Annotated in this window: 52 protein-coding genes and 3 pseudogenes (2 of these 55 running past the window's edge); 38 read left to right on the forward strand and 17 right to left on the reverse strand. The window is 63.8% G+C overall.

What is annotated here, in order from left to right:
* From V1290_RS21980 to V1290_RS22000, 5 genes and pseudogenes are all read left to right on the forward strand, one after another.
* Positions 1 to 601, forward strand: partial view of a class I SAM-dependent DNA methyltransferase gene (locus tag V1290_RS21980; protein WP_334366338.1) — the 3' portion only. 326 nt of this gene lie to the left of the window's left edge; 601 of the gene's 927 nt are visible here — the last part of the coding sequence; the start codon falls outside the window, past its left edge; its stop codon occupies positions 599 to 601.
* Between the two features lie 107 nt (positions 602 to 708).
* Positions 709 to 1,939, forward strand: a pseudogene (locus tag V1290_RS21985) (ABC transporter substrate-binding protein).
* A 202-nt stretch (positions 1,940 to 2,141) separates the two neighbouring features.
* Positions 2,142 to 4,862 (forward strand): ligase-associated DNA damage response DEXH box helicase, encoded by a 2,721-nt coding sequence (locus V1290_RS21990; RefSeq protein WP_334366339.1) that lies wholly within the window; start codon positions 2,142 to 2,144, stop codon positions 4,860 to 4,862.
* Between the two features lie 51 nt (positions 4,863 to 4,913).
* Positions 4,914 to 5,585 (forward strand): ligase-associated DNA damage response endonuclease PdeM, encoded by a 672-nt coding sequence (gene pdeM / locus V1290_RS21995; RefSeq protein WP_334366340.1) that lies wholly within the window; start codon positions 4,914 to 4,916, stop codon positions 5,583 to 5,585.
* Between the two features lie 11 nt (positions 5,586 to 5,596).
* A complete protein-coding gene (locus V1290_RS22000) occupies positions 5,597 to 6,001 on the forward strand; it encodes a hypothetical protein (protein WP_334366341.1) in 405 nt (134 codons plus the stop codon).
* A 17-nt stretch (positions 6,002 to 6,018) separates the two neighbouring features.
* Here V1290_RS22000 and V1290_RS22005 read toward each other — a convergent pair whose 3' ends face one another.
* Entirely contained in the window at positions 6,019 to 6,882 is an 864-nt protein-coding gene (locus tag V1290_RS22005; protein ID WP_334366342.1) for a LysR family transcriptional regulator, read from the reverse strand.
* A gap of 97 nt (positions 6,883 to 6,979) precedes the next feature.
* Between V1290_RS22005 and V1290_RS22010 the strand changes: the two genes are divergently transcribed.
* The 3 genes from V1290_RS22010 to V1290_RS22020 all read left to right on the forward strand — a co-directional run bounded on the left by V1290_RS22010 (position 6,980) and on the right by V1290_RS22020 (position 10,139).
* Positions 6,980 to 7,903: a DMT family transporter gene (locus V1290_RS22010; protein WP_334366343.1), complete on the forward strand. Its 924-nt coding sequence runs from the start codon at positions 6,980 to 6,982 to the stop codon at positions 7,901 to 7,903.
* 11 nt (positions 7,904 to 7,914) lie between these two features.
* Positions 7,915 to 8,697 (forward strand): MBL fold metallo-hydrolase, encoded by a 783-nt coding sequence (locus V1290_RS22015; protein ID WP_334366344.1) that lies wholly within the window; start codon positions 7,915 to 7,917, stop codon positions 8,695 to 8,697.
* Between the two features lie 83 nt (positions 8,698 to 8,780).
* A complete protein-coding gene (locus V1290_RS22020) occupies positions 8,781 to 10,139 on the forward strand; it encodes an NRAMP family divalent metal transporter (protein ID WP_334366345.1) in 1,359 nt (452 codons plus the stop codon).
* 94 nt (positions 10,140 to 10,233) lie between these two features.
* Here V1290_RS22020 and V1290_RS22025 read toward each other — a convergent pair whose 3' ends face one another.
* The 5 genes from V1290_RS22025 to V1290_RS22045 all read right to left on the reverse strand — a co-directional run bounded on the left by V1290_RS22025 (position 10,234) and on the right by V1290_RS22045 (position 17,375).
* Complete coding sequence (locus V1290_RS22025; protein WP_057846220.1) at positions 10,234 to 11,016, reverse strand: TIGR02186 family protein; 783 nt, start codon at positions 11,014 to 11,016, stop codon at positions 10,234 to 10,236.
* Entirely contained in the window at positions 11,013 to 11,939 is a 927-nt protein-coding gene (locus V1290_RS22030; RefSeq protein ID WP_334366346.1) for a sulfite exporter TauE/SafE family protein, read from the reverse strand. The genes V1290_RS22025 and V1290_RS22030 overlap by 4 nt, the downstream gene beginning before the upstream one ends.
* A 281-nt stretch (positions 11,940 to 12,220) precedes the next feature.
* Entirely contained in the window at positions 12,221 to 12,880 is a 660-nt protein-coding gene (locus V1290_RS22035; protein WP_334366347.1) for a hypothetical protein, read from the reverse strand.
* Between the two features lie 345 nt (positions 12,881 to 13,225).
* Positions 13,226 to 16,597 carry a hypothetical protein gene (locus V1290_RS22040; protein ID WP_334366348.1) on the reverse strand — a complete coding sequence of 1,124 codons (3,372 nt, stop codon included), beginning with the start codon at positions 16,595 to 16,597 and terminating at the stop codon, positions 13,226 to 13,228.
* 190 nt (positions 16,598 to 16,787) lie between these two features.
* Positions 16,788 to 17,375: a PadR family transcriptional regulator gene (locus tag V1290_RS22045; RefSeq protein WP_334366349.1), complete on the reverse strand. Its 588-nt coding sequence runs from the start codon at positions 17,373 to 17,375 to the stop codon at positions 16,788 to 16,790.
* A 125-nt stretch (positions 17,376 to 17,500) separates the two neighbouring features.
* Between V1290_RS22045 and V1290_RS22050 the strand changes: the two genes are divergently transcribed.
* From V1290_RS22050 to V1290_RS22065, 4 genes are all read left to right on the forward strand, one after another.
* Positions 17,501 to 17,887 (forward strand): nuclear transport factor 2 family protein, encoded by a 387-nt coding sequence (locus V1290_RS22050; RefSeq protein WP_334369125.1) that lies wholly within the window; start codon positions 17,501 to 17,503, stop codon positions 17,885 to 17,887.
* A gap of 189 nt (positions 17,888 to 18,076) precedes the next feature.
* Positions 18,077 to 19,867 (forward strand): acyl-CoA dehydrogenase C-terminal domain-containing protein, encoded by a 1,791-nt coding sequence (locus V1290_RS22055; protein WP_334366350.1) that lies wholly within the window; start codon positions 18,077 to 18,079, stop codon positions 19,865 to 19,867.
* Positions 19,868 to 19,930: 63 nt separating this feature from the next.
* A complete protein-coding gene (locus V1290_RS22060) occupies positions 19,931 to 21,139 on the forward strand; it encodes an acetyl-CoA C-acetyltransferase (protein WP_334366351.1) in 1,209 nt (402 codons plus the stop codon).
* Between the two features lie 153 nt (positions 21,140 to 21,292).
* Positions 21,293 to 23,506, forward strand: coding sequence for an FAD-dependent oxidoreductase (locus tag V1290_RS22065; RefSeq protein ID WP_334366352.1), 2,214 nt, complete (start codon positions 21,293 to 21,295; stop codon positions 23,504 to 23,506).
* Between the two features lie 155 nt (positions 23,507 to 23,661).
* On the opposite strand, the gene gstA is transcribed toward V1290_RS22065, so the two are convergent.
* The gene (gstA, locus tag V1290_RS22070; RefSeq protein ID WP_334366353.1) at positions 23,662 to 24,276 is read right to left on the reverse strand and encodes a glutathione transferase GstA; all 615 of its coding nucleotides are present in this window, start codon (positions 24,274 to 24,276) and stop codon (positions 23,662 to 23,664) included.
* Between the two features lie 122 nt (positions 24,277 to 24,398).
* Between gstA and V1290_RS22075 the strand changes: the two genes are divergently transcribed.
* The 3 genes from V1290_RS22075 to V1290_RS22085 all read left to right on the forward strand — a co-directional run bounded on the left by V1290_RS22075 (position 24,399) and on the right by V1290_RS22085 (position 27,114).
* The gene (locus V1290_RS22075; RefSeq protein WP_028348008.1) at positions 24,399 to 24,887 is read left to right on the forward strand and encodes a MarR family winged helix-turn-helix transcriptional regulator; all 489 of its coding nucleotides are present in this window, start codon (positions 24,399 to 24,401) and stop codon (positions 24,885 to 24,887) included.
* Positions 24,888 to 24,983: 96 nt separating this feature from the next.
* Positions 24,984 to 26,354, forward strand: coding sequence for a glutamate--cysteine ligase (locus V1290_RS22080; RefSeq protein WP_334366354.1), 1,371 nt, complete (start codon positions 24,984 to 24,986; stop codon positions 26,352 to 26,354).
* A gap of 232 nt (positions 26,355 to 26,586) precedes the next feature.
* The gene (locus tag V1290_RS22085) at positions 26,587 to 27,114 is read left to right on the forward strand and encodes a PAN domain-containing protein (protein ID WP_442893797.1); all 528 of its coding nucleotides are present in this window, start codon (positions 26,587 to 26,589) and stop codon (positions 27,112 to 27,114) included.
* Positions 27,115 to 27,280: 166 nt separating this feature from the next.
* On the opposite strand, the gene V1290_RS22090 is transcribed toward V1290_RS22085, so the two are convergent.
* The 5 genes from V1290_RS22090 to V1290_RS22110 all read right to left on the reverse strand — a co-directional run bounded on the left by V1290_RS22090 (position 27,281) and on the right by V1290_RS22110 (position 31,145).
* Entirely contained in the window at positions 27,281 to 27,853 is a 573-nt protein-coding gene (locus tag V1290_RS22090; RefSeq protein ID WP_334366356.1) for a nucleotidyltransferase family protein, read from the reverse strand.
* A gap of 132 nt (positions 27,854 to 27,985) precedes the next feature.
* Positions 27,986 to 28,327 (reverse strand): MmcQ/YjbR family DNA-binding protein, encoded by a 342-nt coding sequence (locus V1290_RS22095; RefSeq protein ID WP_334366357.1) that lies wholly within the window; start codon positions 28,325 to 28,327, stop codon positions 27,986 to 27,988.
* Between the two features lie 18 nt (positions 28,328 to 28,345).
* Positions 28,346 to 29,119, reverse strand: coding sequence for a signal peptidase I (gene lepB / locus V1290_RS22100; protein ID WP_442894136.1), 774 nt, complete (start codon positions 29,117 to 29,119; stop codon positions 28,346 to 28,348).
* A gap of 14 nt (positions 29,120 to 29,133) precedes the next feature.
* Positions 29,134 to 30,558 (reverse strand): metalloprotease TldD, encoded by a 1,425-nt coding sequence (gene tldD, locus V1290_RS22105; protein WP_334366358.1) that lies wholly within the window; start codon positions 30,556 to 30,558, stop codon positions 29,134 to 29,136.
* Positions 30,559 to 30,749: 191 nt separating this feature from the next.
* Positions 30,750 to 31,145, reverse strand: a complete 396-nt coding sequence (locus tag V1290_RS22110) for a winged helix-turn-helix transcriptional regulator (RefSeq protein ID WP_334366359.1) — start codon at positions 31,143 to 31,145, stop codon at positions 30,750 to 30,752.
* A 157-nt stretch (positions 31,146 to 31,302) separates the two neighbouring features.
* Here V1290_RS22110 and V1290_RS22115 point away from each other — a divergent pair, with 157 nt between their 5' ends.
* Genes V1290_RS22115 through V1290_RS22125 form a run of 3 tightly spaced genes read left to right on the forward strand, consistent with a single transcriptional unit; the run spans position 31,303 to position 32,831 of the window.
* Positions 31,303 to 31,695 (forward strand): DoxX family protein, encoded by a 393-nt coding sequence (locus V1290_RS22115; protein WP_334366360.1) that lies wholly within the window; start codon positions 31,303 to 31,305, stop codon positions 31,693 to 31,695.
* A gap of 10 nt (positions 31,696 to 31,705) precedes the next feature.
* Positions 31,706 to 32,209, forward strand: a complete 504-nt coding sequence (locus tag V1290_RS22120) for a DsrE family protein (protein ID WP_334366361.1) — start codon at positions 31,706 to 31,708, stop codon at positions 32,207 to 32,209.
* A 16-nt stretch (positions 32,210 to 32,225) separates the two neighbouring features.
* Complete coding sequence (locus V1290_RS22125; protein WP_334366362.1) at positions 32,226 to 32,831, forward strand: TlpA family protein disulfide reductase; 606 nt, start codon at positions 32,226 to 32,228, stop codon at positions 32,829 to 32,831.
* A gap of 40 nt (positions 32,832 to 32,871) precedes the next feature.
* Here V1290_RS22125 and V1290_RS22130 read toward each other — a convergent pair whose 3' ends face one another.
* Positions 32,872 to 33,423 carry an invasion associated locus B family protein gene (locus V1290_RS22130; RefSeq protein ID WP_334366363.1) on the reverse strand — a complete coding sequence of 184 codons (552 nt, stop codon included), beginning with the start codon at positions 33,421 to 33,423 and terminating at the stop codon, positions 32,872 to 32,874.
* Positions 33,424 to 33,938: 515 nt separating this feature from the next.
* On the opposite strand from V1290_RS22130, the gene coxB reads away from it, so the two are divergent.
* The 9 genes from coxB to V1290_RS22175 all read left to right on the forward strand — a co-directional run bounded on the left by coxB (position 33,939) and on the right by V1290_RS22175 (position 41,217).
* On the forward strand, positions 33,939 to 34,775 hold the full coding sequence (gene coxB, locus V1290_RS22135) for a cytochrome c oxidase subunit II (protein ID WP_334366364.1): 837 nt from the start codon (positions 33,939 to 33,941) through the stop codon (positions 34,773 to 34,775).
* An 83-nt stretch (positions 34,776 to 34,858) separates the two neighbouring features.
* Complete coding sequence (ctaD, locus tag V1290_RS22140) at positions 34,859 to 36,478, forward strand: cytochrome c oxidase subunit I (protein ID WP_065743955.1); 1,620 nt, start codon at positions 34,859 to 34,861, stop codon at positions 36,476 to 36,478.
* Positions 36,479 to 36,536: 58 nt separating this feature from the next.
* Positions 36,537 to 37,475, forward strand: coding sequence for a heme o synthase (locus V1290_RS22145; protein ID WP_334366365.1), 939 nt, complete (start codon positions 36,537 to 36,539; stop codon positions 37,473 to 37,475).
* 18 nt (positions 37,476 to 37,493) lie between these two features.
* Positions 37,494 to 37,658 (forward strand): hypothetical protein, encoded by a 165-nt coding sequence (locus V1290_RS22150; RefSeq protein WP_028348021.1) that lies wholly within the window; start codon positions 37,494 to 37,496, stop codon positions 37,656 to 37,658.
* A 5-nt stretch (positions 37,659 to 37,663) separates the two neighbouring features.
* On the forward strand, positions 37,664 to 38,308 hold the full coding sequence (locus tag V1290_RS22155) for a cytochrome c oxidase assembly protein (protein ID WP_334366366.1): 645 nt from the start codon (positions 37,664 to 37,666) through the stop codon (positions 38,306 to 38,308).
* Positions 38,309 to 38,402: 94 nt separating this feature from the next.
* Positions 38,403 to 39,293, forward strand: coding sequence for a cytochrome c oxidase subunit 3 (locus V1290_RS22160; RefSeq protein ID WP_334366367.1), 891 nt, complete (start codon positions 38,403 to 38,405; stop codon positions 39,291 to 39,293).
* Positions 39,294 to 39,511: 218 nt separating this feature from the next.
* Complete coding sequence (locus tag V1290_RS22165) at positions 39,512 to 39,901, forward strand: DUF983 domain-containing protein (protein WP_334366368.1); 390 nt, start codon at positions 39,512 to 39,514, stop codon at positions 39,899 to 39,901.
* Complete coding sequence (locus V1290_RS22170; RefSeq protein ID WP_334366369.1) at positions 39,898 to 40,665, forward strand: SURF1 family protein; 768 nt, start codon at positions 39,898 to 39,900, stop codon at positions 40,663 to 40,665. The genes V1290_RS22165 and V1290_RS22170 overlap by 4 nt, the downstream gene beginning before the upstream one ends.
* 174 nt (positions 40,666 to 40,839) lie before the next feature.
* Positions 40,840 to 41,217 (forward strand): nuclear transport factor 2 family protein, encoded by a 378-nt coding sequence (locus V1290_RS22175; protein ID WP_334366370.1) that lies wholly within the window; start codon positions 40,840 to 40,842, stop codon positions 41,215 to 41,217.
* A gap of 3 nt (positions 41,218 to 41,220) precedes the next feature.
* On the opposite strand, the gene V1290_RS22180 is transcribed toward V1290_RS22175, so the two are convergent.
* Complete coding sequence (locus tag V1290_RS22180; RefSeq protein WP_334366371.1) at positions 41,221 to 42,540, reverse strand: histidine kinase; 1,320 nt, start codon at positions 42,538 to 42,540, stop codon at positions 41,221 to 41,223.
* Positions 42,541 to 42,656: 116 nt separating this feature from the next.
* On the opposite strand from V1290_RS22180, the gene V1290_RS22185 reads away from it, so the two are divergent.
* Entirely contained in the window at positions 42,657 to 43,301 is a 645-nt protein-coding gene (locus V1290_RS22185; protein ID WP_334366372.1) for a response regulator transcription factor, read from the forward strand.
* A gap of 188 nt (positions 43,302 to 43,489) precedes the next feature.
* A complete protein-coding gene (locus tag V1290_RS22190; protein ID WP_334366373.1) occupies positions 43,490 to 43,702 on the forward strand; it encodes a hypothetical protein in 213 nt (70 codons plus the stop codon).
* 261 nt (positions 43,703 to 43,963) lie between these two features.
* Here V1290_RS22190 and V1290_RS22195 read toward each other — a convergent pair.
* A pseudogene (locus V1290_RS22195) lies at positions 43,964 to 44,059 on the reverse strand (LysR family transcriptional regulator); the annotation flags it as partial.
* 247 nt (positions 44,060 to 44,306) lie between these two features.
* Between V1290_RS22195 and paoA the strand changes: the two are divergent.
* From paoA to V1290_RS22240, 9 genes and pseudogenes are all read left to right on the forward strand, one after another.
* Positions 44,307 to 44,957 carry an aldehyde dehydrogenase iron-sulfur subunit PaoA gene (gene paoA, locus V1290_RS22200; protein ID WP_334366374.1) on the forward strand — a complete coding sequence of 217 codons (651 nt, stop codon included), beginning with the start codon at positions 44,307 to 44,309 and terminating at the stop codon, positions 44,955 to 44,957.
* Positions 44,954 to 45,904, forward strand: coding sequence for an FAD binding domain-containing protein (locus tag V1290_RS22205; protein ID WP_334366375.1), 951 nt, complete (start codon positions 44,954 to 44,956; stop codon positions 45,902 to 45,904). The genes paoA and V1290_RS22205 overlap by 4 nt, the downstream gene beginning before the upstream one ends.
* Before the next feature lie 16 nt (positions 45,905 to 45,920).
* Positions 45,921 to 48,125 carry an aldehyde oxidoreductase molybdenum-binding subunit PaoC gene (paoC, locus tag V1290_RS22210; RefSeq protein ID WP_334366376.1) on the forward strand — a complete coding sequence of 735 codons (2,205 nt, stop codon included), beginning with the start codon at positions 45,921 to 45,923 and terminating at the stop codon, positions 48,123 to 48,125.
* A 155-nt stretch (positions 48,126 to 48,280) separates the two neighbouring features.
* Positions 48,281 to 49,542 (forward strand): annotated as a pseudogene (locus V1290_RS22215) (lipoprotein-releasing ABC transporter permease subunit).
* A gap of 210 nt (positions 49,543 to 49,752) precedes the next feature.
* Entirely contained in the window at positions 49,753 to 51,171 is a 1,419-nt protein-coding gene (locus tag V1290_RS22220; RefSeq protein WP_334366377.1) for an IS1182 family transposase, read from the forward strand.
* Positions 51,172 to 51,405: 234 nt separating this feature from the next.
* On the forward strand, positions 51,406 to 52,824 hold the full coding sequence (gene thrC / locus V1290_RS22225) for a threonine synthase (protein WP_334366378.1): 1,419 nt from the start codon (positions 51,406 to 51,408) through the stop codon (positions 52,822 to 52,824).
* Complete coding sequence (locus V1290_RS22230) at positions 52,821 to 54,110, forward strand: M16 family metallopeptidase (RefSeq protein ID WP_334366379.1); 1,290 nt, start codon at positions 52,821 to 52,823, stop codon at positions 54,108 to 54,110. The genes thrC and V1290_RS22230 overlap by 4 nt, the downstream gene beginning before the upstream one ends.
* A gap of 21 nt (positions 54,111 to 54,131) precedes the next feature.
* A complete protein-coding gene (locus tag V1290_RS22235; RefSeq protein ID WP_334366380.1) occupies positions 54,132 to 54,719 on the forward strand; it encodes a GNAT family N-acetyltransferase in 588 nt (195 codons plus the stop codon).
* A 100-nt stretch (positions 54,720 to 54,819) separates the two neighbouring features.
* Complete coding sequence (locus V1290_RS22240; RefSeq protein WP_442893704.1) at positions 54,820 to 55,458, forward strand: hypothetical protein; 639 nt, start codon at positions 54,820 to 54,822, stop codon at positions 55,456 to 55,458.
* A 287-nt stretch (positions 55,459 to 55,745) separates the two neighbouring features.
* Here V1290_RS22240 and V1290_RS22245 read toward each other — a convergent pair whose 3' ends face one another.
* Entirely contained in the window at positions 55,746 to 56,231 is a 486-nt protein-coding gene (locus V1290_RS22245; protein WP_057845470.1) for a F0F1 ATP synthase subunit B family protein, read from the reverse strand.
* A gap of 4 nt (positions 56,232 to 56,235) precedes the next feature.
* Positions 56,236 to 56,720, reverse strand: partial view of a F0F1 ATP synthase subunit B family protein gene (locus tag V1290_RS22250; protein WP_334366381.1) — the 3' portion only. The gene runs 79 nt beyond the window's last position; only the last 485 of its 564 coding nucleotides appear in the window; its start codon lies off the right edge, out of view; its stop codon occupies positions 56,236 to 56,238.

The raw sequence follows: 56,720 nt of genomic DNA on the forward strand, positions 1-56,720 counted from the left end.
CGATCAATATGCGCCGCGATTTGAATCCTCGCTGGTGGACGATCTCGGCTATCGCGGCCCGGCGCTGTTGTTCAAGGCGGTGCTGTCGGTGCGATCAGCCGCGCGCAAGCCGGCGTTCTTCAAGCGCGCGATCGACCTCGGCTGCGGCACCGGGCTGGCGGCATCGGCGTTTGCCAGGGAGGTCGATCATTTCATCGGCATCGATCTGTCGCCGCGGATGATCGAGCGATCGCGCGCCACCGGCCTCTATGCGGAGCTGGAAGTCGCCGACATGCTGCACGGCCTGCGCGCGAGGCCCGATGCCAGTGCCGACCTCATCCTCGCCGCGGACGCGATGGTTTATGTTGCCGACATCGCTCCCGTGCTGGCGGAAGCAGCGCGCGTGTTGGTGCCGGGCGGTCTCATCGCCTTCACCACGGAAACCCATGACGGTGAGGGTGTCAGGCTCGGGCAGGGCCTGCGCTACGCACACGCCGCGGCTTACGTGCGCGCGACAGTCGAGGGGGCAGGTTTGCAATTATCCCGCCTCGAAGAATTATCCGCCCGCAATGAGGATCATGCGCCGGTTCCTGGCCTGGTCGCCGTCGCCGCGAAAACTTGAGTCTAGGCGCTACGCACACCGCGAATGGCGGGATTGCGTGCGACATGTCAGCTATTGCCAGGGACACTGGAATGCCTGATCAAAGCTCCCATAAGGGAGAAACAACAATGAACAAGAAACAGACTCGCCGTGAATTCGGCGCTACCGCGCTCGCTACCGCTCTTGCATCAACGATGCCCGCGCCGTTCGTTTTGGGCCGCGACGAAAAAATACGATCCGGGTGCGAGCGACACCGAAATCAAGATCGGGCAGACCGTGCCGCATTCCGGCCCCGGCTCGCTCTATGGCGTGCTCGGCCGTGTCGGCGAAGCCTATTTCCAGATGCTGAACGAGAAGGGCGGCATCAACGGACGCAAGGTGAAATTCTTCACCATGGACGACGCCTACAGCGCGCCGAAATGCGTCGAGGCGACGCGGCGGCTGGTCGAGCAGGAGGAGGTGCTGGCGCTCTACGGCTCGCTCGGCACTGCGCCGCAGACTGCCGTGCACAAATATCTCAATTCGAAGGGCGTGCCGCAATTGCTGCTCAATACCGGCGCGTCGAAATGGAACGATCCGAAGAACTTCAAATGGACCATGGCAGGCCTGCCGCTCTATCCGACCGAAGCGCGCATTCTCGCCCGGCATGTCGTGAGCGTGAAGCCGAACGCGAAAATCGGCATCCTCTACCAGAACGACGATTTCGGCCGCGATTTTCTCGGTCCCTTCAAGAAGGTGCTGGCGGATGCCGGCGGCACCGCCAAGGTGATCATGGAGCAGACCTACGATCTGACCGAGCCGACGATCGATTCGCAGATCATCAATCTCTCTAAATCCGGCGCTGACGTCTTCTACAATATCTCGACCGGCAAGGCGTCGTCGCAGTCGATCCGCAAAGTGGCTGAACTCGGCTGGAAGCCGCTGCACCTGTTGTCGGCGGGATCGACCGGCCGTTCAATTCTCAGCGCCGCCGGTTTCGAGAATGCTACCGGCATCGTCGCGATCAGATACGCCAAGGAAGTCGGCGTGCCGCGCTTCGAAAAGGACCCTGACGTGCTGGCGTTCGAGGAATTGCGCAAGAAATATCTGCCCAACGTCGACCCCGACAATACCATCGCCTTTGCCGGCTATGGCCAGGTCGCGTCGATGGCGGAGATCCTGCGCCGCTGCGGCGACGAACTCACCCGCGCCAACGTGCTCAAACAGGCGACGACGCTGGCGGGCTTCCATTCGCCCTACTTCCTCGACGGCGTGAACTACAGCTACACGCCGGAAGACTACACGCCGATGAAGACGCTCTACATCTCGATCTTCAACGGCAAGGACTGGGACATTTCCGACAAGCCGGTGACGGAGTAGGGGGCACCTCCCTCTCCCCGTTCTTCACGGGGAGAGGGTCGGGGTGAGGGGCTCTCTCCGCGGGCACTCTGGAAGAGAGGTGTTCGCGGAAAGAGCCCCTCACCCGGATCGCTTCGCGATCCGACCTCTCCCCGCGAAGAGCGGGGCGAGGTGACCTCCGAGCCCCTCGACGAACCCGCTCCAACGGCTTACTTCTCCTGGTGTGCCGTCGCCTCAACCCTTGCCCTTCACGCCGCTCGAAACGGCTGCGCTCCTGCCCGACCGCTTCCGGCGCTGGTTCGCCGCGCGAGGCTGGTCGCCGCGCGAGCATCAGCTTGCGCTGCTGGCCAAGGCCAGCGCCGATCGTTCGGCACTGCTGATCGCCCCAACGGGCGCCGGCAAGACGCTGGCCGGCTTCCTCCCGACGCTGGTGGAGTTGAGTGCGGCATCTTCCAACCTCCCCCTGAAAGGGGGAGGTCGGCGCGCGCCTGAGCGCGACGGGTGGGGGTCAGCCGCGGGTACGGAGCAAGCGGCTGACCCCCACCCCAACCCTCCCCCTTTCAGGGGGAGGGAGTCTGAACAGTCTGCCGCGAATGTTCACCAGGGCGAGAGAAAAACCCTCATGTCCACCGGGCGCAGCGTCAAACGCACCGGCGGTCTCCACACCCTCTACATCTCGCCGTTGAAAGCGCTCGCAGTCGACATCGCGCGCAATCTGGAGACGCCGATTGCCGAGATGGAGCTGCCGATCAAGGTCGAGACCCGCACCGGCGACACGCCGGTGTCGCGGCGGCAACGGCAGCGGCGTTATCCGCCGGATGTTCTGCTGACCACGCCGGAACAACTGGCGCTGCTGCTGTCGTCGGACGATGCGCCGTTTCTGTTCTCCTCCCTCAAGCGCATTGTGCTCGACGAACTGCACGCGCTCGTCACCTCGAAACGCGGCGATCTGTTGTCGCTTGGCCTGGCGCGGTTATGGCGCCTGGCGCCGGAGATGTGCGCGATCGGGCTATCCGCGACGGTGGCCGAGCCGGAATCGCTGGCGCGGTTTCTGATGCCGCAGCGCGACGGCAAGGACGTGTCGGCCGATATCGTCGTGGCCGGCGGCGCGGCGGCGCCCATCGTCGAGATGCTCGACACCAAGGAGCGGCTGCCCTGGGCCGGCCATACCGCGCGCCATGCGCTCGGCGAGATGTATGACCTGATCCGGCGCAACAAGACCACGCTGATCTTCGTCAACACCCGCAGCCAGGCTGAAATGCTGTTCCAGGAATTCTGGCGCATGAACGACGATGGCCTCGCAATTGCGCTGCATCACGGCTCGCTCGACGTCGCGCAGCGCCGCAAGGTCGAGGACGCGATGGCGGCGGGAAAGCTGCGCGGCGTGGTCTGCACGTCCTCGCTCGATCTCGGCATCGACTGGGGCGACATCGATCTCGTCATCAATGTCGGCGCGCCGAAGGGATCTTCGCGGCTGATGCAGCGGATCGGCCGCGCCAATCACCGACTGGATGAACCCTCACGCGCGGTCCTGATCCCGGCGAATCGTTTCGAGGTGCTGGAGTGCCGCGTCGCGATCGATGCCATTGCGGAGAATGCGCAGGATACCCCACCGCTACGTACTGGCGCGCTCGATGTGCTGGCGCAGCACGTGCTTGGCTGCGCCTGCGGCGAGCCGTTTTTTTCTGACGAACTCTATGCGGAAGTCCTGACCTCGGCGCCTTATTCCTTGCTGACGCGAACGGATTTCGATGATGTCGTCGATTTCGTCGCCACCGGCGGTTATGCGCTGAAGACCTATGAGCGCTTTGCGCGCATCAAGCAGGACAAGCAGGGTCGCTGGCGCGTCGCCAATCCAAAAGTGCGGCAGAGCTATCGTCTCAACGTCGGCACCATCGTCGAAGAGAGCATGCTGAAGGTGCGCCTGGTGCGCTCGCGCAGCGGCGGGTCCGGCTCGACCGGCGCGCTCGGCCGCGGCGGGCGGATGCTGGGCGAGATCGAGGAAGCCTTTATCGAAGGCCTCGTGATCGGCGACACGTTTGTGTTCGGCGGTGAAGTCGTGCGCTACGAGGCGCTCGCTGAGGACGTGGTCTATGTCTCGCGCGCCAACGACAAGGACGCGAAAGTGCCGTCCTATATGGGCGGCAAGTTTCCGCTTTCGACCTATCTCGCCGAGCGCGTGCGCAAATTGCTCGACGACCGCCGCGCGTGGAATGCGCTGCCCGATCAGGTACGCGACTGGTTATCGCTGCAGAGGGATTTTTCTCGCGTGCCGGCGGTGCAAGAACTGCTGATCGAGACCTTTCCCCGCGGCAACAAGCACTATCTCGTCTGCTACCCCTTCGAGGGCCGGCTGGCGCACCAGACGCTCGGCATGCTCTTGACACGGCGGATGGAGCGGGCGCGGGTGCGGCCGCTCGGCTTCGTCGCCAACGAGTATGCACTGGCCGTATGGGGCCTCGGCGATATGTCGTTCATGATCCGGCACGGCAAGCTCGATCTCAACGCGTTGTTCGATCCGGACATGCTGGGCGACGACCTCGAGGCGTGGCTCGCCGAATCCGCGTTGATGAAGCGCACCTTCCGCACCTGCGCCATCATTTCCGGCCTGATCGCGCGGCGTTTCACCGGCGAGGAGAAATCCCGCCGCCAGGTGCTGTTCTCCACCGACCTGATCTACGACGTCTTGCGCAAGCATCAGGCCGACCACGTGCTGTTGCGCGCCGCGCGCGCCGATGCCGCGACAGGCCTGCTCGATCTCAAGCGTCTGGGTGATATGCTCTCGCGTATTCACGGGCGAATCAGCCATCGGGAACTCGAACACGTTTCGCCGCTCGCCGTTCCCGTGATGCTGGAAATCGGCCGCGAGTCAGTTTATGGCGAAGCAGGCGACGAGTTGCTGGCGGAGGCCGCCGACGAGCTCGTCAAAGAGGCGATGGGATAAGCGGGAAGGCACGTGACGGCAGGGGCGCAGTCTTCGGGAGACGATCAACAGATGCGCGCCTCGAAGGTCATGGTTGCCGACGTGACGTTCCGCGCCGACCTCTCCGGCGCGCTGTTATGGCAGGAGCAGCGCCTGCTCGTCGTCTCCGACCTGCATCTGGAAAAAGGCTCCAGCTTTGCCGTGCGCGGCGTACTGCTGCCGCCTTACGATACCGTGGCGACGCTGAGCCGGCTCGCCGCCGTGATCGCGCGGCACGACCCGCGCATGGTGATTGCGCTCGGCGACAGTTTTCACGATCGCGACGCGCATCAGCGGCTGTCGGCGCCGGATCGCGACGCGCTCTCGGCAATGCAGGCGCGGCGCGACTGGATCTGGATCTCGGGCAACCACGATCCGGCGCTGCCGCCCGACCTCGGCGGCACTGTGGCGAACGAAGTCGCGATCGGGCCGATCGTGTTCCGCCATGAGCCGACGGGGGCGGCGGGTGAAATCGCCGGCCATCTGCATCCCAAGGCGCGCGTCGCCACAAGGGGGAGATCGATGGAACGGAGGTGCTTTGCCAGTGACGGCGAGCGCGCGGTGATGCCCGCCTTCGGCGCCTATACCGGGGGCCTGAGCATCCGCGATCCCGCGTTTGCGAAGATTTTTCCAATGCCGGGCCTGATGGCGCAGGTGCTCGGCGACAACCGTGTGCACGCGATTGCCGCGTCAAGGTGTTATTAGAGGGAGCGATCATGCTGCCGTCGCTCCATGATGATTTACTCGTTTCGTACGAAGTGAATTGTGAAGCCCGACAAATCAAGCTTCGTGCAAAGCGTGACCCGAGGGTTCCGGCAGAGAAGGAAGGGCAGGTAAGCCACACCATCGTCTTCAACGGCGTTGAGGGGTATCAATTCGAGAACGATAATTTCGCCAATATTGTCTTTTCTCTGGACGCCGTGCCCGTCGAGCGAATCCTAGCCATCTACGGTTCGCAGATCGCATCGTCTTATTGCATGGCGGGCGCCCCGAATTCTTGGGCAACTGATCTCTCGTCCGCGCCGCAAGTGCTCGCAGCAAAGGGCGTGCAGGGCTTCATTTTAAGCTCATCGTATGGCCTCTCTGGCTGGGTGCTGGCCAAAGAAGCTCTGGTCGAATAGGCCTAGCCGTCGGCTCGTCACGCCGCCTTCGCGTCGACGCTGTCGCAGAACTCGGCGAGGCGGTCGGCGAGCCGCAGCGTTGCGGGGCTGGCGTCGGGCGAGGCCACCAGCGCCAGTTCGGTCTTGTCGATCGGCGCAAAGCCGTCCTTCGCCGTGAGCACGCGATGGCCGGCCTGGATCGCGATGTCGGAGAGAATGCTCAATCCCAATCCGGCAGCGACTGCGGCCTGGATGCCGGCAAGGCCGGAAGAAGTATAGGCCATGTGCCAGGATCGCCCCGCGCTTTCCAGCGCATGGATCGCGCGCGCACGATAGAGGCAGCCGGCAGGAAAGCCGATCAGCGGAACCGAGCCAGCGTCGATATCGACCGGATGGGTTTTGCTGGTGACCCAATGCACCTTCTCCGGCCACACCGCGATCGCGCCTTTCTCGCCGGCGTCGCGCTTGAGCAGCGCCAGATCGAGATCGCCGCGTTCGATGTCGCGCCTGAGATACGTGCTCTGGTCGGCGCGCACATCGAGCCGCAGGCCCGGCCGCGAGCGCGAAAACGTCGCCAGCAACTTGGCGAGACGATAGGCGGCGAAATCCTCGGGGATGCCGAGCTTGATCGCGCCTTCGCTTTCCGGCCGCGCCACCACGTCGCGGGCTTCCTCGGCGAGCGACAATAGCCGCCGCGCATAGGAAAGCAGCCGCTCGCCGGCCTCCGTCGGCGTCACGTCCTTGCCGTTGCGGTTCAACAGCGGCTGGCCGAAATCGTCTTCCAGCCGCTTGATCTGCTGGCTGACCGTCGATTGCGTGCGGTGGACGCGCTCGCCGGCGCGGGTGAAGCCGCCGGCATCGACCACCGAGACGAAGCTGCGCAGCAGTTCGAGATCGAGCATGTGAATGCTCCATTTAAAAATCCACTGATCATCAGTTTATCATTTAATTTCCAAATATCAAGGTGTGGCCCTAGATCAGGGGTGAAGGAGACCATCCATGTCGCTCGCCCCTTCGGTCGCGGTCCCCCGCGCCGGCTTCAATCTGTTACCGCTCTATATCGGCCTGTTCTGTCTGCTCTGGAGCTTTGCTTTCGTCGCCGGCAAGGTCGGCGTCACCGACTGTCCGCCGCTGATCCTGCTCACAGCGCGATTTTCGCTCGCGGGAGTCCTGATCCTCGGCATCACGGCGCTGCGCGGCGAGGCATGGTCCTCGCTGACCTGGCGCGACGCCGGAATCTTCGCCATCCTCGGCGTCGCCAACAACGCGCTCTATCTCGGTCTCGGTTATACCGGGCTGCAGACGGTATCGGCCGGCCTCGGCGGCCTGATTGTCAGCGCCAATCCGGTTTTCACTGCTGTACTTGCGGCATTGTTTCTCGGCGAGGCGCTGACCTGGCGCAAGGTGGCGGGACTTTTGCTCGGCATCTCCGGCGTCGCCTTCATCGTCTGGCACCGCATGTCGGTCGGCACGGACAGCTTTCACGGCATCCTGTTCACGCTGGCCTCGCTGGCCTCGATCGTCCTCGGCACCATCCTGTTCAAGGTGCTGGCGCCGAAAGGGAGTCTCTGGGTCGGCAATGGCGTGCAGAATCTCGCCGCGGGCGTCGTGCTGCTGCCGTTTGCGTTCACGCTTTCCAGCCTCAGTGACATCGTGCCGAGCGCGCGGCTCGCCGGCGCGTTCGCTTTCCTCGTGCTCGGCGGATCGATCCTGGCTTACCTGCTTTGGTTTCACCTCTTGAAGGTCTGCGGCGCGACGGCCGCGAGCGCCTATCACTTCCTGATGCCGCCGCTCGGCATGCTGTTCGCCTTCCTCGTACTCGGCGAGCACATGGAGTTGCGCGACCTGCTTGGCATCGTTCCCGTAGCGCTTGGCATTTATCTGGTGACACGTCCCGCTGCGGCTGCAGTTCAATCTTCGTAAGGAGCAACTCAATGACAGTTACCATCACCCTGATCGGCGGCCCGACGGCGCTCATTGAACTCGACGGCTTCCGGCTGCTGACTGATCCGACGTTCGACGAGCCCGGTGCCTATCAACTGCCGCATGTGAAGCTGGAAAAACTGGTCGGTCCCGCCGTTAGCGCGCATGATGTCGGCGAGGTCGATGCCGTGCTGCTCAGCCACGACCAGCATTCGGACAATCTTGACCATTCCGGGCGCGATTTTCTCAAATCCGCCAAGCGCGTGCTGACGACGGAGGTTGGCGCAAAGCGGCTCGGCGGCCATGCCGAAGGCTTTGCGCCGTGGGCGTCGACCGAACTGACCGGCAAGAACGGTCATTCGCTGACCATCACCGCGACGCCCGCGCGTCACGGCCCGGCGGGAATCGAGCCGCTCGCGGGCGACGTGATCGGCTTCGTGGTTTCGTCGAGCAAGCCGGGCAGCCGTCCGATCTACATCAGTGGCGACACCGTCTGGTACGACGGCGTTGCCGAAGTGGCGAAGCGGTTCAAGGCCGGCGTGGTGCTGCCGTTCGCGGGCGCGGCGCAAACCCGCGGCCCCTTCCACATCACGATGGACACCAACGATACGATCGAAACCGCGCGCGCATTCCCGGACGCGGTGATCGTGCCCGTGCATACGGAAGGCTGGAAGCATTTCCGTCAGAGTGCGGACGATCTGCGCGCCACCTTCGATACGCTGGGGTTTGGACCGCGGTTGCGAATTCTGGAGCCGGGCGTAGCGACGGTTATCGAGCCGCTACGCGCCGCGTGACGGACACCAGGAGGCAACGGACAAGCTCGTGGTCTGGAACCTGTTCCAGTCAGGTTCGTTGTCGCCGGGGCTGGACCCTTGGCATGTCAGTTCGCAACAAGTCGCATCGGAAGCGCCACGCGCATACGGGAACCGGAAACAACAAACCGGCAGCGCAGGCCAAGGCACATCGTTCGTTTCGCTTCCGTGATGCGCTGAGAGCACTCGGGCCCGGCCTGATCACCGGCGCGTCCGACGACGATCCGTCGGGAATCGGCACCTATAGTCAGGCAGGCGCACAGCTCGGTTACGGCATCGGCTGGACCATGCTGCTGACGTTTCCGCTGATGGCAGCGATCCAGGAAATCTCCGCGCGCGTCGGCCGCGTCACCGGGCATGGAATCGCGGGCAATGTGAGCCGGCATTATTCGCCTTGGCTGCTCAACGTGGTGGTGGCGATGCTGTTCATCGCAAACACCATCAACATCGGCGCCGATCTCGGCGCCATGGCGGACGCCACCAAATTGCTAATCGGCGGCCACAGCATCTTCTATGTACTGCTGTTCGGCGTGACCTCGGTCGCGGCGCAAATCTTCCTCGACTACAGGCGTTACGTGTTGGCGCTCAAATGGCTGACGCTCAGCCTGTTTGCCTATGTCGCCGCGCTCGCCTTTGCCAAGGTTCCGTGGGGCGAGGCGCTCGCCGGCATTCTCATTCCGCGCCCGGCCTGGAGTGTCGATTATTTCACCACCATCGTTGCCATCTTCGGCACCACGATCTCGCCCTATCTGTTCTTCTGGCAGGCCTCGCAGGAAGCCGAAGACCAGCGCGTCGACAAGGCGAAGCGGCCGCTGGTCGAGAAGCATTACGGCGCGCAGAAGGAATTCAATCGTATTCGCGCCGACACCATCGTCGGCATGGCGTTCTCCAACCTGATCGCATTGTCGATCATCGTAACCGCCGCGGCGACGCTGCATGCGGCCGGCAAGACCGATATCCAGAGCTCGGCGGACGCGGCCGAAGCCCTGCGTCCGATTGCCGGCGCATTCGCTGAAACGATTTTTGCGCTCGGCATCGTCGGCACTGGACTGCTGGCAATTCCGGTGCTCGCCGGCGCCGCCGCCTATGCGGTCGGGGAGGGACGGCGATGGCCGGTCGGGCTCGCGCGCAGGCCCAAGGCCGCCGCCGCGTTCTACGCGGTGCTGGCGCTCTCGGCTGGCATAGGTATCGCGTTGAACTTCACGCCGATCAATCCGATCTCGGCGCTGTACTGGAGCGCGGTCATCAACGGCGTGCTCGCCGTGCCGGTGATGGTGCTGCTGATGCTCATGGCCCGCCGCAGGGACGTGATGGACCGCTACGTTATCAAGGGGCCACTCTATTGGCTGGGATGGCTGTCCACTGCGGCGATGCTGCTCAGCGTCGTCGCGATGGGAATCGGGTTTTTTGCCGGGAGATCGTAGGATAGGTGGAACGACTTGTCCGCCGTAGCTCGACTTGTCCGCCGTAGCTCAACGAGCGTAGGCGGAAGCGATACCCGTCCTACGCATTGACGCCTCAATCCTTCCGAAACACGATCGATGCCATCCATCCTGTCATCAGCGCCATGAACGCAGTGACGAGCCCATAGACAAATCCGTTCTGGCGCGCGGTCGTCGCGACGAACTGTTCAAAGCCGACTTTCACGATTTCAAACGCAGTGTCGGTCTTGGCCACCAGCGCGCCTTCGGCGAACAGCTTGATCTCGACATTATAGAGACCGATCGGCACCTCCGCAGGCAGCGGAATGCCGGTGCGGAACAGCGTCGGCGTCAGGAATGTCACCGCCGAGGTCTCCTCGCGATAGAGGCCATGCTGCTTGCGCAGCCGCACGAAGGCGCTGCGGAACGCATCGTCCGGCACGACGTCGGCGTAGTCGGGCCCGACGCGCTGGGTGAGCAGCACGTTGTTCAGCCCGAGCTGCTGCCGCCGCTGCACCTCGGGCGAGGCGATGGCGTCGAACGGGCGGTTGGAAAACAGCGCCAGATAGGTCGGCACCTGGAGAAACTGCCGGGAGTCGGTGTTGATCCAGATCCCGAACCGGCGCTCCTTGCGGCGCGTCACCATGTCGGCGCGCGGGCCGGCAACCGTCACCACGAGATCGTAGGTGCGATTGGCCGGCGTGCTGGCGTCCTTCTCGACCGAACCGAACAGCACCAGCTCCTCGCCGGAATAGTTCGGCGTCACGGTGACGCGATGGTTCGATACCGAAACGATTAGCCGTTCGGCCCGAACCGGCGACGCCGCAAGCACCGCGGCCAGCGCAAGCCATCCGAGCGTGCGGGCCAGGCGTGCGGTCATCCCGTCACTCCCGTTTCCCGGACGGTGAAGAGATCCTCGGGCCGGATCACCAGTTCAACGGCGAAACGAATGCCCACGGCGAGAACCAGTAGCCCGAGCAGCAGCCGCAAATGCTCGCCGCGGATTTTCTGCCCCGCGCGGGCGCCGAACTGGGCGCCGGTGACGCCGCCGACCATCAGGATCAGCGCCAGCACCGCATCGACCAGATGATTGGTCACGGCATGCAGCATGGTGGCGAACACCATCGTGACCAGGGTGAGCACCATTGAGGTGCCGATCACGGTCGAGGTCGGCACCCGCAGCACATAGATCAGCAGCGGCACCAGGATGAAACCGCCGCCGATCCCCATCACGGCACCGATGAAGCCAATGACCAGGCCGATCACGACGACCGGAATGACGGACAGATAGATTTTCGAGCGCTTGAAGCGCATCTTCAACGGCAGGCCGTGAATCCAGACATGGCTGCCCGGGCGGCGCGTGGTGACCGGACCGCCGCGGCGGGCCCTGAGCAGCGCCCGCAGGCCTTCCCAGAACATCAGGCCACCGACGGTGGTCAGCAGGATCACGTAAGACGTCGCGATCATGAGATCGAGCTGACCGAGCGAGCGCAGCAGCGTGAAGGTCCAGACCCCTAGCGCCGTGCCCAAACTGCCGCCGCTCAGCAGCACCACCGCCAGGACCGGATCGATGGCGCGCCGCCGCCAGTAGGAGATCGCGCCGGAGAACGAGGACGCCGCGATGTGGCTGGCGACCGAGGCGACCGCGACCGCGGGCGCAATGCCGACGAAGATCAACAGCGGCGTCATCAGGAAGCCGCCGCCGATCCCGAACATGCCGGAGACGAACCCGACCGCCGCGCCCATCGCCAGGATGAGGAAAACATTGACCGGAATGTCGGCGATCGGGAGGTAGAGCTGCACGCGCGTCTGCTTTTGTAGCTTTGCCGCAAGAGACGGCCGAGGGGCCGCTCACGGCATGGTTTCTCTTGTATTTGCCGGCAGTGGAATCCGGTTCGCGCATGCACCTTTGCGTGCGCAGGGCCGGTTCCCGCGCCTTTGCATAACTGAATTCGGCAGCGTGAGGGACTAAAAATGCCCGGCAAGGCAAATTTTTGCCGTACGTGCGCGTGTCTCAGCACGTTGAAACGCTGTTACAAAATCCGGAAAGCCAGTCTGTTCGTGGGGGTCGGCACTCGGCCGGCTCAGGGCTTTCCGAGCTGGTCGGTGACGAGGTTCATCGCCAGCGCCTGCTTGGGGCTGAGCCAGCGAATGTCCCTGGTCTCGGACATCGCTTCCACGATCGAGGATGAAACCCCCATTTTGGTCATGTAGCCCAACACCGCGCCTGATATCCGCTGGGCCTCTGCGACGGGATCGCTCAGGGGCTTGGTCGTGACAAACCGATGAACGCCCAATGCCGAGCCCAATACGCCGTAGCGGGCCTTGCCGCCGGCATAGGCCAGCACGCAGGCGCTGGCGCAGTAACCGGGCTTGATGCGGCCCGCAGCGTCGGCGGCGCCTACCGCGGTCGCTAGCCCCCGTGACCGGATGATCTCGCCCATGATCACGGCCTGGTTCAAATCACCGCCGGGAGAGGCCAACAAGACGATGTCACCGGGTGCGAGGTTGGCCTGGTCCAGCCTGCTGCGAAACCAGCTCGCCGCGGCGGGGCCGATCGTGCCGCTGACGAACAGGGCGCGGCGCCCCCGGCTCGAACCATCGAGGTGCAGCGCATCGATCACCTGGGATGTCAGGCTTGGCGAGACATACTGGTCCTTCCAGTAGTGCCAAGCCTCCGGTTGCGACAGGTCCCGGTAGGCGCGAATGCAGACGCCGGCAACCAGCAGGATGAAGATCGCCACCGTCCAAAACTGCCATTGGCGCCGGGGTGGCCGGGGCGGCGGCGCCGGCGCCTGACCGGGAGGGAGGCGCGGTGGCGCAACCGCAGGGCCCGTCGGCGAGCGGCGGAGGCGATTTTCCCCGTTCTGGCTGTCGTCGGCTGACAATCGATCCTCTTTGCGAGCCGGATCCGTTCAAGATCAGGCTGACCAGAAGCACTAATACGAATTTATGGCCGAGGATATGGCGGCAATGCCGGCAGGCGCTTAGACCGTTTTCGAGCGAAGTGGACACCGGTTCGCGTCAAGAAAACGCGTCAAAACAAAAACCTAGAGCCCGGTTCTGCTTCAATCAGAACCGAAATGGCTCTAGTGAACGGCGGCGGTGCGCTTGGTCGTCGCAGCCGGTTTGGCGGCGGGCTTGCCCGTGGCAGGTGCGGGCGGCGAATCCCAGCCGCCGGCGGGTGACGCCACGTTAACGGCCTCGTCGGGCTGCGGCTCCACGGTGAAGGTCTGGATTGCAAGCTTGGCCGCTGCCAGCGACTGGGCGTCGAGGCGCTTGGCAACATCGTCGCGCTTGCGGCCGGCATCGGCATCGCCCTGGGCGGCTGCGAGGCTGAACCATTTGAAGGATTCGGCGAGGTTCTGCTCGACGCCGATGCCGCGGGCATAGAGGATGCCGAGGTTGAACTGGCTGTCGGCGACGCCGCGATCGGCGGCCTTGCGGAACCAGATCGACGCGCTCTTGTAATTGGCGCCCTTGCCGCCGCCATCGGCGTCGAGCACGGCCAGATTATGCATCGCCTTGGCGCTGCCGCGCTCGGCCGCCTGCAGGTAGTAACGCCGCGCGATATCCAGGTCCTTCTTCACGCTCATGCCCTTCTCGTAGAAGGTGCCGAGCCGGAACAGTGCGGGCACCACGCCGGCCTGCGCCGCGCGGTCGTACCATTTGGCGGCCTCGTCGAGGTTCGGGGCGACGCCCTTGCCTTCGGCAAAGCGCACACCGACCTCGTAAGCCGCGGCCGGGTCGCCCTTCAGCGCGGCGGCGCGCAGCACCGGCCCGCCGATACCATCGGGCAACCGCTCGCTCGACGGCACCGCGATCATCGCAAGCTTGGCGCCGCTGGCCGGCATCGCCTGGATCGCGCCGGTGATATCGCTGGCCATAACCGGTGATGCCATGGCCTGCGGCGGAGCTGCGACCCGCGCGCTGTCCAGCGTGTTCGGCGCCGAAGAATTGTTCGACTGCTTCTCGACCGGCGTCGGCGAGATCATCGAGGGCGCCTGCGGCGCGGGGATTGCGGGTGCGGGCCTGGCGCTGCTCTCCGAGGGGGCGGGGGCCTGCGCCGGTGGGGCCGGCTCTCTGGGCTGCTCCATCATCGGCAGTTGCAGCACGCTGCCGGTATCCAGCAGCGTCATCGCCATCTTGAAGGTGCCGAGCACGATCACGACCACGCTCGCGCCGACCAGCAGCGAGCGGATCTTGGAGGAAATGTTCGGCGCGTTCTTGTCGCCGGCCTTGGCCTTGTCGCCGCCCTTGTCCTTCGATGCGACCTTCGCAGCCGAACGTCCGGCTTTCTCGGGCGGGGGCGCGGCGGCTGCGGCCTGCGCGGCGCGGCGCGCGGCGGCAATGAAGCTCGATGAGCTGACCGGCTCCTTCGGTGCGGAAGCAATCTCGCTGATCGCGTTTTCGGAAGCGGCTATCCGTTCCGATGGCGAAGCGACGCGCGGCGGCGGCCGCGTGCCGGGCTCGAGCGGGTGATCCGGCGGCAATTCAGGCGCGATCGCGGCGCGCGGTGCGGCGGCATGCGGCTCCAGAATTTCGCTGATGGCCCGCGGCGGTAGTGGCGGCGCGACTGGCTGCACGGCGTGGAATTCGCGCGGGGCGGCGGCAAAGGGCTCCGGAGCATTCCCCTGCAGCGCGGCAGGGTTGGGCAATTCCGGCTTCGTTTGCTGCGGATAGGTCATCAGCGGCGTGGTCGGGCGGGGCGCTTCCTCGCGCGTTTCGGCCGTTGCAGGCGGAGAGGCGGAGGTCGCCGGCGCACCGCGAGCCCCGCGCAGATCGCCTTCGATCATCGACAGGCGATCGACCACATGGCCGAGCGTGTTGTGAACGGTCTCCAGCGAGTCCTGCGTGCGGCGGTCGGTTTCCGACTGGCTGAAGCGGATATCGGATAGTTCGCGCTTGACCAGATCGACGATGCCGGAGTCCGTCGGCTGCGATGCACCGCCGGAGTTGCGGTTGGATTCGGCGAGCGCGACCAGGCTGGCGTGCTGGCGTTCGAGAGAACGCAGAATGTCGTGCAGGCCTTCCTCGACCCGTCCGAGGTCGATGGCGGGTGCGGCGGCGGAACGATCGTTGGAGGCTTCCAGGCGCTCCAGGAGATACGAGACGCGTTGTTCGAGATGGGCAAACGCCGACGCATTGTCGTCGCCGGCCGGAATGCGGTCGAGCCGCTCCGACAGCGAGCGCAGCGCGTTCTCGACATATTCCGAATTCTCGCTTGCGGCCGGCGGCTGTCGGGATTCTAGCGTCGAGGTCAGCGCGGCCAGGCGCTGTTCGAGAATGCCGAAGGCATCGCTGTTGCCGTCAAAGCGGGAAAGCTGGTCGACCTTGGCCGACAGCGTGTGCACGTCGTCGGCGAGCCGGGCCAGCGCGTCGTTGGAGGCGACGTTGGAGACGATCCCGCGCAGCGCCGCGATCGCGCTTTCGAGCTGTTGCACCGTCGACGGATCGTCGTTCGCGCGCAGGATCAGGTCGAGCTTGGCGCCGAGATTGTGGATCGCCTCGTCATAGCCGGTGAGCTGCTCGGCCGGCGTCAGCGAGCGCAACGCTTCGCGGATTTCGCTAAGGGCGCGCTCGATGTTGGCCAGCATCTGGCCGTCGGTGCCGTTATAGCGGCTATCGTCGATGCGGCGGGACAGCGAGCGGATTTCGTTCTCGAGCGATTCGATCTCCCGGCGCGGCACCGCCTCGGTGATGGCCTGACGGATTTCGGCAAGCTCGCTGCGGAACGCCGCGATCGACTGTTCGATATGATCGGGACGCTGCAGTGCCTCGATCTGGCTCGTGATCTTGATCAGGTGCCGTTCGAGCGAAGAAAAGTCCGGCCCCGTAGGCGCGGCATGCGTCACTGGCTGCACAGATTTGGGCTGCGCAGAATGGGGCTGGGCGGCAGGGGTCGTCGGCGCGGCATTGCGCGGCGGCATCTGGCGCGGCGGCGGTGTATCGAGTTCGTTCTGGCGCGCGGCGATTTCAGCGATCGCAAAATCCATCGAGGCCGGGCTAAGCGGCGGCGCCGGGCGATAGACCTGGGCCGCGGCACGCTCGACCAAATCTGTCTGGCGCTGCCTTTCCTGCATCTGGACCTGACGAGCCGGCACGGGATTCGAAATCTGCGACAGCCGCGCGTCGAGGCGCGAAATGGCCTCGTTGAGCTGGCGCGCCACCGTCGGCTCGCCATGAGCGGCTTCGCCGCGGACTGCAGGCCGCGAAATCTGCTCGATCTGCTTTGTGATCGAATCCAGCCGCTGGTGAATGTCGGCCACGTCGGGGATCTGGCGGCCCGGCGTCGCCGGCCGCTGACCGGAGGGCGCGCCGAAACTGGGCGGGGCCGGTTCGCCGATGGTGGAATTCAGCCATTCGTTCAGCGACATGCCGGCGCGGCGCGCAGCCGCCTCGGCCCTGTCGCGCACCGATGGATCGATGCCGTCAACACTCCACGATACGCGCGAATTCATGCTCTCGTCCGGTTCCGCTACGGCGCCCCACCCGCGCCATCAGCCTCCCCGCGCGTCCCACTGAAGAGACAATCGTATTTTCGCGCGGGTCGCCTGCCTCGGAACCGACTTTTCCGCGTTACGGTAAAGAAGCGGTTAAGGAATGGGACGGACGGCCCCAAAAGTTACCAGGCGGCCAAATCGGCCGGCGTTAGCCGCGTTTGACGTCCTCGATCGGTACGACGCTGGTCCGCTCCACGCCGGGAGACAGGGCCGACAATGCCTCGATCGCCTCTTCGCACCACTCGGCCACGGCCCGTTCGTGGCTTAGGCCGATGCGAAGTCCCAGCAATTTGCCGACATCGGCCGGGGGCGCCTTGCCGTCAGGAAATCGCTTGTTGAGCAGGCGTTCGTAGCGGGCGAAGCGGTCGCGGTGGTGTTCCAGCCGCGCCATCAGATCGGTGCGCAACGGTTCGATGTCGACACTGTCGAGCGCGTAGAGCCGCACCAGGAGGTCGTCCTTGATCGAAGCCGGAACGCTCGGCCGCGCGGCCCAGTGCCGAAGCGCGGCGCGCCCCTCCGGTGTGAGGGTATAGACCAGCTTGTTCGGCTTGCCGGACTGCACCACCTCGCGGCCCTGGATGTGGCCGCGGTCGCGAAGCTTTGTGAGTTCCCGGTAGATCTGCTGGTGGTCGGCCTTCCAGAAAAACCCGATCGAGTTGTCGAACGTCTTGGCGAGTTCATATCCCGTCATCGGACGTTCGGTCAGACAGGCAAGGATCGCGTCACCAAGCGCCAAGACGCCGGCCTCCGGCTTTCATGTGATTTGACATTATGCATAAAGTTGCATATGCGTCAACGCGCATAAGCTCCGGAGAAGCCATTCCCCGGCGCCAGCCCGTCATCGCCCGGATAGGAGACATGATGACCATGAGCGGCCTCGACAAGTGGTACGGCTACATGAAGTCCCATGACACGGCGGCGCTATGGGATCTGTTGCACCCGGATGCGGTGTTCGAAAGCCCGGTCGTCCATACGCCGCAGCGCGGGCGCGACATCACCTTCAAATATCTGGCGAGCGCCGCGAAGGTGCTGGGCGGCCCCGGCTTCAAATACACAGGCGAATGGCGCAGCCCGCACGGCGCGGTCCTCGAATTCGAAAACGTGATCGAGGGTATCAAGATCAACGGCGTCGACATCATCACCTTCAGCGATGACGGTAAGATCACGCACTTCAAGGTGATGGTGCGTCCGCTGAAGGGAATCAATCTGCTACACCGCTTGATGGGGGAACAACTCGCCAAGCAGTGACAGGGGGCGAGAGATCTAGGCCGCCACCATCCCCGGCGTCGTTTATGTCGCAATGCCTGTCGGGATATTTGCTGGCCTGGTCACTCCCTAGGACATCGGGAACCGGATAAGGTCGCTTTCCGGAACGCCGCACAATTTCAACTCAAGCGCCGCCGCCAGTATTCAAGCCTGCCCTGCCGGGAGAACATCATGCCGATCTACAAAGCCCCCGTGGAAGACGTCACCTTTCTGCTCAACGACGTGTTCCAGATCGATCGCTACGACAATCTGCCCGGTTTCACCGACGCTTCCGCGGATGTGCGCGAAGCGATTTTGGGCGAGGCCGCAAAACTCTCCGAAGAGGTGCTGCAGCCGCTCAACCGTGTCGGCGATCTCGAAGGCTGCAAGCGGCATGACGACGGCTCGGTAACGACGCCGAAGGGGTTCAAGGAAGCCTTCAAGCAGGTGGCCGAAGGCGGCTGGCTCGGTCTGTCGGCGCCGGCGGAATATGGCGGGCAGGGGCTGCCGGTGACGTTGAGCCAGGTCGTCACCGAATTCCAGAGCGCGGCCAATATGGCGTTCTCGATGTATGGCGGCCTGACCATGGGCGCGACGGCTGCGCTTCTGGTGCACGGCAAGCCTGAACAGAAGAACATGTTCGTGCCGAAGATGGTGGCGGGTCAGTGGACCGGCACCATGAACCTCACCGAGCCGCAATGCGGCACGGATCTCGGCCTGTTGCGCAGCAAGGCGGTGAAGCAGGCCGACGGCAGCTACAAGATCACGGGCACCAAGATATTCATCTCGTCCGGCGAGCATGACCTCGCCGAGAACATCATCCATCTGGTGTTGGCGCGCATCGAAGGCGCTCCCGCCGGCATCAAGGGCGTGTCGCTGTTCGTGGTGCCGAAATTCCTCGTCAACGCCGACGGATCGCTGGGGCAGCGCAACGGCGTGTCCTGCGGCTCGATCGAGCACAAGATGGGCATCCACGGCAATTCGACCTGCGTGATGAACTACGACAACGCCACCGGCTGGCTGATCGGCGAAGAGAACAAGGGCATGCAGGGCATGTTCGTGATGATGAACGAGGCCCGCCTCGGCGTCGCCGTGCAAGGTCTGGCGCAGTCCGAAGTCGCCTATCAAAACGCCGTCGCCTATGCGCGCGAGCGTCTGCAGGGCCGGTCGCTCACCGGCGCAAAGGAGGCGGACAAGCCGGCCGATCCGATCATCGTGCATCCGGATGTTCGCCGCGTGCTGCTCACCATCCGCGCCTTCAACGAGGCGGCGCGCGCCATGGTGGTGTGGACCGCGCTGAAGAGCGACGTCGCCCACCGCTCCTCTGATCCGAAGGATCGAGAGGCCGCCGACGATCACATGGGCCTGATGACCCCGGTCATGAAGGGCGTGATGACCGACGTCGGCTTCTCCAACGCGGTGCTGGCGCAGCAGATGTATGGCGGCCACGGCTATATCGCCGAGCACGGCATGGAGCAGTTCGTGCGCGATGCGCGCATCGCTATGCTCTATGAGGGCGCCAACGGCATCCAGGCGCTCGACCTGGTCGGCCGCAAGCTGCCGCGGAACGGCGGCCGCGCCGTGATGGCGTTCTTTGCCGAGGTCGCAGGCTTTGCCAAGGAGCACGGCGGCAATGAGGCGATGAAGCCGTTCGTGGCGCCGCTCTCGACCGCGCTCGGCCATCTGCAGCAGGCCACCGGCTGGCTGATGCAGAACGCGCTGACCAAGCCCGACAACGCCGGTGCCGCCGCCACCGACTACATGCAATTGTTTGGTCTCGTCGCCTTCGGCTACATGTGGGCGCGGATGGCGAAGGTGGCGCAGGACAAGATTGCGGCTGATGGTGCCACGCCCTATCTGACGACCAAACTGGTGACCGGCCGCTTCTTCATGGAGCGGATGCTGCCGGAGACCCACGTCCATCTTGCGCGCATTCAGTCCGGTTGCGCGACCACCATGGAACTGGCGGCGGAGGCGTTCTGATTTTTCGCCGTTTCCCGTTCGATCTGCCTATAATATTATGATCCTCATACCAGGGAGGGCGTCATGCCTGAGGCATATATCTACGATCACGTTCGCACCCCGCGCGGCCGCGGCAAGCCCGATGGCGCGCTGCACGAGGTCACGGCGCTGGCGCTCGCCACCGTGCCGCTGCAGGCGCTGAAGGAACGCAACAACCTCGCTGAAGACGTCGTTGACGACGTTATCCTCGGCGTGGTCGATCCGGTCGGCGAAGCCGGCAGCGACATCGCGCGCTTCGCGGCGCTGAAGGCGGGCCTCGGCGAAAGCGTCCCCGGCGTGCAGATCAGCCGGTTCTGCGCCTCCGGCCTCGACGCCGTGAACTTTGCTGCCGCCCAGATCATGGCCGGCCAGCATCAACTCGTGATCGGCGGCGGCGCCGAATCGATGAGCCGCGTCGGCATCGGTGCGTCCGGCGGCGCCTGGCCGATGGACCCGTCGATGGCGGTGCCGTCCTACTTCATGCCGCAGGGCGTCTCGGCCGATCTGATCGCCACCAAATACGGTTTTTCGCGCGACGACGTCGACGCCTATGCCGTGCAGAGCCAGCAACGCGCCGCCAAGGCCTGGGACGAGGGTCGCTTCACCAAGTCCGTGGTTCCGGTGAAGGACGTCAACGGCCTGACCATCCTTGCCAAGGATGAGCATATGCGGCCCACGACGACGATGCAGTCGCTGGCGCAACTGCAGCCGTCGTTCACCGTCGTCGGGCAGATGGGCGGCTTCGATGCGGTCGCGATCCAGTCGCACCCCGAAATCGAGCGCGTCAATTACGTCCACCATGCCGGTAACTCTTCCGGCATCGTCGATGGCGCCGGCGCGGTGCTGCTCGGCAGCAAGGAAGCGGGTGCCAAGCACGGCCTGAAGCCGCGCGCAAAAATCCGTGCCTTCGCCAACATCGGATCGGAGCCCGCGATGATGCTGACCGGCCCGGTCGACGTCACCGAAAAGCTGTTCGAGCGTTCCGGCATGAAGAAGTCGGACATCGACCTGTTCGAGCTCAACGAGGCCTTTGCTTCCGTCGTGTTGCGTTACATGCAGGCGTTCGAGATTGACAATTCGAAGATCAACGTCAATGGCGGCGCGATCGCGCTCGGCCATCCGCTAGGCGCAACGGGCGCCATGATCCTCGGCACCGTACTCGACGAGTTGGAGCGCACCAACAAATCGACTGCGTTGGTGACGTTGTGCATCGGCGGCGGCATGGGGACCGCTACGATCATCGAACGGGTGTAACTGCGGTAGGCTGGGCAAAGCGAAGCGTGCCCACCATGGAATTCTCCACAAGCGATGGTGGGCACGGCGCAAGTGCGCCTTTGCCCGCTCTACGAGATCACAGACACAACCGCCGCGCCTGACATCGGCTGCCGGCACCGAGGGAGCAACGACATGGCCTTCAAGAATTTCAAGCTAGAGACCGACGCCGACGGCATTGCGCTCGTCACCTGGGACATTCCGGGACGTTCGATGAACGTACTCGATGAAACCTCGACCACCGAGCTCGAGGAGATCCTGAAACAGACCACGGCGGACGCCGCCGTAAAGGGCGTCGTCATCACCTCCGCTAAGGAAGCGTTCTGCGCCGGTGCCGATCTTTCCATGCTCGAGGGCATGAACAAGGAATACGCGAAAGTCTTCAAGGAAAAGGGCGAGGTTGCCGCCAACCAGATGCTGTTCGACCAGAGCCGGCGCTTCTCGCTGGTGCTGCGCGGCATCGAAACCTGCGGCAAGCCGTGGGCGGCCGCGATCAACGGGCTGGCGCTCGGCGGCGGTTTTGAGGTGACGCTGTCCTGCCACTACCGTGTTGCGGCCGAAAATCCCAAGACCCGCCTCGGCCTCCCCGAGGTGAAGGTCGGCCTATTCCCCGGTGCCGGCGGCACCCAGCGCGTGCCGCGCCTGGTGCCGCCGCAGGACGCCATGACGATCCTGCTTAAGGGCGACCCGGTCACCGTGGAGAAGGCCAAGTCGCTGAACCTGATCCACGCCATCGTGCCGGCTTCCGACCTGATCAAGGCGGCGAAGGACTGGATCAAGGGCGGCGGCAAGGCGGTCGCGCCCTGGGACGAGAAGGGCTTCAAGCTGCCGGGCGGACCGGTGTTCTCCAAGGCCGGCATGATGATGTTCCCGGCGGGGAATGCGATCTACCGCCGCGAGACCTACGACAATTATCCGGCGGCGCGCGCCATCATGAGCTGCGTCTATGAGGGCCTGCAGTTGCCGATCGACGCCGCGCTCCGCGTCGAGTCGCGCTACTTCACGCAAGTGCTGCGCTCCAAGGAAGCCGCCGCGATGATCCGCAGCCTGTTCCTGTCGATGCAGGAACTGAACAAGGGCGCGCGGCGGCCTGCGAACGTGCCGCCAACCAAGGTGAAGAAGATCGCCGTGATCGGCGCCGGCTTCATGGGCGCCAGCGTTGGCTACGTCTCGGCCCGCGCTGGCCTCGACGTCGTCCTAATCGACCGCGACCAGGAAAGCGCCGACAAGGGCAAGGCGCATGCGCAGAAGGTGATCGACGAGCAAATCGCCAAGGGCCGCGCCAAGGCAGGCGATCGCGACGCGCTGCTGGCGCGCATCACACCATCAGCGGATTACGCCGCGCTCGGGGATTGCGACCTCGTCATCGAGGCGGTGTTCGAGGACCGCAAGGTCAAGGCGGAAACCTTCGCCAAGGCGCAGCAATATCTCAAGCCTGACGCGATCTTCGCGTCCAACACCTCGACGCTGCCGATCACCTCGCTGGCCGAAAGCTTTAAGGAGCAGGGCAAGTTCATCGGTATCCATTTCTTCTCGCCGGTCGAGAAGATGATGCTGGTTGAGATCATTCTCGGCAAGAACACCGGCGATGTCGCGCTCGCCGCCGCGCTCGACTATGTGCGGGTGATCGGCAAGACGCCGATCGTCGTAAATGATTCCCGTGGCTTCTACGCCAACCGTTGCGTCGGCCGTTACATCGCCGAAGGCAACGAGATGTTCCTCGAAGGCGTGCCGCCGGCGATGATCGAGAACTGCGCCAAGATGGCCGGCATGCCGGTCGGTCCGCTGTCGCTGTCGGATGAAGTAGCTCTCGACCTCGGGCTGAAGGTCATCAAGGCGACCGAGGCCGATCTCGGCCCCAACGCCATCAACCCCGACCAGAAGAAGCTGATGGTGGAGTTGGTCGAGAAGCAGGGCCGCCTGGGGCGCAAGAATGCCAAGGGCTTTTACGATTACCCCGAAAAGGGCAAGGGCCAGAAGAGCCTGTGGCCGGGACTATCTGCGCTGCAGCCGAAACAGCTCGACCCCGACACAATCGATGTAGAGGAACTGAAGCAGCGCTTCCTGGTGGTGCAGGCGGTGGAGGCCGCGCGCACGGTGGAGGACCACGTCATCACCGACCCGCGCGAGGCCGATGTCGGCTCGATCTTGGGCTTCGGCTTCGCGCCATTCACCGGCGGCACGCTGTCCTATATCGACTTCATGGGCACGCGGAAGTTTGTCGAGCTCTGCCACAAGCTGGAGGCCAAATACGGCTCGCGCTTCACCCCGCCGAAACTCCTCGAAGATATGGCGGCGAGCGGCGAGACCTTCTACGGCCGCTTCCCGCCGAAGAAGCAGGCGGCGTAAGGGGCAGCGACAGCGTCATTGCGAGGAGCAAAGCGACGAAGCAATCCATCTATCCGTTATGCCGCGATATGGATTGCTTCGCTGCGCTCGCAATGACGGAAAGAAAAAGGGCCGGATCGTCGATCCGGCCCTTGTCCGTTGTCTCTGTCGAACGTTCACGCCGCCTTCAGCAGCCCTTCCTTGGTCATCGCCTCCTGCACCTTCGGGCGCGCAGCGATGCGGGCCTTGTAGGCGAGAAGGTTCGGCATGGCTGAAAGGTCGAATTTCAACCGGTCAGTCGCCCACATCAGCATGGTGAACAGATAGCCGTCGGCCACGGTGAATTGCTTGCCCATCAGGTAGTCGCGCCCGGCGAGCGCCGTTTCCAGGTACTTGAACTTGCCCATGGCGCGGTCCTTGAAAAACGCCTTGGCGTCGTCGGCGAGCAGAGGTGAGAACATCGGTCCGAGATTCTTGTGCAGCTCGGTCGTGATGTAGTTCAGCCATTCCAGCAGCTTGTAGCGCTCGTCCGAATCGCGGGGCGGCGCCAGGTTCTTGCCCGCCTTGTCGGCGATCATCTGGACGATAATCGGCCCTTCGGTGACCAGTTCGCCCGAATCGAGGGCGAGGGCCGGCACCTGGCCCTTCGGGTTGACCTTCAAAAAGTCGTCACCATTCTCCAGCTTCTTGGCACGCAGGTCGACCTTGACCAGGTCGTAGGGCAGACCGGCCTCGAGAAGCGCGATATGGGGGGATAGCGAACAGGCGCCCGGGGAATAATACAGTTTCATTGGATTTTTCCTTCCCTCGATATTATTGGCGGGATGACTAAATGCATTTGCATGGAATAGTCAAGATTGATGCAGATGCATTTAGTGCGGTACAGTGATGTGTGACAGATACGGATTGGGCTATGAAACGCAAACCATCGACCGAGGCGACCGCCGCCTGGATCCGCCTGATGCGGGTGCAGAGCCGGGTGCTCGATGCCGTCGAACAGGATTTGAAGAAGGCGGGCTTTCCGCCGCTCGCCTGGTATGATGCGCTATTGGAACTGTCGCGCGCCCCGTCCGGCGAGATGCGCCCGGTAGAGCTGGAAAAGCAGATGCTGATCCCGCAATATTCCACCTCGCGGCTGATCGACCGCCTGGTGGACGAGGGCCTGGCGGCACGGCGCGAATGCAAGATCGACAAGCGCGGCCAGTTCGTGGAGATCACCGAAGCCGGGCGCGAGTTGCAGAAGAAGATGTGGGGCGCCTATTCGGCGGCGATCGAAAAGCACGTCGGCTCCAAACTGTCCGATGCCGACGCCATGAAGCTTTGCGGTCTGCTCGACCGGCTGGGTTGTTCGTGCTCCGACGTCAAGGCGGCCGCTGCCCGCGACGGCGTGCCGGCGCGATGACATCTTTGATACGTTTCGTTGGTGCGGACGTTGCTGCCCGCACCCCTTCAGCCACACGGCGCGTTCGGTCGAATCGCCAGATATCCGGATTTTTTCATGGCGCGTGACCAGATCGATATGACGCCGCTGCAATCGCGTGACGAACTCGTCGCGTGGTTCGAGGCCGGCATCAAACAGCCGTCCGAGTTTCGCATCGGCACCGAGCATGAGAAGACCCCGTTCACGCTGGAGGGCCGCCAGCCTGTGCCGTATGAAGGCGCGCGCGGCATCGGGGCGCTGCTCGAAGGCATGCAGCTCTTGCTCGGCTGGGAGCCGATCATGGAGAACGGCAACATCATCGGGCTGTATGACGTCACTGGGGGCGGCGCGATCTCACTGGAGCCGGGCGGGCAGTTCGAATTGTCGGGCGCCCCGCTCGAGAACGTGCACCAGACCCAGTCCGAGCTGATGGCGCACCTGGCGCAGGTCCGCGAGATCGCGACGCCGTTGGGCATCGGCTTCCTCGGGCTTGGCATGACGCCGTCCTGGTCGCGGTCGCAGATCCCGATGATGCCCAAGGGCCGCTACAAGATCATGACCAACTACATGCCGAAGGTCGGCCAGTACGGCATCGACATGATGTACCGGACCTGTACGGTGCAGACCAATCTCGACTTCTCCTCCGAAGCCGACATGGTCAAGAAGCTGCGGGTGTCGATCGCGCTGCAGCCGGTGGCAACCGCTTTGTTTGCCAATTCGCCGTTCACCGAGGGCAAGCCCAACGGCTTCCTGTCGTTTCGCTCCGAGATCTGGCGCGACACGGATAACGCGCGCGCCGGCATGTTGCCGTGGGTATTCGAGGACGGCATGGGATTCGAGCGCTGGGTCGACTACGCGCTCGATGTGCCCATGTACTTCGTCAAACGCGGCGAGACCTATATCGATGTCGCCGGCTCGTCGTTCCGCGCCTTCTTCGAGGGCCGCAACAACTCGCTGCCCGGCGAGCGCCCGACGATATCAGATTGGGCCAATCATCTGTCGACGATCTTCCCGGAAGTCCGCCTGAAGCGTTATCTGGAAATGCGCGGCGCCGATGGCGTGCCGTGGGGTCGCCTGCCGGCGCTGCCGGCGTTCTGGGTCGGCCTGTTGTACGACAATGACAGCCTCGACGCGGCCTGGGACCTGGTCAGCCACTGGACCGCCGCGGAGCGTCAGGCGTTGCGCGACGACGTCCCGCGCTTCGGCTTCAAGGCCAGGATCAAGGACCGCTATCTGTTCGAGATGGCCAAGGAATGCCTGAAGCTGTCGCATGCGGGCTTGCGGCGGCGCAACCGCGTCGACCACTCCGGCCGCGACGAGAGCCGCCACCTTGAACCGCTGGAGCGCATCCTCGAAGCGGGCCGCACGCCGGCGGAAGAGATGCTGGATAAATTCAACGGCGATTGGGGTGGCTCCGTGGAGCCGGTCTATCAGGAATACGCGTTCTGATTAAACGGGTTGCCTGGTCTTCGGGCCGTTCATCCGCCGTACAGGTTGATGACGCTCAAATGACGGCCGATCCAGCATGATCCGAACGACCGCCTGCCGGTCTTTCGAAAAAATCATGCTGAATCAATGGGCTGAGGGCGGGACGACTTTTCGAGGAAAGTCATCCCGCGCTGACAACGCGCGCATTCGAAAGCAACCGCAGATGGAGACTGGTCGCCTGCTCAGGGCGTGTATGGTGGCGCTCGCCTTTTTGGCGGCGGCCGTATGCACGCGCCCGGCGCTGGCGCAGGCCAATTTCGACCGTCCCGGCGGCGATTATCTCAGCGCTCCCGTGACCTCGGGCGATCCGGCGGAATGCGCGCTGATCTGTGAGCGCGATCGGCGCTGCCGCGCCTGGAGCTTTAATTATCCGACCGGCTTGATCAAGGGCGCGGTCTGCTGGCTGAAGGGCAGCGTGCCGCCCCGAATCAAGAGCGGCGATTGCTGCGTTTCCGGCGTGCGCGGCGCCGGCGTGGTCGAGCGCCGCAATGATAGCGTTGAAACCTCAATCGACCGCGTCGGCGGCGATTACAAGAATTTCGATCTCAAGGACGGCGACGGCGATGACGTCTGCAAGGCAGCCTGCGCCGCCGACAACAAATGCCGCGCCTGGACCTACGCGCGCCCCGGCTACGCCGGCAAGGACGCCCATTGCTTCCTGAAGAAGGACATCAAGCCGCCGCGAAGGAAGGCGGGGTTTACCTCAGGCGTGGTGCGGTAGCGGCCTTGTACGGGATAGAGGCGAGGACCTCTCAACATGTCGCCCCTGCGAACGCAGGGGCCCATACACCGCGGCCCGCGCAAAGGGCACAAGGGGCGACGGCTGCGCTTCGACAATGTAGGCTGGTGGTTATGGGTCCCTGCGTTCGCAGGGACGACGATGATTGTTATGGTGCATTCGTCGGCAGTACCGTGAACTCCGGCCACAGCGCCTTCCATCGCTCAGCTTTTGCCGCGTAATTCGCAGCAGAGAAATTTGGTCCCGGGTTGGGCCGCGCGATCATCCCAGCGGCATCATCAAAACCATTCGGCGCGTAAACCTCATAGCCATCCCGCGTGCGCCGGATTCCGATCTGGGTGTTCTTGGTCAGGAAGCGGTCGATGCCATCGGTCGAGCAACGCAACGGCGGGTAGGGCAGGCCATGTTTCTCCGGGTACCAGAGGTGCACGCGCGCCTGGTTGCGCGCCTCGACCGCGATGCCGCGGCTTGAAAAGCGCCGCGTCAGCGTGCGGATGACGGCATCCTCGGCTTCCCAGGACGTATCGGGATCGAAATAGAACACGTCGTAATCGTTGATGCCGTAATCGACCGCGCGCTTGGTCAGCACGTTCCACACCGTCTGCACCAGGCAGCCGGAGACCAGCCACGCGTCCGGCAGCGATAGCCGAAACAGTTCCTCGGTGATGATTTCGTTGATGGGATTTTGTAATGCGGCGGTGAGGAATTGGTCTCTATCCATAGGCACGCCGCCGTAAGGTGGGCAAAGCCAACGGGTCGCGCGAATGCGCGCCCGATGACAGGCTCCGCGTGCCCATCATGTCCAATGTTGCGAGCGAGATGGTGGGCACGGCGAAGTGCACCTTTGCCCACCCTACAAATTCCCGTCGAATTCCTTCACCGCCTTCTTCGACGCCAAACTGCGCCAGTGTCGCCGCAGGAACGGCTCGACGATGGCGCGGCTGGCCTTCGACAGGCGGATCAGCACCATCGGATAATCGCGGTAGTGACCGGTGAAGTAAAATACCCTCGGCTGGCTTTCCACCAGTATCTCGCGCTCATCCCTTGGCACGCCCGGCATCACCAGGCTGTCGCCGTCCTCCTTCAGCCGCACGAGCATCTTCTTGCGCACTTTCAAGGCCGGCGTGCCGTAGGAAGTGCCGTCCTCGACCTCCGGCCAGGCCAGCGCGATTTTTCGGACGTCGTCGAAGGTCATGCGCGGCCGGCTACGTCCTCAATGCACGGACGTAAAAAACCGCGCCAGCCGGAAACCCGACAGCCAGGTCCATACCGGCTGGTTACGGATGCCGAGATCCCAGGAGCCGACCACGGCATCGGCGCGGCCGATCAGATTGTCGATCGGCAACAATCCCACGCCGCCGTCGCGCACGGAGACGCGGCTGTCGGCGGAATTGTCCCTGTTGTCGCCGAGCACGAACAGTTTGCCCGGCGGCACGATGACCTCGGGCGTGTTGTCGAGCCTTCCATTGTCGCGCATCTTGAAGATGGCATGGCTGACGCCGTTCGGCAGCGTCTCGACGAAGCGATAGGCCCGTTCGGTATTGCCGCGATCGTCTTCGGCCTGCGCCAGGCCGTCCGGCTCCAACGTCGCGGCATGGTCGTTGATGAAGAGCTGGCCCTGCCGCAACTGGATGCGGTCGCCCGGCAATCCGACCACGCGCTTGACCCAGGCCTGCGAGCGGTCGCCCGGCCAGCGGAACACGACGACGTCGCCGCGCTTGGGTGTTTCGCCGAACAGGCGGCCGGTCTCGGGTAGCGTGATCTGGATCGGCAGCGACGCCGCGCCATAGCCGTAAGGATATTTCGAGGCGAGTAGCGCATCGCCGATCAGAAGCGTCGGCTCCATCGAGCCGGACGGCACGTAAAACGGCTCGGCCAGCGCGCCCTTGGCGATGAAGACGACGGCAACGATCGCCGCCAGTTGCACCGCCTGGGCGCGCCAACTCGCTACCTTGCTAAGAGAGGCGTCCTTTTGATCACCTACCAGTTTCTCGTCGCTCACTAGCCCGTACCTCCGACCGTGATCCTTTCCATCCGCAGCGTCGGCTGGCCGACGCCGACCGGCACGCCCTGGCCGTTCTTGCCGCAGGTGCCGATGCCGGTATCGAGCGCCAGATCGTTGCCGACCATGGTGATGCGGTGCAGGTCGGTCGGCCCGTTGCCGATCAGCATTGCGCCCTTCAAGGGCGCGCCGAGCTTGCCGTTCTCGATCTTGTAGGCCTCGGTGCACTGGAACACATACTTGCCCGAGGTGATGTCGACCTGGCCGCCGCCGAAATTCGCGGCATAAACGCCCTTCTTCACCGAAGCGATGATCTCTGCCGGATCGCGATCACCGGCCAGCATATAGGTGTTGGTCATGCGCGGCATCGGCACATGGGCGTAGCTCTGACGACGGCCGTTGCCGGTCGGCTTCATGTTCATCAGCCGCGCGTTCTGGCGGTCCTGCATGTAGCCGACCAGAATGCCGTCTTCGATCAGCACGGTGCGGTTGGTCGGCGTGCCCTCGTCGTCAATTGAAAGAGAACCGCGCCGCGACGCGATGGTGCCGTCGTCGACGACGGTGACGCCTTTGGCCGCGACCTGCTTGCCCATCAGTCCTGCGAAAGCCGACGTCTGCTTGCGGTTGAAGTCGCCTTCGAGGCCATGACCGACCGCTTCATGCAGCATCACGCCGGGCCAGCCGGCGCCCAGCACCACGTCCATTTCGCCAGCGGGTGCAGGCACCGATTCCAGATTGACCAGCGCCTCGCGGATGGCGCCGTCGGCAGCCTCGCGCCACGCCTTGGTTTCGATGAAGCGTGCATAGCCCTCGCGGCCGCCATAGCCCTTGCTGCCGCTTTCCTGCCGGTCGCCTTGTCCGGCGACCACGGAAATATTCACGCGCACCAATGGGCGGATGTCGCGATAGCTCTCGCCGTCGGGCCGCAAAATTTCCACCACCTGCCAGGTGGCGCCCAGGCTGATGGAAGCCTGCCGCACCCGCGGATCCTTGTCGCGAACATAGGCGTCGATCTCTGCCAGCAGCTTGACCTTGGCTTCGAACCCCGGCGCATCCAAAGGATTCTCGTCGCCATAAAGCCGAACGTTGGTATGCGCGGGAGCAGCGGCAAAATTGCCGCTGTAGCCGCCGCGCACCGCGGCGACCGCGTCCGCCGCGCGGATCAGCGCCGGCAGCGATACGTCGGAGGAATGCGCATAGCCGACCGCGTCGTCCTTCACCGCGCGCAGGCCAAATCCCTGCGAGGTGTCGTAGGTCGCCTGCTTCAGCCGGCCATTATCGAAGCCGAGCGCTTCGGTCTGGCCGTATTCCAGAAACAGCTCGCCGTCGTCAGCGCCCAAAAGCCCCCGCGTGATCTCGCGTCTGACGGCATCGCGGTCGAGATTGGCGCGGTCGAGCAGGGAGGTGGTGGCGAGATTGGTCATGCAGGCTCCGATGCGAATGTTTGCTGTCGTCCCCGCGAATGCGGGGACCCATAACCACAAGCGCCGATTCTAAGCGCAGACGTCCGGCGAGTTCACATTACAACGCGGACATCTGTGGTTATGGGTCCCTGCGTTCGCAGGGACGACGATCACGGAAGATAGTCATGACCGCAGCAAAAGGGGAGGGTTCCTCACAGCCCTTTGTCATGCGCTTTGCCGGCCGCATTCGCGGCCTCCGAATCGGACTCCAGCCTGCCGTGCGCATTGGCCCAGCGGGACAGTTCGTCGAATACCGGCTTCAGGTCCTTCGCTGCCGGCGTCATTTCGTATTCGACCCGCGGCGGCACTTCGGGGAACACGGTGCGCTTCACCAGGCCTTCGTTTTCGAGATCGCGCAGTTGCGTGGTCAGCATGTGCTGCGTCACGTCGGGAATGGCGCGCCGCAATTCGCCGAACCGGCGCTTGCCGCCGACCAACTGCCAGAGGATTTCGCCCTTCCACTTGCCGGAAAGCACGCGAAGGGCGCGCTGAAGCTGCGGCGCTGCGGGGCATTCGGACGGTGCGGGCTCATTGGTCTGCTTTTTCATACTACCCCAGAAAAATCATCCTACTTGTCAATTTCATCTTAGTGCCGAATTTTGATTTTGAAAGCCTTGGGCACCTTAAGTCTTGGGCGCCTTAAGCCTTAGGCACCTTAAGTCTTGGACACCTGGGGACCGTTTCTCAAACTTTCTGGAGTTTTCGATGTCGGACGTTGCTGTGCCTGCCGGGCGCCGTTGGACCCATGTTGGCGTGTGGATTGTCAGAGGATTGCTGGCGCTGGCGTTTCTGGGGGCCGGGGGCGTCAAGCTCTACGGCGTGCCGATGATGGTGGACGAGTTTCACCACATTGGGCTCGGTCAATGGTTTCGCTATTTGACCGGCAGTCTCGAGGTCATCGGGGCAATCCTGTTGCTGCTTCCACGAAAGGCCGGCTTCGGTGCGCTGCTGCTGATCTGCATCATGATCGGCGCCGTGATCACGCACCTGTTCGTCATCGGCGGATCGCCGGTGCCGGCAATTGTCCTGCTCTCGCTCAACGCGCTCGTGGCCTATTCGGAGCGTGAGGCGATTGCCTCTCTCGCCAAGGCGTTTTGAAGCAGCGACAATGCGCCTGCCTTTCCGCCGGGCAATCAAATGGGTCGGGCTGGCTCTGACCTTCATCGTGCCGCTGGTCGTGACGTTGTTGCTGACCGAGCCGGGCTCCGCTGTCTCGAAACCGGAGGCAAAGCGCGCATTGCCTCCGGTGCATCGGCTGGTGCTGCCGATCAATAGCGACGATCCAACCACGATGCGGGCCTTGATCTCGACCTCGCTCAACCTTCCGAAATATTATCAGGAGCGCAACGAGCCGTTTATGATCGAGGTCGTTGCCTACAATGCCGGCGTTCACATGTTTCGTGCCGACACCTCGCCGGTGAAGGACATGCTGCAGGTGGTAAGGGCGGTGAATCCGAACATCCGCTTCGTGGTCTGCGATGCGACGAAGCAGGGCATGCAGCGCAGCGAGGGCCGTCCGATCACGCTGATCGACAATGTCGATCTGGTGCCGAGCGGGCCCGGACGCATCATCGAATTGCAGGAAGCCGGTTGGTCCTACATCCGGTCATGACAAGCGGACACGCGCCATGACGCTACATCGCGGGCTAACACGCCGCACGGTCGTTGCAGGGCTGCTCGGGGCCGGCGCCTCGGTTGCGATCCCGGCCGCATCAACGCGCGCCCAGGCCGCTGGTCCGCCGCCATTCGCCACCTCCCGGCATCAGTTCATCCAGCTTCGTGGCGCGAGGCCTGTCCCGTCCGTGCCGATCCCGCGTCTCTCCGGCGGGGCGATCGATTTGACCTCCTTGAGAGGGAAGGTGGTGCTCGTCAATTTCTGGGCGACCTGGTGTCCGGCCTGCCGGACCGAACTGCCGATGCTGGACAGTCTGGCGGCGAGCGACCGTAGGGACTTCGCAGTGATCGCCGTGGCGACGGATCGCGACCGCTCGGTGGTTGCGCCTTTCGTAAAGGGGCTGAAGCTTCGGCGCCTTGCGATCGGGCTTGATCCGCAAGGACTTGTGGCAAGAGCCGGCGCAAGCGGCCAAGCCGACACGCCGTTCGCGCTCTATGGCATGCCCATTACCTTTTTGATCGGCATCACCGGGCGAGTCGAAGGCTATATCAGCGGTGAAGCAGACTGGCTTTCCATCGAGGCGCGCCGGCTGCTCGACTACTACGCCAGCGCCGGTTAAGTCGATCAGCCGAATCTTGGGGAGCTATCGGCTCGCCCCCTCACGGCAGCTTGTCATATCCTTCACCCAGCCCGTTCAGGCTGAGCGGAAACCCGATGCCCTCTTCGGGCGTCTCAAAGATAATAAAAGTCGCCGTCTTGGCGCCTCGGAGCTGGCCCAAGAGTTTTTCGTCCATCACCACCTCGGCGACACAGCCGTTCGGCAGGCAGCGGACAAACCCGGCGCGGCCGACGTCCTGGTTGTCGAGCTTGAGCCCAAGACCAGAGGGCAGCAGTACGCCGAGGGGGGCGACCACCCGCATCAGCTTGCTCTTCTGGTCGGCGGTTTTCAGCACGATCACGGTCAGGCCGGCGTTCGAGCGGTCCTCGGCGACCACGCTCTGGATCAGGGCGCATTGCTCGCCTTGGGCGCCGGGCGGGGTGTCGCAGCGGATTTGCCAGTCGCCATGCACCGACCTCACTGCCCCTTGTGCGCTCGCCGCCTGGGTCAGGCCGAGCAGGAAGTACACGGCGAGCAGCCCGCCGAGCCAGCGGGCCGGTTCCAAGCGATATCCTGCCTGATGTCGTCGCGCCCTATGTTTCGAACGCCCCATCCGGGTCGATCCTCTCACGATTTCCGGCAGCGCCGGCAGCACATATTTTGTAACTGGACTTACCCGGACTGATACGCAATGACGGCGCCTTGAAGGCAGTCCGGGAGCCAATCCGCGCCATCGAGGACCATCGGACCCAAGCGAATCAGGTCGCTCGGGAACGCCGTGACTGTGCCTACATCCGGCAATCGGCCTGTCAAGCGGTGCAGGCCTGCCAAACGGCAGGTTTTGCCTGATTTGTCAGGAAAATCCGACGTCCGGCGAATAGCAGGTGACGCATGGCTTTGCGCCCCACTACTGCATTGCGAGAGCCTTAGAATTATGGTTTGAGAGGCTGGATTTCGACGCGTTCTAACGATCTGGCCCGGGGTACTGCAGCAATACTGTTGCAGGTACTTTCGAAGATGTACTTCCAAAGTACCTCCGGTAGGCCGTTTGTGAGGGCGGATCGTGCGGCATTTCCGGCCATCCGGCCGAAATGCTTTGGGGATTATTTCTAAAGGAGCGCGAGCGGCATGAAGATGTCGAAGGGCCTGATGGGCCGGCGGTTGCTGGGGTTGGCGGTAACGGGCATGGCGCTCGTCTCCGGCGGGACGGCATTTGGGCAGCAGCCGAAGCCGTGGGAAATCACTCTGCAGGAAGCCGCGACCCCGGTGATGGAAAACATCATCAGCTTCCATAATTTGCTGCTGGTGATCATCACGCTGATCACCCTGTTCGTGCTGGCGCTGTTGGTCATCGTGGTGGTGAAGTTCAACGCCAGGGCCAATCCGGTCCCCTCCCGGACCACCCACCACACGCTGATCGAGGTGGCCTGGACGCTGATCCCGGTGCTGATCCTTGTCGGCATCGCGGTGCCGTCGTTCCGCCTCCTGTTCCAGCAGCTCGACGTTCCCAAGGCCGACCTGACCGTCAAGGTAACCGGCAAGCAGTGGTACTGGAGCTACGCCTACCCGGATAACGGCAAGTTCGAGTTCGACTCGCTGATGGCGCAGGACAAGCAGCCGCGCCTGCTCGGCGTCGACAACGAAATGGTGGTGCCGGTCAACAAGGTGATCCGGGTCCAGACCACCGGCGCCGACGTGATCCACGCGTTCGCGGTGCCCTCGTTCGGCATCAAGATCGACTCGATCCCCGGCCGTCTCAACGAGACCTGGTTCAAGGCGACCAAGACCGGCATGTATTACGGTCAGTGCTCGGAACTGTGCGGCAAGGATCACGCCTTCATGCCGATCGCGGTCAAGGTGGTCAGCGATCAGGAATTCGCCGAGTGGGTTGAGGCGGCGAAGAAGAAGTATGCGACCAACCCGGCGAACACCTACGCCTCGGCTGGTGGTCAGGTCGCGCAGTAAGGCGCGGGCCAAGGGACAAGCAAGGGACAAGGGCGACCGGACCTGAAAAGGTCCGAAAAGGGACTGCAAGGCAGGATTACAAAATGGCAACGACCGCAGCGACACACCACGATCACGCCCATGATGACCATGCGCATGCCAATCCGACCGGATGGCGGCGCTGGCTCTATTCGACGAACCATAAGGACATCGGCACGATGTACCTTATCTTCGCGATCTTCGCGGGCATCATCGGAGCTGCGATGTCGATCGCGATCCGCATCGAACTGATGTATCCCGGCGTCCAGTTCTTCCACGAATCCCACACCTACAATGTGTTCGTGACCTCGCACGGCCTGATCATGATCTTCTTCATGGTGATGCCGGCGATGATCGGCGGCTTCGGCAACTGGTTCGTGCCGCTGATGATCGGCGCGCCCGACATGGCGTTCCCGCGCATGAACAACATCTCGTTCTGGCTGTTGCCGGCCTCCTTCGCGCTGCTGTTGATGTCCACCTTCGTCGAGGGTGAGCCGGGCGCAAACGGTGTCGGCGCGGGCTGGACCATCTACGCGCCGCTGTCGACCTCGGGCCATCCGGGACCGGCGGTCGATTTCGCGATCCTGTCGCTGCATCTGGCCGGCGCCTCCTCGATTCTCGGCGCCATCAACTTCATCACCACGATCTTCAACATGCGCGCGCCGGGCATGACCCTGCACAAGATGCCGCTGTTCGTCTGGTCGATCCTGGTGACGGTGTTCCTGCTGTTGTTGTCGCTGCCGGTGCTCGCCGGCGCCATCACCATGCTGCTCACCGACCGTAATTTCGGCACCACCTTCTTCTCCGCCGACGGCGGCGGCGATCCGGTGCTGTTCCAGCATCTGTTCTGGTTCTTCGGCCATCCCGAAGTGTACATCCTGATCTTGCCCGGCTTCGGCATGATCAGCCAGATTGTCTCCACCTTCTCGCGCAAGCCCGTGTTCGGCTATCTCGGCATGGCCTACGCCATGGTCGCGATCGGCGGCATCGGCTTCGTGGTGTGGGCGCACCACATGTACACGGTCGGCATGTCCAGCGCGACGCAAGCCTATTTCGTCGCCGCCACCATGGTGATCGCGGTGCCGACCGGCGTGAAGATCTTCTCCTGGATCGCCACGATGTGGGGCGGCTCGATCGAATTCCGCACGCCGATGCTGTGGGCGATCGGCTTCATCTTCCTGTTCACGGTCGGCGGCGTCACCGGCGTCGTGCTGGCGAATGCCGGCGTCGATCGCGTGCTGCAGGATACCTATTACGTGGTCGCCCACTTCCACTACGTGCTGTCGCTGGGCGCGGTGTTCGCGATCTTCGCGGGCTGGTACTACTGGTTCCCGAAGATGTCCGGCTACATGTATTCGGAAACCATCGGCAAGCTGCACTTCTGGGTCACCTTCATCGGCGTCAACCTGGTGTTCTTCCCGCAGCACTTCCTCGGCCTGTCGGGCATGCCGCGCCGCTATGTCGACTATCCCGACGCGTTCGCGGGCTGGAACCTGGTGTCCTCGGTCGGCTCGTACATTTCGGGCTTCGGCGTGCTGATCTTCATCTACGGCGTGGTCGATGCCTTCATGAAGAAGCAGGCGGCTGCCAACAATCCGTGGGGGGCCGGCGCCACCACGCTGGAATGGACGCTGACGTCGCCGCCGCCTTTCCACCAGTTCGAAGTGCTGCCGCGCGTGCAGTAAACGGTTGTTCGCGGCGCGCCACGTTGCGCGCCGCGGCTTTAGTGAAGCGAGATAAATCTTGTCGGTAGTCGACCACAACGCCATCGATGCCCTGCCTCGGATTTCCGAGGCTGATGTCGGCGATTACCTCGCGCTGCTGAAGCCGCGGGTGATGTCGCTCGTGGTCTTCACCGCGCTGGTCGGTCTCTTCATCGCGCCCGGCCACGTCCATCCGGTCATCGCCTTCACCTCGATCCTGTGCATCGCGGTCGGGGCCGGCGCCTCGGGCGCGCTGAACATGGCCTATGAGGGCGACATCGACGCTTTGATGTCGCGTACCGCCAACCGGCCGATCCCGCGGGGACGCATCACGCAGGGCGAGGCCACGGCGTTCGGCCTGATCCTGTCGTTCTTCTCGGTGATGACGCTCGGCATCCTCGTCAACTGGCTCGCCGGCGCGCTGCTGGCGTTCACGATCTTCTTCTACGTGGTGATCTACACGATGTGGCTGAAGCGCTCGACCGCACAGAACATCGTGATCGGCGGTGCCGCCGGCGCGCTGCCGCCTGTCGTGGCATGGGCCGCGGCCACCGGCTCGCTGTCGATGGAGCCGCTGCTCCTGTTCCTCATCATCTTCTTCTGGACCCCGCCGCATTTCTGGGCGCTGGCGCTGTTCCGCAGCGACGACTATGCCCGCGCCGGGATTCCGATGCTGCCTGTCGTCGCTGGCCCCGACGCGACGCGGCTGCAGATACTGCTCTACACGATCGTGCTGGTCGCCATCGCCGCAGCGCCCTGGCCGCTCGGCTATTTCGATGCGGTTTACGGCGTCACTTCGTTGGCGCTCGGCGCCGGCATGATGTGGCTCGCCATCGAGGTCTATCGTCACCGCGAAGGCAAGCAGGCGAGCCGCGCCACCCGCCGGCTATTTGCCTTCTCGATCCTCTATCTGTTTGCGCTGTTTGCGACGCTCCTGCTCGAGGTCGTGATTCGCGCCGTCGCAGCTATGGTCGGGTAGGGGGCGCATGGAACGCTCATGGACGACAAGCGCAAGCCAGATGGAATCGTCCTCACCGAGGCGCAGAAGCGAAGCCGCCGTCAGCGCTCGATCGCCATTGCGCTCGCGCTCGGCGTCCTCGTCGTACTGTTTTTCGCGGTCACCATGGTCAAGGGGCCGGGCGTTCTCGTCCGTCCGTTGTGATTGAGATGCAGAACGAGCTGCAGATCAGCGAGGGCGGAGCGGAAGGCGAGAGAGTTGCCTCGCGCCGTACCTTGACGCGCGATGCGGCCGTTGCCTCGATCTGCGGCTTCGTCGTGGTGTTGATGGTCGGCGCGTCCTATGCCGCCGTGCCGTTCTATAACTGGTTCTGCCGCGCCACCGGCTTCAACGGCACCACCCAAGTTGCGACATCGGCGCCGTCAGACGCGCCGCTGCAGCGCAAGATCGCGGTGCGGTTCGACGCCAATGTCAGTCCCGGACTGCCCTGGAAATTCGTGCCCGAGCAGAACGAGATCGAAGTCCGCATCGGCGAGGTCGTCACCGTCTTCTATACCGTGACCAACCAGGCCGCGCGCGCCACCGCCGGCGTTGCCGCCTACAACGTCGCGCCGCTCAGCGTCGGCGCCTATTTCCAGAAGATCAACTGCTTCTGCTTCACCGAACAGACCATGGGCCCCGGCGAGAAGCGCGAGATGCCCGTGGTGTTCTATGTCGATCCAGCGCTGGCGAAAGACAGCGAGAACGATGGACTGAAGACGATTACGCTATCCTACACCTTCTATCCCGTGCGCGAACCGGCACAGAGGCCGCTTGCGGCCGGCGAAACGGATAAACGCAAGGGAAACCTGTAAGCTCGGAATTCCGTATCTGGCGGGATTTCGCGATTTGATTGTTGAGACGAACATGTGCCGAAGGGAACGGCACATCTAACGGAGAGAGACCGCAATGGCTACGGCGCACGCGAAGCACCACGACTACCACCTCGTCGATCCGAGCCCGTGGCCGGTCGTCGGCTCGATCTCGGCCTTCATCATGGCCGTGGGCGCGATCGCCTGGATGCATCACATGTTCGCCGCCGCCCCGATCATCTTCGGCGTCGGGACCATCGGCGTGCTCTATACCATGGCGAGCTGGTGGGGCGACGTGATCCGCGAAGCTCAGTACAAGGGCGACCACACCCGCGTGGTGCAGATCAGCCACCGCTACGGCATGATCCTGTTCATCGCCTCCGAGGTGATGTTCTTTGTCGCCTGGTTCTGGGCGTTCTTCAATTCTGCGCTGTTCCCTGCTGATGCGGTCCACGCCACCCGCGACGCGGTGTTCGGTTGCGGTCCGGGGACGGCTGCCGGTGCCTGCCCCGTGCCGGGCACCTGGCCGCCGAAGGGCATCGAGACTTTCGATCCCTGGCACCTGCCGCTGCTCAACACGCTGTTGCTGCTGACCTCGGGCACCACGGTGACCTGGGCGCACCACGCGTTGCTCGAGAACGACCGTCAGGGCCTGAAGTACGGCCTGATCCTCACCGTCGTGCTCGGCGCCTGCTTCACCGCCGTGCAGGCCTACGAATATGCCCACGCCACGTTCGCGTTCTCGGGCAACGTCTACGGCGCGACCTTCTTCATGGCGACCGGCTTCCACGGCTTCCACGTGCTGGTCGGCACTGTCTTCCTCTTGGTCTGCCTGTTCCGTGCCTATGCCGGCCACTTCACCTCCAAGCAGCACCTCGGCTTTGAATTCGCGGCCTGGTACTGGCACTTCGTCGACGTGGTTTGGTTGTTCCTGTTCGTCACCATCTACGTCTGGTTCCGCGGCGCGGGACCGGTGGCCGGGCACTGATGCAGGCTTGACGTGCTACAAAGGGGCGGTCGGAAGGACCGCCCCTCTTTGTTCGCGTGCCCCGGATGCTGCGCAGCGCGCCGCGCTTGCGGCGTGATGCGCTGCTGATCCGGGGCCCATCAACGGGTCCCGGCTCCGCGATGCGTCACTTGGTGCCGCATCGCGTCCGGGACACGAATACCCGCCGCCTCTCCCGCAAGAGGAGAGGGAAGGAATCGATGATCGATCAGACGCAACCCACACTAACCCAGAGCGCACTCCGCGGCCTCGCCTGTCGCTGCCCGCGTTGCGGCAAGGGCAAGCTCTATGCGGGCTTCCTCGACCTGCGCCCGAATTGCGAAGCTTGCGGCCTCGACTACGCCTTCATCGATTCTGGCGACGGTCCTGCGATCTTCATCATCATGATGGCGGGTGCCATCGTGGTCACCGCCGCCCTGATCGTCGAAGTCAAATATCAGCCGCCGTTCTGGCTGCATGCGGCGCTCTGGCTGCCGCTGATCGCAGCGACCACGCTGCTGCCGTTACGTTCGATGAAGTCGCTGCTGATCGCGCTGCAATTCCATCACAAGGCGGCGCCGGGCCGGCTGATCGACCGCGAGCCGAGATGACCGGCCTTTTGGTACGGCGGCGGCCGGTCGCCGGCTTTGCCGTCTTCACGCTGATCATGGTGGCGGTCTTCGCTGGCCTTGGCGTCTGGCAATTGCAGCGCCGGGTCGAGAAGCACGCGCTGATCGCCAGGTTGAACGAGCGGCTCGCGGCCGCGCCCGAGGCGCTGCCGGCGCAAACGCAATGGCATGCGCTGATGCCGGCCAAGGACGAATTCCGCCGCGTCAGCTTCACCGCGGTCTATGCGCGGCGGCCTGACGCGATGGTCTACAGCGCGGGCTCCGCAGTCCGCGACGATGTCTCCGGTCCCGGCACCTGGGCCTTCCTGCCGGCGCAACTCGCCGACGGGTCTATCATCGCGGTTAATGCCGGCTTCGTGCAGAACACGATGCAGGACCGCAACCAGCAGGATCGCGCGGTCGGTCGGCTCGTGACCGGCCAGCCCACGCAGCTCACCGGATACATCCGTTTTCCCGAAACCGCCGGCACGCTGACGCCGCCGGAGAGCGTGGCAAAACGGCTTTGGTTCACCCGCGATCATCTCGCGATGGCGCGCGCGCTCGGCTGGGGCGAGGGCGGCAAGGCCGTCGCGCCGTTCTATGTCGATCTGGAACAACCGGTGCCCGAGAGCGGCATTCCGAAGCCCGGGCCGCTCTCCGTGCACCTCAAGGACGATCACCTGCAATACGCCATCACCTGGTTCACGCTCGCCTTTGCAGTCGTCATCGCGTTCGGCGTGTGGTGGCGCGCGCAACGTCGCGCGTGAGACCCCGTATTCGTCCGGACTAGCCCAATGGAACCTTTGTTCCGCACAATCATTAGGTACCACGGTGAGTTCCGGAAGATAGGCCGTTCAGTGTCCATTCACGACGATCGCCATACTCCGTCACCCGCGTCAGCACTCGGGACAAGGTATGGCAACGTAGATGGGATCGCGGAATTGGCTGATGATTTCGATCAGGTAGCATTGGTGGTCGACTGGCTGGACGCGTGCCGCAATCGCGACCTTGCGACATTGCTCGACCTCTATGCTGATGAGGCGATGGCCGAATGCCGGTGCGGCGAGGCCAAGGTCAGTGAAGGCCGCGCCGGACTCGAAGCCTACTGGCGGCCGCGCCTCGATGCGATCGCACCCACCGCATTCGGGCTGGAGGAAATCACGCCGACCACTGACGGCGTCACGCTCGATTATCTGAGCCACGAAGGCACGCCCGTCCGCATCGCATTCACCTTTTCGCGCGACGCCAAGATCCTGCGCACCACCTGCGCCCCCTCTGGCCAGGCGTTGCGCAAGGAAGTTGCCGCCATTGGCGACTGACCATTAGCTCCGTTCTGCGTGTTGCGAATGTGAGGCGGAATCGCCGGCTGGAAGCCGGCAACGAACGCTGGTGCGCCCTGCCTCGCGCAGCAGCTCAAGCGTCCCGCTCAGCGCCCGGACGCGCTCCAGCATTCCCGTCAGTCCCCGGCCGAACATCCGATCGGCCGGAAAGCCGATGCCATCGTCGGATACTTCCACGGTCACTTCGCGCCCGTTGATGCCTGCCGCGACATGCATCGACTTCGCTTTGGCGTGACGGAGCACATTTGTCACCGCCTCCTGGATCACGCGATAGACCGTCTGCGACAGCAGGCCGTCGACCTCGTTCAGATCAGCGTCGATCTGCGACGTCACTTTGAGATCAGGCGACTGCGCCTTCGCATTCCGCAGCAGCGTCTGGATGCTCTTCTCCAGGCCGAGCTCCTGAATGTAGAGCGGCCGCAGGCGGTCGAGGATGCGGCGGTTCGCCTGCTGCAAGGTTTCGACCGACTGCAGAATGCCGTCCGCCGCGCTCCTCAACTCCGCGTTAGCGGGCAGGATGGTTTCCAAGAGCGCCACCGTGTTGGCGCGGATCCCGAACAGCAGCGGCCCGAGCTCATCATGGAGCTCGCGCGCCATGTCCTGCCGCTCGTCATCCTGTAGCGACACGATCCGGCGCAGCAGGCTACGATTATCCTGGCTGAGGCGATTGAGGGTGCGGGCGAGTTCGTTGGCTTCCTGCGCGCTCCTGCGGATCTCGGGCGGACCGGCAGGGGAAATTAGCTGTTCGTAATTCCCCGTTCGCATGCGGGTCAGGCCGTCGCCGAGATTTTGCAGCGGCACCGATGCGGAGCGCACGGAGAAGTGGGCAATCGCCCCCGTCAGCAGCATCAGGACAGTTCCGGAGCAGGCGATCGCCAGAAATCCGATCCACTTTTCGTAGATGTCGGCGGACATGTCCGGCGCAAATACGATGTCGCCGACCTGCTTCCCCTCGACCATCACGGGGAAGGCTGTCCCGATTTCGGGGATGGCGAGGAGGCGGACGAACCACTCAGGCACCGTACCCAGGGGAGTCTGCACCTCGGGAGGGTAAACATCGAGATCGGTCCCGAGGCGCCGAAACCGGATTGTTTCCGATGTTCCAAGTGATTGCACGAACGCCTCGAGGGTTGCTTGCGGATTGGCCGAGGCTTCAAGCGCAGCGTTGAGCGCCGTCGCGACCGTTTTGGCCGAGCGAGTCCCTGGCTCGGCCTCCTCCACAAGTTGCGCAGAGGCAAAGATCTGGAGCGAAACGGCTCCGGCCAGCAGGGCGGCCACGAACATCAGGCCGAGCGGCAGCAACAGCCGCGTTCTAAGAGAAAGCCTTTCCCAGATTTGCACTATTCTAGTTCCCGCAACCCAAGATTTCTCTTTTCAAATACCGCCAACCGCTTATTTATCCCGAAAGGGGATGGATGATGCAAAATTCCGCCAGATCGGCAACGAAGGTATTGATCGTCGACGACCATCCGGTGGTCCTTTCCGGTTGCCGTTCGCTGTTCGCCTCGGACAATTCCGTCAAGATCGAGGAGGCCACCGACGCCAAGTCCGGCCACCGCGCTTACATTGCCAGGAAGCCCGACGTCACGGTTATCGACATCAAGCTTCCCGACGTTTCCGGATTCGAGCTGATGCGGCGCATCCGCAAGGACGATCCGGGCGCCCGGATCATCATGTTTAGCATGAATGACGATCCGGCGTTCGTCGTTCGCGCCATCGAGATGGGCGCGCAGGGCTATGTTTCGAAGGGCGACGATCCAAGGATGCTGGTGAGGGCCGTCCGCAAGGTGGCCGCGGGCGAGAATTTCATTTCACCGCAACTGGCGGAGGCGGTGACGTTTTCAGGCGCGTCGATCAAGGCCAATCCGGCATCGCTGATGACGGCACGCGAGCTGGAAATCCTGCGGCTGTTGGGCCGTGGCGACAAGATCGTCGAGGTCGCCGACGCGCTGGAGATTTCTTACAAGACGGTGGCCAACACCACCTCGCTGCTCAAGCAGAAGCTCGGCGCCAAGAACCATTCGGACTTGATCCGGATCGCGGTCGAGCTGGGGCTCGGCTGAACGCTAGCAGGCTAGACCGGCTGCGCCGCGCGGGCGCGACCCGCTCGCGCCGCTGCAATTCGCGTATCACCCACAAGTCGATTTTGTTGCGTTGCGACCAAGCAAGAAGGATGAAGCGGATAGTCCGCCGTCAGTTGACGGGAAAAATAGGCAAAGTAACCTTGCGGAGCATTTGCAAGGAGAGCTGGATGAACAGCCCCGATATCGCAGAAGCCGCCTTTGCACGGGCCTGGAGCGTCTACCGGCTGATCCACAGCGGTATCGACGAGAACGATGTACGCCGCGCCAGCCTCCAGCGCTTTATCCGCCAGCGCTGCATGACGGGCGAGACCGACACGGAGCTGCTGGCGGTCGAGGGGCTCAAATATCTCAAAAGCCTGGAACGACCCCAAGAGGACTAGTTCGCCGCCGCTTGGTCCGACGGTCCATCCTCGTTAGATCGGGAAAAACTGGAACAATCGATTCCCTCGCGCGTTGCCGGCATCCTTGGAGCCTTACCCGGATGGCGGCCGAAACCAACATGGAAACCATGAAGGTCTGCACAAATCAGTGACGGACCCTTCCAAGAGAGAGGGCCGCAGGTTCGCCTGCGGCCCTCTTGTTGGGCCGGCAACAAGCATCAGCGCCGGTAACCCAGCGCCTCAACCAGCACAGCAGAGGCGGCGTGAAACACTGAGCTGCGCCGCCGCCCGGGTGAGGCTTCTTTCGCGCGCCACTGCAAGGAACGCGGTGAGATCACTAACGTTTTGTCGCGCCATTCATGAATCCAATTCATAGGTATAAATCAATTGTGCCATCTAATAGAGCGCGCCTGTGGCCTCTAGATGTCGGGCCCGGCGTCGCTCGCACCGTCGCGCTCTATCAAACGTGAACGCCGGCCAGGAACAGCCGAAACGCGGCGCAGTTACAGGAGCGCAGCCGGAAAATATTTCACGCGGGCAGCGGCAAAGACGCGCCCTACCTCGAACGTGATCCGGGCAAAAAAGCACAAAACGGGAACACGACATGAAAAGTCCGAGCGACTTCGAATTATCGCGGCGTAAGCTGTTGGCGGGAAGCGCCGCATCGATAGCGCTGACGGCGGCGCCATCCATCGTCAATGCGCAAGTGCCTGCCGTGGAGGCTGCCGTCGCTGACGTCTCTGCCGTATGGAAAGTCTCCTTCACCGTGAACGGAGCGGCGCGCGGCCTTACGCTCGACCCGAGAACCACGCTGCTCGACGCGCTGCGCGAGCACCTGCATCTCACCGGCACCAAGAAGGGCTGCGATCACGGCCAGTGCGGCGCCTGCACCGTCATCGTTGGAGGAAGGCGGATCAATTCGTGCATGACGCTCGCCGTGATGCACGAAGGCGAGCGCATTACGACCATCGAGGGGCTCGGCACGCCCGAGAACATGCACCCGATGCAGGCCGCTTTCGTCAAGCATGACGGTTACCAATGCGGCTATTGCACGCCGGGACAAATTTGCTCGGCCGTCGCAGTGCTCGACGAGATCAAGGCCGGCATTCCGAGCCACGTCAGCACCGACCTGAACGCGCCGCCGCAACTCAGTAATTCCGAGCTCCGCGAGCGCATGAGCGGCAACATCTGCCGATGCGGCGCCTATTCCAACATCGCCGAGGCAATATCGGAAGTCGCCGGGAGGCCCGCATGAGATCATTCACCTACGAACGCGCCCGCACGCCGGCTGAGGCTGCCGCTTCCGTGATGCGCAAGCCGGATGCCAAATTCATCGCCGGTGGCACCAATCTCCTGGACCTGATGAAACTCGAGATCGAGACGCCGGCCCATCTGATCGACGTCAACGGCCTTGCACTCGACAAGATCGAGTGGACGCAGGAGGGCGGACTACGCATCGGCGCGCTGGTCCGCAACACCGATCTCGCCGCGGACACGCGCGTGCGGCGCGACTACGGCGTATTGTCGCGCGCGCTGCTCGCGGGCGCCTCGGGGCAACTGCGCAACATGGCGACGACGGCAGGCAACCTGCTGCAGCGAACGCGCTGCCCTTACTTCTATGACACCAACCAGTCCTGCAATAAACGGAAGCCCGGCAGCGGCTGTGCGGCGATCGGCGGCTTTAGCCGCCAGCATGCCGTCGTTGGCGCAAGCGAGGCCTGCATAGCGACCCATCCGAGCGACATGGCGGTGGCGATGCGCGCGCTCGATGCCACCGTCGAAACCGTGCGGCCCGACGGCGCGACGCGAACGATCCCGATTGCCGAATTTTACCGTCTGCCCGGCGATACGCCGCATATCGAAACGACGTTGATGCCGGGCGAGTTGATCACGGCGGTGACGCTGCCAAAACCTGTTGGTGGCAAGCAGATCTACCGCAAGGTGCGCGACCGCGCCTCTTACGCCTTCGCGCTGGTATCGGTGGCTGCGATCGTGCAGCGCGACGGAACGGGACGCGTCGCGCTCGGCGGCGTCGCGCACAAGCCATGGCGTGTCGAGGCGGCCGAGGCCCAGATGCAGCGTGGCGCCAAGGCGGTCGCCGCACAGTTGCTCGCCGACGCCAAGCCGACGCGGGAGAATGCATTCAAGGTGGCGCTGGCCGAACGCACGTTGGGCGCCGTGCTGGCTGAAGCGAAAGGCTGATCCGAAAGGTTGATCCATGAGATTCGAAACCCCTGCCACAATCAATCCGATCGACCAGCTCAGGGTGGTCGGTAGGCCCGCCGATCGCATCGATGGTCCGCTCAAGACCACGGGCACCGCGCGTTATGCCTACGAGCACCATGAAGGCATCTCAAATCCGGCTTACGGCTACGTGATCGGCTCGGCCATCGCCAAGGGCCGGATCACCGGTATCGATCTCACTGCCGCCAAGTCGGCACCCGGCGTGCGCGCCGTCGTCACGGCTGATAATGCCGGCAAGCTCGGCAAGGGCGACCGCAACACCGCGAAGCTGCTCGGCGGTCCCGACATCGAGCATTATCACCAGGCGATCGCGCTCGTGGTTGCCGATACCTTCGAGCAGGCCCGCGCCGCCGCGGAGCTAGTCCGCGTCGACTATGCCCGGACGGATGCTGCCTTCGATCTCGCGGCGGCCAAGGACATAGCCAAGCCCCGGGCCGTGTTCGGCGGTCCGGCCGATACCGCGGTCGGTGATTTTGCCGACGCATTCGCCGCAGCGCCGGTTCAACTCGACGCCACCTACACCACGCCCGATCAGGCGCATGCGATGATGGAGCCGCATGCCTCGATCGCCGCCTGGAACGGCGACAAGCTCACGCTCTGGACCTCGAACCAGATGATCGCCTGGGGAGTGGGGGAGGTGGCGAAGACGCTGGACATTCCGAAGGAGAACGTTCGCCTGATCTCGCCCTTCATCGGCGGCGGCTTTGGCTCCAAACTGTTCGTTCGTTCGGATGCATTGCTTGCGGCACTCGGCGCGCGCGCAACCGGGCGGCCCGTGAAGGTGGCGCTGCCGCGGCCCTTTGTCTTCAACAACACAACGCATCGCCCCGCAACGATCCAGCGCATCCGCATCGGTGCGGCCAGGGATGGCAAGATCGCGGCGATCGGTCATGAAGAATGGTCCGGCAATCTGCCCGGCGGAAGGCCCGAGGGCGCGGTCAGCCAGACGCGGCTGCTTTATGCCGGCGCCAATCGCATGACCGCTACGCGGCTCGCCGAGCTGAACTTGCCCGAAGGCAACGCCATGCGCGCGCCGGGCGAGGCATCGGGCATGATGGCGCTCGAAATCGCGGTTGACGAAATGGCCGAGCGGCTCGGCATGGATCCGATCGAGTTCCGTATCATCAACGATACCCAGGTCGATCCGGAAAAGCCCGAGCGGCCGTTCTCGCAGCGCCGCCTCACCGAGTGCCTGCGGACAGGCGCGGAGCGCTTCGGCTGGAACGCGCGCAATCCGCAGCCGGGCAGGATTCGCGACGGGCGTTGGCTGGTCGGCATGGGCGTCGCTGCCGCGTTTCGCAACAATTTGCTGACGAAGTCGGCCGCGCGCGTGCGGCTCGACAACAACGGCGTTGTAACCGTCGAGACCGATATGACCGATATCGGCACAGGCAGCTACACGATCATCGCGCAGACTGCGGCCGAGATGATGGGTGTGCCGATCGAGAAAGTGGTGGTGCGTTTGGGAGACTCGACCTTTCCGGTGTCGTCAGGCTCCGGCGGACAATGGGGCGGCAACAACTCGACCGCAGGCGTTTATGCCGCATGCGTCAAGCTGCGCGAGGCGGTCGCGCAAAAACTTGGTTTCAGCTCGGCGGAAGCGGAGTTCGCCGATGGTGAGGTTCGCTCGGGTAACCGCCGCGTGCCGCTGGCGCAGGCCGCGGGCGATGGCGGCCTCAGTGCCGAGGACGGCATTGAGTATGGCGACATCGACAAGAAGTATCAGCAATCGACCTTCGGCGCGCACTTCGTCGAAGTCGGCGTCGATACCGCCACGGCCGAGATCCGGGTGCGCCGGATGCTCGCGGTCTGTGCCGCCGGCCGCATCCTCAATCCGAAGACCGCGCGCAGCCAGGTGATCGGCGCGATGACGATGGGCGTTGGCGCGGCGCTGATGGAGGAACTCGTCGTCGACGAGCGCGCCGGCTTCTTCGTCAACCATGATCTCGCTGGGTACGAGGTCCCGGTTCACGCCGACATTCCGCATCAGGACATGATCTTCCTCGACGAGACCGACCCGATGTCGTCGCCGATGAAGGCCAAGGGTGTCGCCGAGCTCGGCATCTGCGGTGTGGCGGCGGCGGTCGCCAACGCCGTCTACAACGCCACCGGCGTCCGCGTGCGCGACTATCCGATCACGCCCGACAAGCTGCTGGAGGAAATGCCGGACGTCGGTTGAGCTTGAGCGAACGCGTATTGAACTTCGAGGCTCGACCCAGGGCATCCGCAAGAGAAGCGCCACCTGATCTGGCATGGCAGGAATATGGCGGTGGATGAGAACCATTCTTCAAAGCTAGCGCGCCAATCGTTCCAAAAACGCGCTATGAATGGACCATGGAGAATCCGCGCCCCCTGCCGTTCTCGGCATTCGAATGGCTGTTGTCCGGGCGGTACTTGCGGGCGCGTCGCAAGGAAGGCTTCATTTCCGTTATCGCCGGTTTTTCCTTCCTCGGCATCATGCTCGGCGTTGCGACGCTGATTATCGTGATGGCGGTCATGAACGGCTTCCGCAAGGAGCTGGTGGGCAAGATCGTCGGCCTGAACGGGCACCTGCTGGTGCAACCGCTGGAGCAGCCGTTGACGGATTGGGAGGACGTCACCGAGCGCATCAGTCAGGTTCCAGGCATACGGCTCGCCGTTCCCGTGGTGGACGCTCCGGCCCTCGCATCGTCGGCGCACAACGCCTCCGGCGTGCTCGTTCGCGGCATTCGCTCCGACGATCTCAACAAATTGGCCGCGATCGCCGGCAACATCCAGCAGGGCTCGCTGGAAGGATTCGACCAGGGGCAAGGGGTCGCGATCGGACGCAGGCTTGCCGATCAATTGTCGCTGCGTGCCGGCGACAACATCACGCTGGTCGCGCCAGATGGCGCAGCGCGGTCGAAGGGCACGATGGCGCGGATCAAGCCGTACAAGGTTGCGGCGGTGTTCAGCATCGACATGTCGGATTATGATTCGGTCATGGTCTTTCTGCCGCTCGCCGAGGCGCATGCCTATTTCAACCGCGCCGATGACGTGAGCGCCATCGAAATTTTTATCGACGGCAGCCCACCGGGTCGACAGCTTCCGAAGGCCGGTAGCTGAGGCCGCGGGACGGCCGGTGTTCCTCGTCGACTGGCGGCGGCGCACCTCGGCCTTCTTCGCCGCACTTCAGGTCGAACGGAATGTCATGTTCCTGATCCTGACCTTGATCGTGCTGGTCGCCGCGCTGAACATCGTGTCGGGCCTGATCATGCTGGTGAAGGACAAGGGCAGCGACATCGCGATTCTGCGCACCGTGGGCGCCTCGGGAGGGGCAATCAAGCGGATATTCCTGATCGCAGGTGCTGCGATCGGCGTGCTCGGCACGGTGACTGCTCGTCGGCATGCTGGTTTGCCTGAATATCGAAACGATCCGGCAATTCCTGTCCTGGCTGACCAATACCGAGCTGTTTCCACCAAAACTCTACTTCTTGTCGAAGTTGCCGGCGGAGATCGATTTTGGCGAAACCGCCGCCGTCGTGGCCATGGCATTGACGCTGTCATTGCTCGCGACGCTCTATCCATCCTGGCGCGCCGCGCGGCTCGATCCGGTCGATGTGCTCCGATATGGGTAGAGCGTTGCGCCGGAATGACGGTCCATCGTCGTCCCTGCGAACGCAGGGATCCATAACCACCGGCTTGCGTTGTTGAAGAAAACCATCGACCAGCTCACCCAAATGATTCCCGCCGCGGAGTATGGGTCCCTGCTTTCCAGGCCGTGCAAAAACCACGCTCTGGTGCTGGATATTGGGGGCAGAGATTGATTCGGGGGCAGGATGGCACATGTGGAGGGCCAGTCGCGGTATCAGGCGACGCTGTATCCGGAGACGTTGGACGAGGTGATCGCGGCAGACAGCGCGGTGCGGGTCATCGACGGCTTTGTGGACAGCTTGGACCTTGCCGGGCTGGGTTTTTCGAAGGTTGAGGCGGAGGCGACGGGGCGGCCGCCTTACGATCCGCGGGATCTGTTGAAGCTTTATATCTACGGGTATGTGAACCAGATGCGTTCGAGCCGACGGCTCGAACGTGAGGCGCGGCGCAATGTGGAAGTATTTTGGCTGATCAACCGGGTGAGCCCGGTGTTCAAGACCATCGCGGATTTTCGCAAGGATCATCCGGAGGCGATTGCCGGGGTATGCCAGGCCTTTATAAAGTTCTGCCGCGAGCAATCGGCATTTGGAGGCGAAGTCCTGGCGATCGATGGGAGCAAGATTGCTGCGGTTGCAAGCCGCAAGCAGGTGATCACGCAGAAGAAGCTTGCAGAGCGGGATGCGGCGATCGAGCGCAAGATCGCCGAGTATCTGGCGGCGATGGATGAGGCCGATGCCGAGGAGACGCCGGTTGAACCGGCAAAGACCGACGTGGCCGCGGCCCTTGCGGCGTTGAAGGCCCAGCGCGCGGAACTGCAGCAGCAGGCGGAACAGCTGGTTCGGGAAGGGCTCAAGCAGAAGGTTTTGACCGAGCCCGAGGCCAGGCTGATGCGCACGCCGCGCGGCCATCAGGTAGCTTACAATGCACAGATCGCAGTCGATGCCCAGCATGACCTGATCGTCGCTTTCGATCTGACCAACGAGGGCAGCGATCTGCAGCAACTCCATCCGATGGCCCGGCAGGGCAAGGCGGCCGTCGGAAGCGATCAGGTGATCGCCGTGGCCGACACCGGCTACTCCAACGGCGCACACGGCAGGCAATGTGAACAGGACGGCATCAAGGCGATCGTACCGCATGCCGAGCGGGTCAACCCGAAGGGAAAGCAATACTTCAGCCGCGATCAGTTCAGCTACGACCGAGAGAGCGACAGCTGGAGCTGCCCGGCAGGTGAGGTCCTCAAGCTCTTCAAGACCTCCCAGACGAAGCAGAAGAAGGAATATAGCACGCGAGCCTGTCCCAGCTGTCCGCTGAAGTCGCAATGCACCAAATCGCCGCGGCGGATCATCGTGCGCAGTTTCCATGAGGACGATCGCGAGGCCATGCACCAGCGGGCTCAGGCCGATCCGAGCTGGATGAAGCTCCGTCGGGAAGTCGCTGAGCACCCCTTCGGGACCATCAAATGGCTGATGGGTATCCCGCGCTTCCTCGTACGAGGATTGCTGAAAGCCAAAGCCGAACTTGCGCTCAGCATCACCGGCTATAACCTCAAGAGGTTGATCGCCATCAAGGGCACACCCGCGCTGCTCAAAGCGCTCAAGCCCTGTGCAGCCTGAGGGCACTTCCTCGTCCACCCGCTTTCCGCGCCTCGCCGACCTTCTTGCACGGCCTGGTTCGCGGGGACGACCGCAGTTGCTTGGCGAGACCCGACCCCGCTCTTTTCGTCCACGAGCCATTTCCCCTTCGCCACAAAACCCATTATGGTGCGCCCTCGCTTCGCGCTTGGCGAAATCTAATTCATGACTAGTATCAAAGGCTTGGCATAGGGCTTGCGCCTTTGGAGGGTGGTTTTGACGCGCTATATTTCGACGCGGGGGGAGGCCCCCGTCCTGGGTTTCTGCGATGTGATGCTGACCGGGCTCGCCCGCGACGGCGGCCTCTACGTGCCTGAGGTCTGGCCGCAACTATCGAGCGAGACCATCGCCTCCTTCTTCGGCCGGCCCTATTGGGAAGTTGCCGTCGACGTCATCAAGCCGTTTGCCGCGGGCGAAATTTCCGACGCCGATCTCGGCCGCATGGCGAATGAGGCTTATGCGACGTTCCGCCATCCCGCGGTGGTGCCGCTGAACCAGGTCAGCCCCCATCAATTCGTGCTGGAGCTGTTCCACGGTCCGACGCTGGCGTTCAAGGACGTCGCGATGCAGTTGATCTCGCGGCTGATGGATCATGTGCTGGCCAAGCGCAATCAGCGCACCACCATCGTGGTCGCGACCTCAGGCGACACCGGCGGCGCCGCGGTCGATGCGTTCGCCAATCTCGACAATGTCGACCTCGTCGTGCTGTTCCCGAACGGGCGCATCTCCGACGTGCAGCGGCGGATGATGACGACGACGGGCGCGTCCAACGTGCATGCGCTGGCGATCGAGGGCACCTTCGACGACTGCCAGGCGATCGTGAAGGCGATGTTCAACCATCACGGCTTTCGCGACGCGGTCTCGTTGTCGGGCGTCAATTCGATCAACTGGGCGCGGATCGTCGCGCAGGTGGTGTATTACTTTACGTCGGCGGTGGCGCTCGGCGCGCCCGCGCGTACCGTGGACTTCACCGTGCCAACGGGAAACTTCGGCGACATCTTTGCAGGCTACGTGGCGAAGAGGATGGGCCTGCCGGTGCGCTGGCTGCGCATCGCCTCCAACGTCAACGACATCCTGCCGCGTACGCTCAAGACCGGCATCTATGAAGTTCGCGAAGTTCACGCCTCCGCTTCGCCCTCGATGGACATCCAGGTCTCCTCGAATTTCGAGCGGCTGTTGTTCGAGGCGAGCCGACGCGACGCCGACAGCGTCCGCCGGCTGATGGCCTCGCTAAAACAGTCCGGACGGTTCGTGCTGCCGGATGCCATGCTGGCCGCGATCCGCGCGGAGTTCGACGCCGGCCGCGCCGACGAGACCGAGACATCGGCCGCGATCCGCGCCGCCTGGCGCGAGGCCGGCGACCTTGTCGATCCCCATACCGCTGTGGCGCTGGCGGTGGCCGATCGCGACACGTCGGATTCGAAGATCCCCAACATCGTGCTATCGACGGCGCATCCGGCCAAGTTCCCCGATGCGGTGGAGGCTGCGTGCGGCGTGCGGCCGCAACTGCCGGCCTGGCTCGACGGCCTCATGACCAAATCCGAACACATCACGGTGATGAAAAACGATTCAACCGAGGTGGAGCGATTCGTGCGCTCGGTCAGCCGTGCCGCGAAGCAGGGAGTTGCCGGATGAGCGTTGATGTCACCAAGCTGCCATCCGGCCTGACCGTCGTCACCGACACCATGCCGCATCTGGAAACGGCGGCGCTCGGCGTCTGGGCCGGCGTCGGCGGCCGCGACGAAAAGTCGAACGAGCACGGCATCTCGCATCTTCTTGAACACATGGCTTTCAAGGGCACCACGCGGCGCTCCTCGCGCGAGATCGTGGAAGAAATCGAGGCAGTCGGCGGCGACCTCAATGCCGGGACCTCGACCGAGACGACGGCCTATTACGCGCGGGTGATGAAGGCCGACGTAGCGCTGGCGCTCGACGTGCTCTCCGACATTCTCACCAATCCGTCCTTCGTGCCGGATGAACTCGAGCGCGAGAAGAGCGTCATCGTGCAGGAGATCGGCGCCGCGCAGGATACGCCCGACGACGTCGTGTTCGAGCACCTCAACGAGCTCTGCTTTCCGGACCAGCCGATGGGCCGGTCGCTGCTCGGCACCGCGAAGACGCTGAAGAATTTCGATCGCGACATGTTGCGCGGCTATCTCGCGACGCATTACCGCGGTCCCGACATGGTGGTGGCGGCCGCCGGCGCGGTCGACCACAAGCGCGTGGTGGAGGAAGCGGCGCAGAAATTTGCCAGCTTCGACGCCACGCCGTCGCCGAAGCCGCAACCGGCGATGTTCGGCAAGGGCGGCTCGCGCGTGGTACACCGTGACCTCGAACAGGCGCATTTGACGCTGGCGCTCGAAGGCGTACCGCAGACCGACCCGTCGCTGTTCTCGCTGCAGGTCTTCACCAACACGCTGGGCGGCGGAATGTCGTCGCGGCTGTTCCAGGAAGTGCGCGAAAAGCGCGGCCTGTGCTACTCGATCTACACCTTCCACGCGCCCTATACCGACACCGGGTTCTTCGGCCTCTACACCGGCACCGATCCCGGCGACGCCCCGGAGATGATGGAGGTCATCGTCGACGTCATCAACGACTCCGTGGAAACCCTGACCGAAGCCGAGATCGCTCGCGCCAAGGCGCAGATGAAGGCGGGGCTGTTGATGGCGCTGGAAAGCTGCTCGTCCCGGGCCGAACAGCTTGCTCGGCACGTGCTGGCCTATGGACGGCCGCTGACGGTGGAGGAGCTGGTCACCAGGATCGATGCGGTCTCCATCGAATCGACCCGCAACGCGGCGCACGCGCTATTGTCCCGCAGCCGGCCAGCGGTTGTCGCGCTTGGCAGCGGAAGGGGGCTGGACACGGCGGTGTCTTTTGCGGAAGGATTGACGCAGTCGAAGGCGAAAACCCTTCTACATTGAGGTAGGGCGGGGAGAGTGGGCATGGCCCTGTTTCGTTTGCCAGCCAGCGGACCGGCTGCGCTCGTGCCGCGTGGCCATGGCCTCCTGCTGCGCGCTCCCCAGATGGCGGACTTCCCGCAATGGGCGCAATTGCGCGAACAAAGCCGGACCTATCTGACGCCATGGGAGCCGATCTGGCCGTCGGACGATCTGACCCGCGCCGGGTTCCGCCGCCGACTGCGCCGCTACGCCGAGGATATCGCCGCCGACCGCTCCTATCCCTTCATCATCTTCCGTGAGCGTGATGGTGCCATGATCGGCGGCATCACGCTCGCCAATGTCCGCCGCGGCATCGTGCAGGCCGGGACCATCGGATATTGGGTCGGCGAGCCTTACGCCTGCCGCGGCTACATGACCGCGGCGCTGCGGGTGCTGCTGCCGACGCTGTTCGGTGAGCTCAATCTGCACCGCATCGAGGCGGCCTGCATTCCCTCCAATACGCCGTCGATCCGGGTTCTGGAGAAGTGCGGCTTCACCCGCGAGGGGCTGGCGCGGCGCTATCTCTGCATCAACGGCATCTGGCAGGACCACCTGCTGTTTGGCCTGCTGCATGAGGATTTCCGCGGCTGAACCGTTGATTTCTAGGCCTTTTGGGTGCCTTGGGTTCGCCGCCATTGGGCTGCTATAAGGCCGCGGGAATAGACGATGATGGGGATGGCAGGGACGTCGCATGGGTGACAATCGTTTGCTCAGGGTAGCGATCGCGGCTGCGATCGCGGGGGGGCTGGCTTGCACGATGGCCACACCGGCATCGGCGCAATCGCTGACCGATCGTTTCAAGAGCCTGTTCGGGGGGAAGTCGGACGAGCCGGCCACAGACGCGCCTGCCGCGCCGGTACCGCAGGACACCGGCGACCTGACCTGTCCGCCGGTCACGGTGCGGTCAGGCGCTTCGACCTACGCCGTCGCTGCGCCCGGCAAGCAGCCGGTCGGCAACGACCTGCGGTTCCAGGCAACGATCAGCAAGATGGCCCGCGAATGCAGCGTCAATGGCGGCGTGATCACGGCGCGGATCGGCATTCAGGGCCGCGTCATCGCGGGTCCCGCCGGCGCGCCGGCTTCGGTCCAGGTCCCGATACGTGTCGCAGTGGTGCACGGCGGCGTATCTGAGAAGACCATCGCCACCAAGGCCTACCAGACCACGGTCAACATGACCGAAAGCGGCAGCGAACCGTTCACGCTGGTGGCCGAAGATCTCACCTATCCGGTACCCCCCGGCGCTGCCGGCGACAGCTACATCTTCTATATCGGGTTCGACCCGCAGGCCCTGAAGCCCGAGCGCCCGGCGCCGAAAAAGAAGAGGCAATAAGACCTCAAGCATGACGAATTAGATTTGATTGAAGAAGGTGCACTCCCTCTCCCGCTTGCGGGGGAGGGTGGGGGTGTCTCCGCGGGCGACACTGCCCAAGTGGAGAGAGCCCCCACCCGGCGCTTCGCGCCGACCTAAGAGCGAGCCTCGCTCGTCTCGACCCCGCAAGCGGGAGAGGTAAGCGCGTCCGCGGCTAAAGTCATCTAACCAAAAATCGTCGTGCTCCAGGCAAACAAAAAGCCGGCGCGATCGTCTCGCGCCGGCTTTTGATCGATGGTGGAAAGCGCTCAGTTCAGCTTGGCGCGAACCTCGGCAATGCCCTTGGCGAGCAAGTCGTCGGCAACCGAGCCTTTGACCGACTGCGACAGGATGGTCGAGGCGGCTTCGACCGCAGCGTTGGCGGCGGCGGCGCGGACGTCGGCCAGCGCCTGGGCTTCGGCAAGCGCAATCTTGCTCTCGGCGGTCTTGGTGCGGCGGGCGACGAAGTCTTCCATCTTGGCCTTGGCTTCGGTCGCGATGCGCTCGGCTTCGGCCCTGGCATTGGCGACGATCTCCTCGGCCTCGCGCTCGGCGCTGGCGCGGCGGGTCTGATACTCGCCGAGCAGCTTGGCGGCCTCCTCTTTCAGACGGCGGGCGTCGTCAAGTTCGGCCTTGATGCGTTCGCCGCGATGATCGAGCGCCGTCAGTACCGTCTTGTGGATGCCGAGATAGGCAAACAGCACCAGCAGGATGACGAAGGCGATCGCGACCCAGGTTTCCGGTTCGGTGAACATCGGTCTATCCCTTCAACGACGCATCGACGGCTTTGCTCACCGTCTTCTTGTCGGGCAGCACGCCGGTGAGCCGCTGGACGATCGCGCCGGCCGCATCCGCTGCGATGCCGCGGACATTGCCCATCGCAGCTTCCCGCGTCGCCGCGATCTGCTTCTCGGCGGCGGCAAGCTTGGTGGTGAGCTGGTCTTCCAGCGTCTTGCGCTCGGCTTCCGCGATCGCGTTCAGCTTCTCGCGGGTCTCGCTGCCGATGGCCTGGGCGCGGGCGCGAGCGGAAGCGAGTTCGGTCTCATACGCTTTCAGCGCTGCGTCCGACTCGTCTTTCAGCTTCTGCGCCGCAGCCAGATCGCCCTCGATCGCGTTCTGACGTGCGTCGATCACGCTTTCGACGCGCGGCAGCGCAAAGCGGGACACGATCACATAGAGCGCGACGAACGCGATGGCGAGCGACACCAGTTGCGAAGCAAACGTGCTCGACTCGAACGGAGGAA

The sequence above is a fragment of the Bradyrhizobium sp. AZCC 1578 genome (genome assembly GCF_036924675.1).
Taxonomy (GTDB): domain Bacteria; phylum Pseudomonadota; class Alphaproteobacteria; order Rhizobiales; family Xanthobacteraceae; genus Bradyrhizobium.

What these genes read in the sequence shown, in the direction of transcription:
- V1290_RS22160 (WP_334366367.1), top strand. Translation starts at nt 38,403, where the DNA reads ATGGCTACGGCGCACGCGAAGCACCACGACTACCACCTCGTCGATCCG.
- V1290_RS22050 (WP_334369125.1), top strand. Translation starts at nt 17,501, where the DNA reads ATGACCATGAGCGGCCTCGACAAGTGGTACGGCTACATGAAGTCCCAT.
- V1290_RS22125 (WP_334366362.1), top strand. Translation starts at nt 32,226, where the DNA reads ATGACGCTACATCGCGGGCTAACACGCCGCACGGTCGTTGCAGGGCTG.
- tldD (WP_334366358.1), bottom strand. Translation starts at nt 30,558, where the DNA reads ATGACCAATCTCGCCACCACCTCCCTGCTCGACCGCGCCAATCTCGAC.
- V1290_RS22025 (WP_057846220.1), bottom strand. Translation starts at nt 11,016, where the DNA reads ATGACCGCACGCCTGGCCCGCACGCTCGGATGGCTTGCGCTGGCCGCG.
- V1290_RS22020 (WP_334366345.1), top strand. Translation starts at nt 8,781, where the DNA reads ATGTCAGTTCGCAACAAGTCGCATCGGAAGCGCCACGCGCATACGGGA.
- V1290_RS22130 (WP_334366363.1), bottom strand. Translation starts at nt 33,423, where the DNA reads ATGGGGCGTTCGAAACATAGGGCGCGACGACATCAGGCAGGATATCGC.
- V1290_RS22055 (WP_334366350.1), top strand. Translation starts at nt 18,077, where the DNA reads ATGCCGATCTACAAAGCCCCCGTGGAAGACGTCACCTTTCTGCTCAAC.
- coxB (WP_334366364.1), top strand. Translation starts at nt 33,939, where the DNA reads ATGAAGATGTCGAAGGGCCTGATGGGCCGGCGGTTGCTGGGGTTGGCG.
- V1290_RS22170 (WP_334366369.1), top strand. Translation starts at nt 39,898, where the DNA reads ATGACCGGCCTTTTGGTACGGCGGCGGCCGGTCGCCGGCTTTGCCGTC.
- V1290_RS22015 (WP_334366344.1), top strand. Translation starts at nt 7,915, where the DNA reads ATGACAGTTACCATCACCCTGATCGGCGGCCCGACGGCGCTCATTGAA.
- V1290_RS22245 (WP_057845470.1), bottom strand. Translation starts at nt 56,231, where the DNA reads ATGTTCACCGAACCGGAAACCTGGGTCGCGATCGCCTTCGTCATCCTG.
- V1290_RS22235 (WP_334366380.1), top strand. Translation starts at nt 54,132, where the DNA reads ATGGCCCTGTTTCGTTTGCCAGCCAGCGGACCGGCTGCGCTCGTGCCG.
- V1290_RS22120 (WP_334366361.1), top strand. Translation starts at nt 31,706, where the DNA reads ATGCGCCTGCCTTTCCGCCGGGCAATCAAATGGGTCGGGCTGGCTCTG.
- V1290_RS22115 (WP_334366360.1), top strand. Translation starts at nt 31,303, where the DNA reads ATGTCGGACGTTGCTGTGCCTGCCGGGCGCCGTTGGACCCATGTTGGC.
- V1290_RS22155 (WP_334366366.1), top strand. Translation starts at nt 37,664, where the DNA reads ATGCAGAACGAGCTGCAGATCAGCGAGGGCGGAGCGGAAGGCGAGAGA.
- V1290_RS22185 (WP_334366372.1), top strand. Translation starts at nt 42,657, where the DNA reads ATGCAAAATTCCGCCAGATCGGCAACGAAGGTATTGATCGTCGACGAC.
- V1290_RS22090 (WP_334366356.1), bottom strand. Translation starts at nt 27,853, where the DNA reads ATGGATAGAGACCAATTCCTCACCGCCGCATTACAAAATCCCATCAAC.
- ctaD (WP_065743955.1), top strand. Translation starts at nt 34,859, where the DNA reads ATGGCAACGACCGCAGCGACACACCACGATCACGCCCATGATGACCAT.
- V1290_RS22085 (WP_442893797.1), top strand. Translation starts at nt 26,587, where the DNA reads ATGGTGGCGCTCGCCTTTTTGGCGGCGGCCGTATGCACGCGCCCGGCG.
- V1290_RS22060 (WP_334366351.1), top strand. Translation starts at nt 19,931, where the DNA reads ATGCCTGAGGCATATATCTACGATCACGTTCGCACCCCGCGCGGCCGC.
- V1290_RS22010 (WP_334366343.1), top strand. Translation starts at nt 6,980, where the DNA reads ATGTCGCTCGCCCCTTCGGTCGCGGTCCCCCGCGCCGGCTTCAATCTG.
- V1290_RS22075 (WP_028348008.1), top strand. Translation starts at nt 24,399, where the DNA reads ATGAAACGCAAACCATCGACCGAGGCGACCGCCGCCTGGATCCGCCTG.
- V1290_RS22095 (WP_334366357.1), bottom strand. Translation starts at nt 28,327, where the DNA reads ATGACCTTCGACGACGTCCGAAAAATCGCGCTGGCCTGGCCGGAGGTC.
- V1290_RS22065 (WP_334366352.1), top strand. Translation starts at nt 21,293, where the DNA reads ATGGCCTTCAAGAATTTCAAGCTAGAGACCGACGCCGACGGCATTGCG.
- V1290_RS22000 (WP_334366341.1), top strand. Translation starts at nt 5,597, where the DNA reads ATGCTGCCGTCGCTCCATGATGATTTACTCGTTTCGTACGAAGTGAAT.
- gstA (WP_334366353.1), bottom strand. Translation starts at nt 24,276, where the DNA reads ATGAAACTGTATTATTCCCCGGGCGCCTGTTCGCTATCCCCCCATATC.
- V1290_RS22205 (WP_334366375.1), top strand. Translation starts at nt 44,954, where the DNA reads ATGAGATCATTCACCTACGAACGCGCCCGCACGCCGGCTGAGGCTGCC.
- V1290_RS22110 (WP_334366359.1), bottom strand. Translation starts at nt 31,145, where the DNA reads ATGAAAAAGCAGACCAATGAGCCCGCACCGTCCGAATGCCCCGCAGCG.
- V1290_RS22240 (WP_442893704.1), top strand. Translation starts at nt 54,820, where the DNA reads ATGGGTGACAATCGTTTGCTCAGGGTAGCGATCGCGGCTGCGATCGCG.
- V1290_RS22005 (WP_334366342.1), bottom strand. Translation starts at nt 6,882, where the DNA reads ATGCTCGATCTCGAACTGCTGCGCAGCTTCGTCTCGGTGGTCGATGCC.
- V1290_RS22150 (WP_028348021.1), top strand. Translation starts at nt 37,494, where the DNA reads ATGGACGACAAGCGCAAGCCAGATGGAATCGTCCTCACCGAGGCGCAG.
- paoC (WP_334366376.1), top strand. Translation starts at nt 45,921, where the DNA reads ATGAGATTCGAAACCCCTGCCACAATCAATCCGATCGACCAGCTCAGG.
- pdeM (WP_334366340.1), top strand. Translation starts at nt 4,914, where the DNA reads ATGCGCGCCTCGAAGGTCATGGTTGCCGACGTGACGTTCCGCGCCGAC.
- V1290_RS22080 (WP_334366354.1), top strand. Translation starts at nt 24,984, where the DNA reads ATGGCGCGTGACCAGATCGATATGACGCCGCTGCAATCGCGTGACGAA.
- paoA (WP_334366374.1), top strand. Translation starts at nt 44,307, where the DNA reads ATGAAAAGTCCGAGCGACTTCGAATTATCGCGGCGTAAGCTGTTGGCG.
- V1290_RS22165 (WP_334366368.1), top strand. Translation starts at nt 39,512, where the DNA reads ATGATCGATCAGACGCAACCCACACTAACCCAGAGCGCACTCCGCGGC.
- V1290_RS22230 (WP_334366379.1), top strand. Translation starts at nt 52,821, where the DNA reads ATGAGCGTTGATGTCACCAAGCTGCCATCCGGCCTGACCGTCGTCACC.
- V1290_RS22040 (WP_334366348.1), bottom strand. Translation starts at nt 16,597, where the DNA reads ATGAATTCGCGCGTATCGTGGAGTGTTGACGGCATCGATCCATCGGTG.
- V1290_RS22190 (WP_334366373.1), top strand. Translation starts at nt 43,490, where the DNA reads ATGAACAGCCCCGATATCGCAGAAGCCGCCTTTGCACGGGCCTGGAGC.